Annotated in this window: 50 protein-coding genes and 1 pseudogene (1 of these 51 running past the window's edge); 14 read left to right on the top strand and 37 right to left on the bottom strand. The window is 52.5% G+C overall.

Annotated features, from left to right (window positions below; genetic code table 11):
- Positions 1-828: the 5' portion of an N-acetylmuramoyl-L-alanine amidase AmiC gene (gene amiC / locus SC127_RS02150; protein ID WP_215845726.1), read on the bottom strand. 417 nt of this gene lie to the left of the window's left edge; the window shows 828 of its 1,245 coding nt (coding positions 1-828); it begins with the start codon at positions 826-828; its stop codon lies beyond the left edge, outside the window.
- 232 nt (positions 829-1,060) lie between these two features.
- Here amiC and argA point away from each other — a divergent pair, with 232 nt between their 5' ends.
- The gene (argA, locus tag SC127_RS02145) at positions 1,061-2,389 is read left to right on the top strand and encodes an amino-acid N-acetyltransferase (protein WP_215845725.1); all 1,329 of its coding nucleotides are present in this window, start codon (positions 1,061-1,063) and stop codon (positions 2,387-2,389) included.
- A 51-nt stretch (positions 2,390-2,440) separates the two neighbouring features.
- Here argA and recD read toward each other — a convergent pair whose 3' ends face one another.
- From recD to rppH, 12 genes are all read right to left on the bottom strand, one after another.
- Entirely contained in the window at positions 2,441-4,282 is a 1,842-nt protein-coding gene (gene recD / locus SC127_RS02140) for an exodeoxyribonuclease V subunit alpha (protein WP_332624979.1), read from the bottom strand.
- Positions 4,279-7,818 carry an exodeoxyribonuclease V subunit beta gene (gene recB / locus SC127_RS02135; protein WP_332624978.1) on the bottom strand — a complete coding sequence of 1,180 codons (3,540 nt, stop codon included), beginning with the start codon at positions 7,816-7,818 and terminating at the stop codon, positions 4,279-4,281. The genes recD and recB overlap by 4 nt, the downstream gene beginning before the upstream one ends.
- Positions 7,815-10,706, bottom strand: coding sequence for a pitrilysin (gene ptrA, locus SC127_RS02130; protein WP_332624977.1), 2,892 nt, complete (start codon positions 10,704-10,706; stop codon positions 7,815-7,817). Before ptrA ends, recB begins: the two co-directional genes overlap by 4 nt.
- Before the next feature lie 103 nt (positions 10,707-10,809).
- Positions 10,810-14,187 (bottom strand): exodeoxyribonuclease V subunit gamma, encoded by a 3,378-nt coding sequence (recC, locus tag SC127_RS02125; RefSeq protein WP_332624975.1) that lies wholly within the window; start codon positions 14,185-14,187, stop codon positions 10,810-10,812.
- A gap of 264 nt (positions 14,188-14,451) precedes the next feature.
- Positions 14,452-14,787, bottom strand: coding sequence for a prepilin-type N-terminal cleavage/methylation domain-containing protein (locus SC127_RS02120; RefSeq protein WP_332624973.1), 336 nt, complete (start codon positions 14,785-14,787; stop codon positions 14,452-14,454).
- A complete protein-coding gene (locus SC127_RS02115) occupies positions 14,738-15,142 on the bottom strand; it encodes a DUF2509 family protein (RefSeq protein ID WP_332624971.1) in 405 nt (134 codons plus the stop codon). Before SC127_RS02115 ends, SC127_RS02120 begins: the two co-directional genes overlap by 50 nt.
- Complete coding sequence (locus SC127_RS02110; RefSeq protein WP_243079047.1) at positions 15,139-15,666, bottom strand: prepilin peptidase-dependent protein; 528 nt, start codon at positions 15,664-15,666, stop codon at positions 15,139-15,141. Before SC127_RS02110 ends, SC127_RS02115 begins: the two co-directional genes overlap by 4 nt.
- Positions 15,663-16,133 carry a prepilin-type N-terminal cleavage/methylation domain-containing protein gene (locus SC127_RS02105; RefSeq protein ID WP_215845719.1) on the bottom strand — a complete coding sequence of 157 codons (471 nt, stop codon included), beginning with the start codon at positions 16,131-16,133 and terminating at the stop codon, positions 15,663-15,665. Before SC127_RS02105 ends, SC127_RS02110 begins: the two co-directional genes overlap by 4 nt.
- A 196-nt stretch (positions 16,134-16,329) precedes the next feature.
- Positions 16,330-17,124 carry a thymidylate synthase gene (thyA, locus tag SC127_RS02100; protein WP_215845718.1) on the bottom strand — a complete coding sequence of 265 codons (795 nt, stop codon included), beginning with the start codon at positions 17,122-17,124 and terminating at the stop codon, positions 16,330-16,332.
- The gene (gene lgt, locus SC127_RS02095) at positions 17,121-18,002 is read right to left on the bottom strand and encodes a prolipoprotein diacylglyceryl transferase (protein ID WP_243079103.1); all 882 of its coding nucleotides are present in this window, start codon (positions 18,000-18,002) and stop codon (positions 17,121-17,123) included. Before lgt ends, thyA begins: the two co-directional genes overlap by 4 nt.
- 119 nt (positions 18,003-18,121) lie before the next feature.
- The gene (ptsP, locus tag SC127_RS02090; protein ID WP_215845717.1) at positions 18,122-20,368 is read right to left on the bottom strand and encodes a phosphoenolpyruvate--protein phosphotransferase; all 2,247 of its coding nucleotides are present in this window, start codon (positions 20,366-20,368) and stop codon (positions 18,122-18,124) included.
- Between the two features lie 12 nt (positions 20,369-20,380).
- Positions 20,381-20,908: an RNA pyrophosphohydrolase gene (gene rppH / locus SC127_RS02085; protein ID WP_009087042.1), complete on the bottom strand. Its 528-nt coding sequence runs from the start codon at positions 20,906-20,908 to the stop codon at positions 20,381-20,383.
- A gap of 684 nt (positions 20,909-21,592) precedes the next feature.
- On the opposite strand from rppH, the gene mutH reads away from it, so the two are divergent.
- The 4 genes from mutH (at position 21,593) to SC127_RS02065 (ending at position 24,601) form a co-directional block, all read left to right on the top strand.
- Positions 21,593-22,270 (top strand): DNA mismatch repair endonuclease MutH, encoded by a 678-nt coding sequence (mutH, locus tag SC127_RS02080; protein WP_215845716.1) that lies wholly within the window; start codon positions 21,593-21,595, stop codon positions 22,268-22,270.
- Positions 22,271-22,371: 101 nt separating this feature from the next.
- Entirely contained in the window at positions 22,372-23,082 is a 711-nt protein-coding gene (locus SC127_RS02075; protein WP_243079046.1) for a TerC family protein, read from the top strand.
- A gap of 118 nt (positions 23,083-23,200) precedes the next feature.
- Positions 23,201-23,419 carry a YgdI/YgdR family lipoprotein gene (locus tag SC127_RS02070; protein WP_215845714.1) on the top strand — a complete coding sequence of 73 codons (219 nt, stop codon included), beginning with the start codon at positions 23,201-23,203 and terminating at the stop codon, positions 23,417-23,419.
- Positions 23,420-23,560: 141 nt separating this feature from the next.
- On the top strand, positions 23,561-24,601 hold the full coding sequence (locus SC127_RS02065) for an NADP(H)-dependent aldo-keto reductase (protein ID WP_215845713.1): 1,041 nt from the start codon (positions 23,561-23,563) through the stop codon (positions 24,599-24,601).
- Positions 24,602-24,637: 36 nt separating this feature from the next.
- Here SC127_RS02065 and SC127_RS02060 read toward each other — a convergent pair whose 3' ends face one another.
- From SC127_RS02060 to SC127_RS02040, 5 genes are all read right to left on the bottom strand, one after another.
- Positions 24,638-25,096 (bottom strand): GNAT family N-acetyltransferase, encoded by a 459-nt coding sequence (locus tag SC127_RS02060; protein WP_215848225.1) that lies wholly within the window; start codon positions 25,094-25,096, stop codon positions 24,638-24,640.
- The gene (locus tag SC127_RS02055) at positions 25,096-25,869 is read right to left on the bottom strand and encodes an FCD domain-containing protein (protein WP_243079102.1); all 774 of its coding nucleotides are present in this window, start codon (positions 25,867-25,869) and stop codon (positions 25,096-25,098) included. The genes SC127_RS02060 and SC127_RS02055 overlap by 1 nt, the downstream gene beginning before the upstream one ends.
- Positions 25,870-25,964: 95 nt before the next feature.
- The gene (locus SC127_RS02050; RefSeq protein ID WP_215845712.1) at positions 25,965-26,282 is read right to left on the bottom strand and encodes a PTS sugar transporter subunit IIB; all 318 of its coding nucleotides are present in this window, start codon (positions 26,280-26,282) and stop codon (positions 25,965-25,967) included.
- Positions 26,283-26,297: 15 nt separating this feature from the next.
- Positions 26,298-27,725, bottom strand: a complete 1,428-nt coding sequence (locus SC127_RS02045) for a glycoside hydrolase family 1 protein (protein ID WP_332624959.1) — start codon at positions 27,723-27,725, stop codon at positions 26,298-26,300.
- Positions 27,722-29,071 carry a PTS sugar transporter subunit IIC gene (locus tag SC127_RS02040; protein ID WP_332624958.1) on the bottom strand — a complete coding sequence of 450 codons (1,350 nt, stop codon included), beginning with the start codon at positions 29,069-29,071 and terminating at the stop codon, positions 27,722-27,724. The genes SC127_RS02045 and SC127_RS02040 overlap by 4 nt, the downstream gene beginning before the upstream one ends.
- 178 nt (positions 29,072-29,249) lie before the next feature.
- Here SC127_RS02040 and SC127_RS02035 point away from each other — a divergent pair, with 178 nt between their 5' ends.
- Positions 29,250-29,558 carry a PTS lactose/cellobiose transporter subunit IIA gene (locus SC127_RS02035; RefSeq protein WP_215845709.1) on the top strand — a complete coding sequence of 103 codons (309 nt, stop codon included), beginning with the start codon at positions 29,250-29,252 and terminating at the stop codon, positions 29,556-29,558.
- A gap of 22 nt (positions 29,559-29,580) precedes the next feature.
- On the opposite strand, the gene lysA is transcribed toward SC127_RS02035, so the two are convergent.
- Complete coding sequence (lysA, locus tag SC127_RS02030) at positions 29,581-30,837, bottom strand: diaminopimelate decarboxylase (protein ID WP_332624957.1); 1,257 nt, start codon at positions 30,835-30,837, stop codon at positions 29,581-29,583.
- A 123-nt stretch (positions 30,838-30,960) separates the two neighbouring features.
- On the opposite strand from lysA, the gene SC127_RS02025 reads away from it, so the two are divergent.
- The gene (locus SC127_RS02025) at positions 30,961-31,881 is read left to right on the top strand and encodes a LysR family transcriptional regulator (protein ID WP_332624956.1); all 921 of its coding nucleotides are present in this window, start codon (positions 30,961-30,963) and stop codon (positions 31,879-31,881) included.
- Here the strand turns inward: SC127_RS02025 and SC127_RS02020 are convergent.
- On the bottom strand, positions 31,878-33,041 hold the full coding sequence (locus SC127_RS02020) for an MFS transporter (RefSeq protein WP_243079041.1): 1,164 nt from the start codon (positions 33,039-33,041) through the stop codon (positions 31,878-31,880). The genes SC127_RS02025 and SC127_RS02020 overlap by 4 nt on opposite strands.
- Positions 33,042-33,407: 366 nt before the next feature.
- Here SC127_RS02020 and SC127_RS02015 point away from each other — a divergent pair, with 366 nt between their 5' ends.
- Positions 33,408-34,034, top strand: coding sequence for a serine protease (locus SC127_RS02015; RefSeq protein ID WP_243079040.1), 627 nt, complete (start codon positions 33,408-33,410; stop codon positions 34,032-34,034).
- On the opposite strand, the gene SC127_RS02010 is transcribed toward SC127_RS02015, so the two are convergent.
- From SC127_RS02010 to xerD, 7 genes and pseudogenes are all read right to left on the bottom strand, one after another.
- The gene (locus tag SC127_RS02010) at positions 34,035-34,529 is read right to left on the bottom strand and encodes a cupin domain-containing protein (RefSeq protein ID WP_332624955.1); all 495 of its coding nucleotides are present in this window, start codon (positions 34,527-34,529) and stop codon (positions 34,035-34,037) included. It abuts the gene before it with no gap.
- A gap of 77 nt (positions 34,530-34,606) precedes the next feature.
- Positions 34,607-34,708, bottom strand: a pseudogene (locus SC127_RS02005) (DUF1989 domain-containing protein); the annotation flags it as partial.
- Positions 34,709-35,039: 331 nt separating this feature from the next.
- Positions 35,040-36,560 carry a lysine--tRNA ligase gene (gene lysS / locus SC127_RS02000; RefSeq protein ID WP_215845699.1) on the bottom strand — a complete coding sequence of 507 codons (1,521 nt, stop codon included), beginning with the start codon at positions 36,558-36,560 and terminating at the stop codon, positions 35,040-35,042.
- A gap of 9 nt (positions 36,561-36,569) precedes the next feature.
- Positions 36,570-37,668 (bottom strand): peptide chain release factor 2 gene (gene prfB / locus SC127_RS01995; protein ID WP_243079038.1). Its coding sequence is split into 2 segments (ribosomal slippage): positions 36,570-37,592 and positions 37,594-37,668, totalling 1,098 coding nucleotides; the frame shifts between segments, so codons are not numbered across the junction.
- A gap of 604 nt (positions 37,669-38,272) precedes the next feature.
- On the bottom strand, positions 38,273-40,009 hold the full coding sequence (gene recJ, locus SC127_RS01990; protein WP_332624954.1) for a single-stranded-DNA-specific exonuclease RecJ: 1,737 nt from the start codon (positions 40,007-40,009) through the stop codon (positions 38,273-38,275).
- A gap of 3 nt (positions 40,010-40,012) precedes the next feature.
- Positions 40,013-40,726, bottom strand: a complete 714-nt coding sequence (gene dsbC, locus SC127_RS01985) for a bifunctional protein-disulfide isomerase/oxidoreductase DsbC (protein WP_215845698.1) — start codon at positions 40,724-40,726, stop codon at positions 40,013-40,015.
- Between the two features lie 21 nt (positions 40,727-40,747).
- Entirely contained in the window at positions 40,748-41,641 is an 894-nt protein-coding gene (gene xerD, locus SC127_RS01980) for a site-specific tyrosine recombinase XerD (RefSeq protein ID WP_243079036.1), read from the bottom strand.
- A gap of 102 nt (positions 41,642-41,743) precedes the next feature.
- Between xerD and fldB the strand changes: the two genes are divergently transcribed.
- Positions 41,744-42,262: a flavodoxin FldB gene (gene fldB, locus SC127_RS01975; protein WP_215845696.1), complete on the top strand. Its 519-nt coding sequence runs from the start codon at positions 41,744-41,746 to the stop codon at positions 42,260-42,262.
- Here the strand turns inward: fldB and SC127_RS01970 are convergent.
- Both SC127_RS01970 and sdhE read right to left on the bottom strand, forming a co-directional pair.
- On the bottom strand, positions 42,254-42,679 hold the full coding sequence (locus tag SC127_RS01970; protein WP_215845695.1) for a protein YgfX: 426 nt from the start codon (positions 42,677-42,679) through the stop codon (positions 42,254-42,256). The genes fldB and SC127_RS01970 overlap by 9 nt on opposite strands.
- Positions 42,654-42,920 (bottom strand): FAD assembly factor SdhE, encoded by a 267-nt coding sequence (gene sdhE, locus SC127_RS01965; RefSeq protein WP_215845694.1) that lies wholly within the window; start codon positions 42,918-42,920, stop codon positions 42,654-42,656. Before sdhE ends, SC127_RS01970 begins: the two co-directional genes overlap by 26 nt.
- 241 nt (positions 42,921-43,161) lie before the next feature.
- Here sdhE and ygfZ point away from each other — a divergent pair, with 241 nt between their 5' ends.
- Positions 43,162-44,148: a tRNA-modifying protein YgfZ gene (gene ygfZ / locus SC127_RS01960; RefSeq protein ID WP_332624953.1), complete on the top strand. Its 987-nt coding sequence runs from the start codon at positions 43,162-43,164 to the stop codon at positions 44,146-44,148.
- Between the two features lie 556 nt (positions 44,149-44,704).
- Here the strand turns inward: ygfZ and SC127_RS01955 are convergent.
- The 6 genes from SC127_RS01955 to SC127_RS01930 form a co-directional block, all read right to left on the bottom strand.
- Positions 44,705-45,670, bottom strand: coding sequence for a sugar-binding transcriptional regulator (locus tag SC127_RS01955; RefSeq protein WP_243079034.1), 966 nt, complete (start codon positions 45,668-45,670; stop codon positions 44,705-44,707).
- Between the two features lie 121 nt (positions 45,671-45,791).
- Positions 45,792-46,649, bottom strand: coding sequence for a phosphogluconate dehydrogenase C-terminal domain-containing protein (locus SC127_RS01950; protein ID WP_243079101.1), 858 nt, complete (start codon positions 46,647-46,649; stop codon positions 45,792-45,794).
- Entirely contained in the window at positions 46,649-47,461 is an 813-nt protein-coding gene (locus tag SC127_RS01945) for a sugar phosphate isomerase/epimerase family protein (RefSeq protein WP_243079033.1), read from the bottom strand. Before SC127_RS01945 ends, SC127_RS01950 begins: the two co-directional genes overlap by 1 nt.
- Positions 47,461-48,237: a triose-phosphate isomerase family protein gene (locus tag SC127_RS01940; RefSeq protein ID WP_332624952.1), complete on the bottom strand. Its 777-nt coding sequence runs from the start codon at positions 48,235-48,237 to the stop codon at positions 47,461-47,463. The genes SC127_RS01945 and SC127_RS01940 overlap by 1 nt, the downstream gene beginning before the upstream one ends.
- A 2-nt stretch (positions 48,238-48,239) precedes the next feature.
- Positions 48,240-49,985: a dihydroxyacetone kinase family protein gene (locus SC127_RS01935; RefSeq protein WP_243079031.1), complete on the bottom strand. Its 1,746-nt coding sequence runs from the start codon at positions 49,983-49,985 to the stop codon at positions 48,240-48,242.
- Positions 49,969-51,318 (bottom strand): MFS transporter, encoded by a 1,350-nt coding sequence (locus SC127_RS01930; RefSeq protein WP_243079030.1) that lies wholly within the window; start codon positions 51,316-51,318, stop codon positions 49,969-49,971. The genes SC127_RS01935 and SC127_RS01930 overlap by 17 nt, the downstream gene beginning before the upstream one ends.
- A gap of 432 nt (positions 51,319-51,750) precedes the next feature.
- On the opposite strand from SC127_RS01930, the gene rpiB reads away from it, so the two are divergent.
- Complete coding sequence (gene rpiB / locus SC127_RS01925; RefSeq protein WP_215845689.1) at positions 51,751-52,209, top strand: ribose 5-phosphate isomerase B; 459 nt, start codon at positions 51,751-51,753, stop codon at positions 52,207-52,209.
- 159 nt (positions 52,210-52,368) lie between these two features.
- Positions 52,369-53,319: a transaldolase gene (tal, locus tag SC127_RS01920; protein WP_215848223.1), complete on the top strand. Its 951-nt coding sequence runs from the start codon at positions 52,369-52,371 to the stop codon at positions 53,317-53,319.
- A 91-nt stretch (positions 53,320-53,410) separates the two neighbouring features.
- Here the strand turns inward: tal and trhA are convergent, their stop codons facing one another.
- Positions 53,411-54,064, bottom strand: coding sequence for a PAQR family membrane homeostasis protein TrhA (gene trhA, locus SC127_RS01915; protein ID WP_215845688.1), 654 nt, complete (start codon positions 54,062-54,064; stop codon positions 53,411-53,413).
- 301 nt (positions 54,065-54,365) lie between these two features.
- On the opposite strand from trhA, the gene SC127_RS01910 reads away from it, so the two are divergent.
- Both SC127_RS01910 and SC127_RS01905 read left to right on the top strand, forming a co-directional pair.
- Positions 54,366-55,085: a MurR/RpiR family transcriptional regulator gene (locus SC127_RS01910; protein ID WP_332624951.1), complete on the top strand. Its 720-nt coding sequence runs from the start codon at positions 54,366-54,368 to the stop codon at positions 55,083-55,085.
- Between the two features lie 124 nt (positions 55,086-55,209).
- On the top strand, positions 55,210-56,649 hold the full coding sequence (locus SC127_RS01905; protein WP_215845686.1) for a 6-phospho-beta-glucosidase: 1,440 nt from the start codon (positions 55,210-55,212) through the stop codon (positions 56,647-56,649).
- 65 nt (positions 56,650-56,714) lie between these two features.
- Here the strand turns inward: SC127_RS01905 and SC127_RS01900 are convergent, their stop codons facing one another.
- Positions 56,715-57,458 carry an SDR family oxidoreductase gene (locus tag SC127_RS01900; RefSeq protein WP_243079028.1) on the bottom strand — a complete coding sequence of 248 codons (744 nt, stop codon included), beginning with the start codon at positions 57,456-57,458 and terminating at the stop codon, positions 56,715-56,717.
- Positions 57,459-57,671: the final 213 nt, after the last annotated feature.

Here is a 57,671-nt window from a genome sequence, read left to right as displayed (position 1 = left end):
AGATGAACCGCGCGCGGCACGGCTGGTAAACGCATCGGCATGGATTGAGACAAACAGATCGGCCCGCTGCTTACGCGCCTTAGCGACCCGCACGCGCAGTGGAATAAAGACATCTTCATTGCGCGTCATGTAGGCTTTCATGTTCGGCTGTTTGTCGATCAGCGCTTTCAGGCGGCGCCCAATTTTCAGCACGATATCTTTTTCGCGCGTTTTATATTTACCGTGCGCACCCGGATCTTCACCGCCATGTCCGGGATCGATCATGATGATAATCGGTCGATCGCGCCCAGCCTTGCCCGGCAGCGGTGCTTGCACCTGCTCATTTTTCTCAAGATCGCCTTGGTTATAATCTTTTAATAACGCCAGCAGCGGATCATCTTCGATGCGATCCTGGCTTGGATAGAGATCCACAACCAGCCGGTTTTTGATCGTGGCGACAGGCGGAAGGCTAAAGATTTTTGGCGACACATTACGCTTTAACTCCAGCACGATACGTACCGTATGGGTATCAAACTGCCCTACTCGCGCATTTTTGATAAAGGGATCGTCCACGCGAACCAGTTTATTGACGCCCTTAAGAACCGTGTTGAGATGCAGGCCCTCAATATCGATAACGAGGCGCTCAGGATGACTCAGCGCAAACTGTTTGTATTTGAGCGGGACATTCGATTCCAGCGTCATACGGGAATAGGTTGAGGAAGGCCAGATGCGTACCGCGACGATATGGCTGCTAGCAGCCATGCCAACACGGCTGACACTCAACAGCAGCAATGCGCCGGTACTCTGCAAGAATCGTCTACGTGAGAAAAGGGAATTAACTTCGGACATGCCGCTCCAACTACAGTGTAATGTCTAAAAAAACGCCAGTTAATAATTAGGTGGCGAAAACTTTATCCAATCCAGAATGCGATGTCACCCCGGAAACCCCAAATAATGCAGGCTGTTAGCGGCTTTGGCATGCGGAAAATCGTAAATTAACGTCAGGATTAGCGCTTGCAAAAACAGCCATAAAAGAATAAAAATACAAAAAATTCGAATAATCATTCACTGAGGGTTGGCCGTGAAGGAACGTAGTACTGAACTGGTTCAGGGTTTTCGCCATACCGTTCCCTATATCAATGCGCATCGGGATAAAACGTTTGTCATCATGCTGGGCGGTGAAGCCATTGAGCATGAGAACTTCTCCACCATCATTAATGACATTGGCCTGTTGCACAGCCTTGGCATACGTTTGGTGGTGGTTTACGGCGCACGTCCTCAGATCGATGCCAACCTGGCCGCGCACCAGCTAGAACCGGTTTATCATAAGTTTACCCGGGTTACCGACGCGCAATCGCTGGAATTAGTGAAACAAGCTGCCGGTCGTCTTCAGCTAGATATCACTGCTCGCCTCTCAATGAGCCTTAACAACACGCCGCTGCAAGGCGCACATATCAATGTTGTTAGCGGCAACTTCATCATCGCTCAGCCACTAGGCGTGGATGATGGCGTAGATTATTGTCACTCCGGCCGTATTCGTCGTATTGATGAAGAAGCGATTCATCGCCAGCTCGACAACGATGCGATTGTGCTGCTGGGTCCGGTTGCGGTTTCAGTCACTGGCGAAAGCTTTAACCTGACTTCAGAAGAAGTTGCGACGCAGTTGGCCATTAAACTCAAAGCGGAAAAGATGATTGGTTTTTGCTCTGAGCAAGGCGTGATCAACAGCGAAGGCAATATTGTCTCCGAACTGTTCCCTAACGATGCGCAGGCGCGTATTGAAGAGTTCGAGCGCGAAGGTGATTACCTTTCTGGTACGGTTCGCTTCCTGCGTGGCGCAGTGAAAGCATGCCGCAGCGGCGTGCGCCGTAGCCATTTGATCAGCTATCAGGAAAATGGTGCGCTGCTACAGGAACTGTTCTCGCGCGACGGTATTGGTACGCAGATTGTGATGGAGTCGGCTGAACAGATCCGGCGCGCCAATATCAACGATATCGGTGGCATTCTGGAGTTGATTCGTCCACTGGAACAGCAAGGCATTTTGGTACGCCGCTCGCGTGAACAGCTGGAGATGGAAATCGACAAATTCACCATCATTCAACGCGACAGCCTGACCATTGCCTGCGCCGCACTCTATCCTTTCATGGATGAGAAAATCGGCGAAATGGCCTGCGTTGCAGTACATCCTGATTATCGCAGCTCATCACGCGGCGAAATGCTGCTGGAACGTGTCGCCTTGCAGGCTCGCCAGATGGGGTTGCAGAAACTGTTCGTGCTCACCACGCGCAGCATTCACTGGTTCCAGGAACGTGGCTTTACGCCAGTAGACATCGAATCGCTGCCGGAAAGTAAAAAAGAGATGTACAACTATCAGCGCCGTTCCAAAGTGTTGATGGCCGATTTGACGTAACATTTTTCGGGCGGCAATTATGCCGCCTCTTTCTCTCCTGACCGGCTGTAACTAACCTAATTCAGCCAGACGTTCAACTAATCCACTGCGTCGCTGCGTTTGCAGCGCAACCGCCCGCTGAAAAACGCCAAGATCGCTGTAAAGCGTTAGCTTATTACGCGCGCGCGTGATCGCGGTGTAAACCAGCTCGCGGGTTAATACCGGCAAGAATTGAGCTGGCATGACAAATGCCGTGTGATCAAATTCCGATCCTTGGGATTTATGCACTGTCATCACCCAAGCTGTTTCATGCGAAGGCAAACGACTCGGCTGAACGGCTTTGATCGAGCCATCCGGCAGCGGGAAAAAGACCTTTAGCTGGCCCTCTGCATCTCGCAGCGTAATCCCAATATCGCCATTAAACAGCCCAAGCGCGCTGTCATTACGGGTAATCATCACCGGACGGCCCAAATACCAGCGGCTGCCCATGCCGGGACGACGAATGCGTTGCAGCTGCATTAATCGCTGCTCAACACGCTGATTCAACCCCTGCACGCCAAAAGGCCCTTCGCGTAATGCACACAGCAGTTGATAACGACCAAAAGCAGCGATGATCTCCGCAGGCGGCGCGTTTTGCTTAATCAGTTTCAGGAAGGGGCGATAACCTTGCGCCACGTCGTCCAACATCAGCTGATAGGCTTCGCCGCTGTCGAGCGATTGATAGTGAATATCGTTAAATGCGGCAGCAAACACCTTTTCAACCTGGCGCGTGTCGCCCAGATTTATGGCACTTGCCAGCTGACCAATGCCTGACGTCGCATCAAAGCGATAGCTCTTTTTCAGCAGGCAAATGCTGTCGCGTACTACAGGCGCTTGATGATGATCTAACCCTTCCAGCGAGCAGCCGGTTAGTAACGCCAACTGTTCCGCACGCGCTAAGCTGTAACCGCTTTCGCTACAGCGACAAATATCGCCCAGCACAGCGCCCGCTTCGACTGAAGCCAACTGATCGCGATCGCCCAGGAAAATAACGCGAGCATGCGCAGGCAGCGCTGAAATCAATTTCGCCATCATCGAAAGGTCAACCATCGACGCTTCATCCACCACCAGCACGTCGAGATGCAGGCGATTACTGGCGTGATAACGCAAACGCTGCGTATCGGGCTGCGCGCCTAACAGGCGATGTAACGTGGTGGCTTCGGCGGGGAAACGTGCCCGCTCCTCTTCGCTAACGGACAGACCCTGCAACGCTTTACCCAGCGACTCCGTCAAGCGCGCCGCGGCTTTCCCGGTAGGTGCCGCGAGCTGGATGCGTAACGCGCCATCATTCAGGCGAATCATCGCCGCCAATAATTTTGCTACCGTGGTGGTTTTACCGGTGCCGGGCCCACCTGAAATCACTGCGGTTTTTCGCGTAAGCGCGACGGCCGCAGCAATTTTTTGCCAGTTATCCGGTTCGTTACCGAATAAGTGATTAAGCACTTCGCTGGCTTTATGCGCATCAAACTTAGCGCTGTGATCCTGAAGTGAGAAGAACGTCGCGATCTCTCCTTCGCTCTGCCACAAACGATGCAGATAAAGTCGCTGATTATTCAGCACCAAGGGTGTGACGAGGCTCCCGTCGCTCAACGCTGACCAACCGGCTAAACGTTCTGTCCAGTTTTCAGGTGCGCCCGCTGCTTGCCATAATGCCTGCGCCAAGGCGGGCTGGCGTCCGGCAAACAGTCGCGCCTCACTCAGGTTTTCCAGCGGCAGGCAGACATGCCCTTCTCCTGCCTCTGCACTCACGCAAGCTGCCGCCAGTAATAAAGCGGGTTGCGATTCATCGGCCAGCAGCCGGGCAAACTGGATATCTAAAGGACGCAACAGACGCTTTTCCATCGCCTGCATTAAAAGTGACATCATTTCACTCATGACATCTCCTCGGTCTTGCCAAATAACATGTCGATCTCTTCAACAAATGCTTCGCTGGGACGGGTGAAAAAAATACCATTGTCTGGTGAAGTGCCATCCATGCCGCGCAGAAACAGATAAAATACCCCACCAAAATCGCGCTGATAATCGTAATCGCGCAGACGATGCTGAAGGTAGCGATGCAGCGCCAGCGTATAAAGCTGATACTGCAAATCGTAGCGGTGATCGATCATGGCCTGTTCCATTGCCTGCGGCGTATAATCGACATGACTGTTACCCAGCCAGTTAGATTTGTAATCCAACAGGTAATATTTACCCTGCCAGCGGAAAACCAGATCAATAAATCCCTTCAACATACCTTGTACCTGTCGAAAATCGAGCGCCGGCGCACGTTGCGATAAATCATCGTGACGACGCAGTAGCGCATCCAGATCCGTGGCGGTGAGCAGGTTACTGATAGGCAGGTAAAACTCCATCTCAATCAGCCGTTGATTCATGCTGATTTTACTCAGCATCACGCCATCAGCATTAAGTGGCGTATGCAGAACGCGCGTTATCCACGCTTTAACCACTGGTAGCCAGTCCAGCGAATAGCCGCTTTGCAGCAACTGATCTTCCAGCCAGATATCATCGGGTGTTTCGGCAAAGTCGATAGATTCGAATAAGCCATGCAAAAAGGTACCCGGTGCTGCGCCGCGTGGGAAGTGATGTGGCGTCAGCGTCATCTCTTCATCACTGCCTTCTTCACCCGCCGCATCAATATCAAAACTTGGCATGACATCCAGTAACGGTGAACTGCTGTGCTGCTGTAATCCTGAATAGCTGGTCACGCGCCAGCCATCGGCGAGTCCTCGCGTCACATTGCGGCTGCTTAGCGCTTCATCGGCAGCCAGACCCTCTTGCCAGGCTTCGCCAGCTTGTAACTCGCCTGCGACCACCTCAATACCTGCGCCATTTAATGCCTGCAGCTGCTGACTTAACTGCGTAGAATCCGCTGCTTCGCCGCGCTGCACCAGATAGCCCAATGCGCTTTTATGCAGATCGCTGTCACCTTCTTTTTTACGCGTACCTTTAATCAGTGGCGCAATGCCAATGCTGCAATGGTGAACCGATCGCGTTAGCGCCACATAAAGCAGGCGTAGATCTTCTGCCAACCGCTCTTCCTCTGCCAGCGCCATACTCTGCTCATCGCCCTGCACGTCCAGTAACGCGGCAAAGCTTTCGCGATCGTGATAAAGCGCGCTGGCTGCTTCACGGAATCCGGCGGCAAAGGGCAGCCAAACCAACGGATATTGCAACCCTTTGGACTTATGGATGGTGACAATCTGTACCAGATGTCGATCACTTTCCAGACGCAGCTGCTGATTCACCGCCTGGCTGTTAGGCCGCGCAATCTGCTGTGCGAGAAAACGCACCAGCGCATGCGGGCTGTCGAGTTGAATCGCCGCTTCCTGCAACAGTTCGCCAAGGTGCATCAAATCCGTTAGCCTGCGCTCACCATTGTCAGAAGCCAGCATGTTTTCTGCCAGCTGACGCTTGATCATCACATCACGAAGCATCGGCAAAATGCCGCGCTGATGCCACAGCTGTTGCCATGCGGCAAACTGCTCAACCAGTGCATCCCAGTCACGCTCGTTCTGACCGAACGCGTCGAGCGTAGCGGCATCAATCGCAAAGATAGAGGTCGCCAGTGCGCTGCGTAACAGTCGTTCCTGTTCAGGCGCTTGTACAGCTTGCAGTAACCACAGCAGTTCACGCGCTTCAGGCGTGGTGTACACGCTGTCGCGACTGGAAAGGTAGACCGAAGGAATCGATAACGCATTCAGCGCATCGCGAATCAGATTTGCTTCGTTACGGCTGCGCACCAGCACGGTGATGTCAGAGGCTTGCACCTTGCGCAGCGTCTCTCCTTTACCCAGCAGCGCGCGACCTTGCTGCCCAGCAAGCAGCCAACGGCTAATATCAGAGGCGCACTGCTGCGCCATAAACTGTTGGTAATCGCTGACGCCAACACCTTCACCCGGCTGAAGCCAAAAGCGCAGCGCCGGTTGTAACTGCTCGTCGAATAGCAGTTTCAACGCCTGATTCGACGGGGCGGGATTAACCGGTAAAAAAGGAATTGCTGAAAACAGAAACGGGGCTTCCAGTTGCGAAAACAACCGGTTAACGGCATCGACCATTTCCGGCGATGAGCGCCAGTTGGTATCAAGCGTATAGTGAGCACTAACCTCGTTTCGTGCGCGCAGATAAGTAAAAATATCTGCGCCACGGAAAGCGTAAATGGCCTGCTTGGGATCGCCTATCAGCAGTAACGCCTGCTCAGGTTGATTAATATAAAGTGCGCGGAAAATGCGATATTGCTGCGGATCGGTGTCCTGAAATTCATCGATCAGCGCCACGGGAAAACGGGCGCGAATAGTTTCAGCCAATAAAACACCGCCGGGTTGCTGCAGTGCCTCATCCAGCTTGCTCAACAGGTCGTCGAAACCCAGCAATGCACGCAAACGCTTTTCGCGCTGCACAGCATCACGCACTTCAATCAATGCCCGAGAAATGATGACATCACGCAGCGACAGAGGCTCCGCGAGAAACGCATCTATCGCCTCGAAAAGTGGATGCTGCGGCGCTTCACCTTTCTTGGTTTTTTCAAAAAGCACCTGTTGCCCGAAACGCTCAAGCTCTTTGGGCAATTGGTAATCCAGTGTTTCACTGCCCGCCCACTGCGTTACTTTACTGATCCAATTAGGCAGATGTTTGCTGCTGTAGCTGCGTTTATCAACACCTGATTGCGTGATGATGCTTTCAACTTCACTGCTCAGCGCCTGCCATCGCTGCTTGATTTCCGCTATGCGCGCCTGATTTCTGGCATGACGGGTTGCCAGCGTCTCTTCGGCTGTTGGCGGCCGCTTAAGCCTGGGCGATTCACCCTGCAACCACGGACGCAGCGTGAGCAACAAGTTGTCTGGACCGCTCCATTCAGCCGCGATAACGCGCGCAACATCAAGCGACAAAGGATAACAGTGGCGACGCCAGAAATCGGCAGTCGACTGTTTCAGTAGTGCCTGTTCATCTTCAATCAACTCCTGCTCAAACAGCATGCCTGACTCAAAGGCATTTAAATTAAGCATGCGCTGGCAAAAGCCGTGAATAGTAAAAATGGCCGCTTCGTCCATTTGCCGTTCGGCCGCCAATAGCTGTGAGGCGGCTTGGGGCAAATCGGGGATCTGCCCCAGCAGCGTTTGCAGCATGGGATTACTGCTTTTGCCGCGCACACATGCCAGTCGCAGCTGATGGATGTTATCGCGGATACGCCCACGCAGCTCAGCCGTGGCGGCCTCGGTAAACGTCACCACCAATATTTCTTCTACTGAGAGCGGGCGGCTGTAAGCATTTTCTTCACCCAAGCCCAGCAACAAGCGCAGATAGAGTAATCCAATGGTAAACGTTTTTCCGGTTCCCGCTGACGCCTCAATCAGCCGCTCGCCTCGTAGCGGCAGCGTCAGTGGATTCAATGATTCGGGGCGTGACTGCGTCATTGGGTCTCACTCTTCACCGGCAGCGATTGCTGCAATTTCGCAACTTCATTCCAGGTTTTCCACGCTGGCAGCTGAGCAAACTCCATTTTACCGACGCCGCTACCTGCAATTTGCGATGTCATCGCCATGCCATTTTTACGGACTACCGCTTGATGGAAAAAGTCCGCAAGGCTGGAGGCCGTGATCAGCTGAATCTGCTCTATGACTTTTTGACGTGTATCAAATGCGTAGTTCTGGCGATCGAAGTCACGGCTATAACGTGTGGCTTCCTCGTCCAGCGTTTGTGGTCGCTGCTTCAGTTCGTTAATCATTGCCTGTTGATACTGAGAAAAATCGGCCTTATTCATCTCGCGCAGCCGCCGCTCTGCCTGCGGGTAGAAAGCCTGATAACGCTGCAACAAATAGGCGGGCTGTTTGCTGTTACTTTGCAGTAAGAATCCGATTCCCCACTGGCGTCCTACCGGCATTTGAAAGGCAAAAACGGCGTAACCGAGTTGTTCTTCGGTACGCAGTTGGTTATAGAACCACGGCTGAACAATTTGGCTCAACATTGAGCTATTAGCCATACTCTGATATTCGCCGTAACCCAGCGGTATATAGAGCGCGGCCAAGGCTGAATCGGTGCTGCTGCCTGTTTGTTGCAGGTTAGCTTTGATCGGTTTTTCAAATGCCACATATTTGCTGTGCCAGTAATGCGTACCATCATTTTGCATCTGCTGTTTTAGATCGCGGCCTAGCTGCGTCACGCTGTCTGCACTCAAATTACCCACTACCAACATTTCGGGTCTGGCATTTCGGATCAACTTGTCGCGATAGGTCACTACATCTTTTAACGTAATCGCGCTGACCAATTTACGACGCGTTTCGCGTTGAGTATAAGGCAACTGCGACAGCATCTGCATCGGCTGAATCGCCTGCTCAAACGCTTTGCCTTTCTCTGCCGCTTCCAGGCGCTCCAGATACCAGGATTTTGCCTGCTCAAGTTCCTGCGCCGTTGGCTGGAAGGTTGAATAGCCTTCCACCAGCTTCTTCAGCAATGTGGGTAAGCGCTGAGTAAAGCCGCTGGCGCTAAACACCAAACCATCATCTTCGCCAGTAGAGAAGCTAATGCCGCCGACGGAAGCCTGCGAGCTCAACTCATCCAACGCCAGGCTGGAAAGATAGTCGTTCAAACCGAATAGCACTTGTTGCCGGGCATCGCTGATAGATTGCTTATTGCGCAGCGCCAGGGTGATGGTGGCTTTGGGTTCACTGGCGTAAAACTGGCTCGGCATCCAGTAAATTCGCATGCCGTAATCATTTTCCAGCTTCACCGGATGGCTGTAAGCCTTGTCAGTAGGCGTAATTAAGGCGAAATCATCGGGAATATAAGGATTGAGAGTCGGCAGTGAGAGCTGAATTTTGCTGGCGCGCTGCTGCCAGTTGTCAAATGTTTGCTTATCAATGTGATCCACCTGATAAGGCGCATTCACAAAGTAGGCTTGCTTGTTATGCGGCTCCTGCGGGCTGATGTACCAGATGCGTGCTTTTTCTGGCGTCATCTCATCAAGGCGTGCTTTGATCGCAGCTTGATCAAATTGATCGGCTAAATAAGGTGCATCTAATGTGTGCTCTATCGGCACACGCAACATGGTATCGGCCAGCCACTCAATGTAATCCATGTCACGCGTAATTGAGGGGTAACGGAAATCCAGCGCCAGCACATGTGACACTTCGTCGAAGTAGCGTTTATCAACGCCCTGCTCACGCAGCATATTAAGATAGCTAAAAATAGCCGCCACCACTTCGTCACGCTGTGCCAAACCTTTGTCGGTTAACGACACAGTAATCGCAAACACGCCGCTATTACGGTCAGTCATTGGATCTGCACCTGCGTTAACGCCGTCAGCTAACCCTTGTTTTTGCAGCCAGTCTGTTAAGGTATTTTTGCTGCGATTGCTCAGTAAATAACTGATCAGCGTGTCCGTTTTGCTTCGGAAACGTTCGCTGTTATTCGGGATGCGAAATTCAATTTTAAGCTGTTTACGCGGCTGCGCAGGCACGTAGTGAATGATGATGCCTTGCTGCGCATCAGTGACCACCGGCATATTAATCGCTGGAACGGTGGCATTGTGATTGGTTACACGCCCAAACGTTTTGGCTGCAATCGCTGCCATTTCCGTCAGCGGTTTATTGCTGTAAATCACTGCCTTCATCAGGTTGGCAGAATAGTGGGTATGATAGAAATCCGTCAGCGTTTGATGCAGTTTGCTGTCCGGCTTATCTTTCAGTGTCTCAAGGTTACCGCCGGAAAAGCGCGAACTCGGGTGCGCCGGATTCAGGGTTTCTGCACCGACCTGTGCCATGCGCAATCCATCACGCGAACGCGCCATGGTCAGTTCCGCATTGACCGCGTGCCGCTCGCGATCGGCATTCACGGGATCGAGCAACGGCTCAGCCACCGCATCCGCCAGGCGATCCACCGCTGGCTCAAGCGAATCGTTTTCAACTTCCAGGTAAAAAGCGGTGCGATAGGACGCAGTACTGGCGTTGTGGCTGCCACCGTGTTTCTTAAGAAACTCAGCAAGGTTATCAGGCTGGGGATAGCGTTTTGACCCCATCAAGACCATATGCTCAAGGTAGTGGGCTAAACCCAATTGCTGATTGGGATCATCCAAAGAACCAATGGGTAAGGTCAATGCCGCCAGCGATTTTGGGGCTTCGTTATCTGAAACCAGTAAAACGGTCATGCCATTGTCGAGCGTTATCGCTTGATACTGACGCGGATCGTGCTCACTTTTATGAATGGTGTCATTGATTGGCTGCCAGCCCGATTCTGTCTGTGCTAATGCTTGCAAAGCCGCAAAGCTCAACAGAAGCACTGCTATCCAGCGTGCGTGTGTACGCATGTAAACCCCTTACTTTACCCAAGAAGCTAGCGCGCCAAACACGCATAGCTGAAGTACAGCAAACTTACTGTTTTGCCATTAAGCGCATGCGCTCTCTGACCTGCTAATCATCATCCTGATGCGCCTGCAACACGGGCAGATACCACTGTGTTGCGGCCTCAGTTATTTGTTGTAACTGTGTCTCATCTAATACCCGACACAGGCGTTGCAAATAAGGATCACCACCTTCTCCCTCGACTTGATAACCGCCCACCCACGCTTGCAGTAACCGGTTACGGGCTTTGAGTTGCGTGGCTTCGTCCGTCATCAACTGCTGGCTTTTTTTGTCGTAGCTTGCCTCTAACCAGGCGCCTCCGCTTTTGTTAAGCAACATCAACGGCTGACTCATGCCGTGGCGGAAACCTTCAACGTAATGCGCCAGCGCTTCTAACGCGGCGTCTGCGGTAATGGCGGGGAAACGCCAGCGACTGTGATTACGTCCATACATCCGGCTAGTGCCTGTTCCGCCCAATGCGCAGTAGACCAAGTGCTCCAACCACAATAACAAACCATCGTTCATATTGAGCACGCCAGGGCGCCAGCGCAACAGACCATCGCTTTGCACCTGCGTCAGCCAACCGGTTAAGGGAACATTTCCAGGTTGCAGTGTTATCTCCCAGTTTTCTCCGTCGCTACGCTGGGAGGAAACTTCTGCCGCCACTTCCTGCATCTCCTCACGCTGCGCTTGCCAGAACAGTTCGCCAAACGCGCCGTAAGGCAGATTACCCGCAGCGCGATGATGCGCATAAAGTCGCTCGGTATCGTCACCTTCAACCAGCGCATTCAGTAATTCAGCGTTGATTTGATAGCGCTCCAGGTTGTCGAGCGCAAACGGCTCGGTATCCGGCAACTCGCTATCTTCCAACCAGAAATTTACGCCCAGTCGCTGATGAAACCATGCCCGAACCGGATGACGCCAGAAACGTAAAAAGGCATCCAGCGTCAGTGACTCCAGCGTTGGTACATCCAAAGGTTGAACAAAGTCTGGCTGGGGCTGACCCTCACCCAAAGCGGCGGGCAGCCACTCACGGGCAAAGCTCTGGCTGCGAGAATCGGGCTGAAAGTTTTCTGCCGCGAAAGGCATCCGGGTATGAAGATGTTCCAGATGTGCACGCACGCGTTCGGCGCTCTCATCTAACTCACACTCTTCATCGCCGTCGAGATAAAAACTTTGCCCGATATATTCCAACAGTTCTGTGACCAGCACGGAGGGATAGCGTTCCGTATTATCCTGGATTGCCCGACCAATGTAGCTGATGTAAAGCTGGTGCTGAGCCGAAATCATCGCCTCAAGAAACAGGTAACGGTCGTCGTCACGTCGGCTGCGGTCGCCTTTACGCGACTGCTGCTGCATCAGGTCAAAACCCAGCGGTGCCAATGTTCGTGGATAAACGCCATCATTCATTCCCAACAAACAAACCACTTTGAAGGGGATTGATCGCATTGGCATCAGCGTACAAAAATTAATTGGACCTGCCAAAAAGCGCTGGCTAATCCGTTGTTGATCAAGGCGTCCACGCAGATCATCGCGCAGCAGCGTCACGGGAATCGCCTCATCAAAACGTGCACTCATCCCATACTCGATCAATTGCTTCCACTGCTCTTCAACCAACAGCAATGCCGCTTCGGCTTCTGCATCCGCACTGAAAAAGGCATTAATCATTTCACGGCACAGCGGCAACCATTCATCTAACGGACGGGATTGCGCCAGTATTTCGCGCCAGTGATTCAGTCGTGCCAGCAATTCGGCCAGATGCCCTGCCAGTTCACCCACCAGCCCGCTGGATTCGTCATAGGGCAGTATGCCTTCCCAGTCGCCATTATGGCTCTCCATGGCATAGCCCAATAACATGCGTTGCAAACCAAAGCGCCAGGTATGTTGACCGGTGATGGGCAGCGAAAGCGCTTCGACACTGGCATCATCCAGCCCCCAGCGTACGCCCGACTCGCTAACCCAACGGCGCAACAGCCGTAATCCGCTTTCATCAATGGAAAAATGATTAGCCAGCGCGGGGACATCCAGCAGCGCCAGAATATCTTCTGAAACAAAGCGGCTGTCGGGAAGTGCCAGTAAATGAAGGAAAGCGACAATCGACGGGTGCGCCTGGCTGGCGCGGCGGTCAGAAATAGCAAACGGCAGATAACGTTCCGCCGGTGCATTCGCAAACACCGCCTGGATGAAGGGCGCATAGCTGTCGATGTCCGCCACCATCACAATGATTTCACGCGCTTTGAGGTGCGGGTCGGCCTCCATCAGCGACAGCAAATGATCCTGTAGCACTTCCACTTCTCGCTGAGCGCTGTGACACACCTGTATCGAAATAGAACGGTCATCAGCCTCAAGGCAGCGTTTATTACCGCTGTAGGCCAGTTCCTCAGCATTCAAACCAATAATGGCATTGTCTTGCAGGTTAAGAAGATCGTGCTGTATGCAGTGCAGTACATTGTCTTGTTCAACATCGACAAAGGCATCAATGTCGTCGTTTGATTCCATCTGGCTAAGCAGAAAAAGATTATCGCGGCCAAGCTTGCCCCACGATGCCAAAAGCGGATTGGTAAGCTGCTGTTCGCCCGAGGCGTTGAACAGCGCCGGTGCTTGTGCCGCATCGCGGAATAAACCACGCGCCTCATCGGCATCATATCGACGACGCTGACGGCTTTGCAGCTTTGCCAGAAAGGCATAATCCTGAATGTCGCCCCAATAATCGCGACATGGATTGGTGAACAGCAAATGAATATCGACGTGGCGGCTTAGCGCCTGTAACGCTTGAAGATAAACCGGCGGCAACGCCGAGATGCCGCAAATAAATACGCGCTTTGGCAAATTTTCCGGCGTACTTTGGGCCGTTTCCAGCGTCTGAATAAAACGTGCATAGAGATTAGCACGATGCCATTTCGGCTGGCCCAATGCGTCCGTATAGACGACCAAATCGCGCCACAATGCTGCCTGCCACTGCTGCGCCTCGCCTAATCCCTCAATCACTTCGCCACGTTCCCAGCGGTTAAGCCAGTCGGCGCGATACACCAGATACTGGTCAAACAGGTCCGCTACGCGTGAACTGAGCTGGAATAATTTACGCTTATCGGCGTCATCGGTGAGGTAGTGCCGCAGCGAGAGAAACTCATCCTGCTGCAATAACACCGGCAAACGGTGCATAAGCTTCCAGCTCATGCTGGCTTTGCTGAAAGCGCTTTCAACCGGAATGTCCGGCAGCACGCAAACAAACATTTCCCAGATGAAGCTGGCTGGCAGTGGGAATTCGATGTTAGCCGCAATACCAAAGGTTTGCGCCAGTTCCATTTGCAGCCACTGCGCCATACCCGGGCTTTGCACCAGCACCATCTCTGAAGCAAAAGGATCATCAAGAGGATCATGTTTAATCACCGCAGCCGCCAAAATCTTAAGAACATCAAGCTGATTAGAGTGATAAACGTGAAACATGAAAACTCCTGGTGATGGAACGAGGCATTACTGCTGTTGTGCTGTACGAATAGCGCATCAAATGCGGCGGGATAACTCTACCGCGTATCGGGATTGATGCCCATAAAAAGGGGCAATTTGCTTGCTGATACCCTAAATAATGCGAGCTGCAGAAAGAGGGTAAGCTCGCTTATCGTCGGAAGCTGGCTCAGATAGGTGGGCGGCGTCACGGCAAGCGCAGCCAACGCGCGGGTAGCTTGAAGTATCAGCGCTATATTAACTGGATTAACAACGTAGCCGTGACAAGGTTGCAGAACGCTGATGCGGTCCGCTGACTTCAGCGCGCTCCAGCGTACAACCGTTTGGTCCACCGCTGCGCTGTAAGCTGCTTTGCCATCCTGTTGTTTCTCGCCCAATCAAACGTTGTCCGGCAACGCGCCAGGCTTCACGCTGCTGCAACTGCTGGCTAAAACCGAGGTTTAATGCCCGATGATACTGCAACAGTGCGCTGCTGCTTAATGCCATTAACAGCAGAGCAAATAACGCTTCTGGCAGGCTGAAGCCACCCGCATTACGGACAGAGTTCAGGTTTCGATAGCGGGCAATAATCAATCCAGCCATGCGGTAGCGCCTTGATGTGATTTTCCTGCGCCGATACCCAATGCCAGAGCGCCAGCTCGCTGCCGCTGCCTTCACCTTTGAGCAGGACATCTCCATTTTCACCTCGCATAATACAGCTACGCCAACCGTTGTTGGTTTCCTGTTGGCAATGCAACGCTTTCGAGGCGGGCCAGTTCAGCGTCATACCCCATTGCAGTGCAGACTGAGCACGCCAGAAATCCTGAATGAAATGCTGCTCATCTGCCACCAGCCCCATCCCCTGCCCTAACATTTCGCGGCTGGCATGTAGCGTGATACTTCCCATGAGTAGAATCATCAGCACCATGCCCAGAGCACTATTGCCGCGCTGATTCACAAGTTTTCGCCCTCAATCCAGCTTTCGCGTGTTTCAAGCCAGGGACCGGCGCGGCCCTGCAGCAATACTTTGATCAGCCTACCTTCCTGCGCCACGCTGAATGTTTCCACAGTAAGAAAAGCGGGATCGGAAAGTCGTTCCCAGCCGTTGCCATTGCAGGCATCAACACCACGTTGCATTTCAAGCTGATTATGCCGCAGACGATAGCCGTAATAATCGCTTTCACTGTGGTTAATCGCCTCCCATTTACCGTTGCTGTTCTCATCCCAACGTACTAACAAGCAATTGCTGGAGATCTTGATTCCATTGCCGCTGCACTCGCCGTTGCAATAACCGGCACGCCGCACTGCTTTTTCCAGCGTTGAGATCATTTGCATTAGCTCCTGCCGAAGCTGGACTCGCTGCTGCAACTTTAGATTTTCTCCCAGCAGCAGCGGCAGAAACCGCCCGGCACTGATCATCATTACCGCGCTAATTGCCATGGCGATGAGCATCTCAAGCAGGCTGAATCCGGCCATCTTCATTCACACCCCTCTTCACCAGCCTGACACACGCGAATACGGGCTCTGGCTGAAATGATGAGCCGCAACCGACCCGCTTCATTGCCGATTTCGATGCTGCCGGCCTTCGCCACATTACGTCGGCCATAAAAACCAGGCTCACCGCGAACCCCCATCAGTTTTACGCCGTTGTCAGGCACGATGAAGTGCAGTCGCTTGCCCATAACGCAGCCTTCGGGTTGCCTGGCTCCGCTGCCAATGCACCAAGGGATCGCCGTTTGCGACCACAAAATCAGGTTGCGGTTCTGCCAGTTGGCCTGCGCTCTCAAGCGCAGCAAAAAGCCCTGCAACTGCTGTGCAGTGTCACGTAATTGCTGGCGCTGCTGCCAACGTTGCCAGCCCTGCAATGCGCCGATGCTGAGAATGCCCGCGATCACCATAACAAACAGCAGTTCAGGCAGTGTAAAACCGTAGGGGATTTTTGTTTTCATGGCGGCAGCTTGCTCGCTGTTAACCCGTCAAACAAGGGTGTCTGTCGAGTTCTGGATGAGGTTTCTCAACCTCAGCGAGGGGATTACAACACGGGACACCACACTGCGAGCGAGCTCGAAAAAATGCGCAGTAAAACCATAAAAAAAGCCCCGGCGTGGTCAACAACGCCGAGGCTTGAATCTTGAAGATTAACGTTTAGATAGCGACCGGCGCTTTAATTGCAGGATGCGGATCGTAGCCTTCAATCTCGAAATCATCGAACTGATAATCAAACAGCGAAGCAGGTTTACGCTTAATTACCAGCTTTGGCAGCGGACGCGGTTCGCGGGTTAACTGCAGACGCGCCTGCTCCAGATGATTGCTATACAGGTGCGTATCGCCACCGGTCCAAACGAAATCACCCACTTCCAGATCGCACTGCTGCGCCACCATGTGCACCAACAACGCATAGCTGGCGATGTTAAACGGCAGGCCGAGGAAGATATCGCAAGAGCGTTGATACAGCTGGCAGGAGAGCTTGCCGTCTGCCACATAAAACTGGAAAAACGCATGGCAGGGTGCCAGCGCCATTTGATCCAGCTCACCAACATTCCACGCTGAAACGATAATACGACGCGAATCGGGATCGCTTTTCAGTTGTTCAACAACCTTGGTGATTTGATCAATCTCTTCACCTTTAGCCGTTCCCCAACTGCGCCATTGCTTACCGTAAACGGGTCCTAAATCGCCATTCTCGTCAGCCCACTCATCCCAAATGGAGACCTTGTTTTCTTTAAGGTAGCCAATGTTGGTATCACCCTGCAGAAACCACAGCAGTTCATGAATGATAGAGCGCAGATGACACTTTTTGGTCGTCACCAGCGGAAAACCTTCTTGCAGATTGAAACGCATCTGGTGACCAAAAATTGATAACGTGCCGGTGCCGGTACGGTCAGCTTTCGGCGTGCCTTCATTCAGCACATGTTGCATTAGGTCCAGATACTGTTTCATTTTTCCTCACGAAATTGTTGCTGTGGACGACGGCGATACGCCCAAATCATCATAATAATCCCGGCGACAATCATCGGTATGGAGAGAATTTGCCCCATGCTGATGCCGCCGTCGAACAGGCCAAGCTGTGAATCGGGCTGGCGGAAAAACTCCACAATAATGCGGAATGCACCATAGCCGATCAGGAACAAGCCAGACACGCTGCCCATCGGGCGCGGCTTGCGAATAAACAGGTTGAGGATGATGAACAACACCACGCCTTCAAGAATCAGTTCGTAAAGCTGCGAGGGATGACGCGGCAGCACACCGTAAGTATTCAGCAGCGCCTGATATTGCGGGTTGGTTGCGGCCAGCGCGACATCTTCGCTGCGTGAACCCGGGAACAGCATCGCGAGTGGGAAACTGGGATCGACACGTCCCCACAACTCACCGTTGATAAAGTTACCCAGACGGCCTGCGCCCAATCCAAAAGGAATCAGCGGAGCAATAAAATCTGAAACCTGGAAGAAAGTGCGCTTAGTACGACGCGCAAACCACAGCATCACGACGATAACGCCAATCAAACCGCCATGGAACGACATGCCGCCGTCCCAGACCTTAAACAGATAAAGGGGATTTTCCAGAAACAGTGGCAGGTTATAAAACAAGACGTAACCGATACGGCCACCGAGGAACACACCCAGGAAACCCGCATAGAGCAGATTTTCCACTTCCTCTTTTTTCCAACCGCTGCCTGGCTTATTGGCGCGACGCACCGCCAGCCACATGGCGAAAATAAAACCGACCAGATACATCAAACCGTACCAGTGAAGCGAAACTGGTCCGATCGAGAAGATCACCGGATCAAATTGAGGAAATGCGATATAGCCGTTATTCATCATTCACCGTTCATTTTTCAGCCCTTAAAAAGCGGGCGACAGGCACATAAAGTAAAGGCTGCGCATAATAGCACAGCCGGTTTTGCGAATTGGCGCACAAATGTAAACGGGATTATCGGTCAGCGACCGCCACGGATCAGACCACCTAATCCACGCCGCTCCATAAATGCTGAGACCAAATGACGTACCTCAGTTGCGGTATGCGCTTTCAATCCTTGCTCACTCAGCTTCTGCACTTCTTCATAATCAAGATGGCGCAGCAGATACTTCACTCGCGGTACATTTTTACCGTTCATGCTGAGATGGTGATAACCCAACCCGACCAGCAGCGCAACGCACATCGGATCGCCAGCCATTTCACCACACAGGCAGAGCTCCAGCTTCGCTAAATGGGCTTCCTGCGCAATAGTCTGCAGCGCTCGCAGCATCGCTGGATGCAAGGAATCATAAAGGTTCGCGACGCGGGTATTATTGCGATCAACCGCTAGCAGGTATTGCGTGAGATCATTGGTACCAACAGAGACGAAATCGACACGCGATGCCAGATGCGGAATCATAAACAGCATCGACGGCACTTCAATCATGATACCAATGCGCGGTTTCGGAATGGTGTAACCCAACATCTCTTCGACTTCACGGCCGGCGCGCTCAATCAGGCGCTTTGCGTCGTCGATTTCGTCGATATGGCTAATCATCGGCAGCAAGATACTTAAATTACCGGACGCCGCGTTGGCACGCAGCATCGCCCGCACCTGTACCAGGAAGATTTCGGGCTGATCGAGCGTCAGGCGAATTCCGCGCCAGCCGAGGCAAGGGTTCTCTTCGCTGATGGGCATGTACGGCAGCTGTTTATCGGCGCCAACGTCCAACGTGCGCAGCGTCACGGGTTTGTTGTGGAACAGCTGCAACATGCCTTGATATTGCGCGACCTGCTCTTCTTCAGAAGGGAAGCCGTTTTGCAACATAAACGGAATTTCGGTGCGATACAGACCAATGCCATCAACCCAGCTGCCTAGGGCTTGTTCATGCTCGGCGCTTAAACCGGCGTTGAGCATGACCTGCACGCGTTCGCCGCTTTTCATTTCACCGGGCTGATCAACGCCACCTTCAGCCATCTTGCTCAGCGCGTTTTCTTCGCTGATTAGGCGTTGGTATTCCTGCACCAGCACCGGTTCAGGATCAATCAATATTTCGCCGCGATAGCCATCAACGATCAGCAAACGCTTATTGAGCTGATGCGGTTGGATATCCGCGCCCATGACCGTTGGAATGCCCATCGCGCGCGTCAATATGGCGGCGTGAGAATTGGCCGCGCCATCACGTACGACTACGCCAGCGATACGCTCCTGCGGCAGTTCAGCTAACGTCGTTGCAGTGAGTTCATCCGCGACCAATACAAAACGTTCCGGCCAGGCATTGGCGCCAATCAATGAATCATCAAGGTGAAACAGCAATCGTTGGCCTAACACGCGCAGATCGCCTGCCCGCTCGCGCAAATAGCTGTCGGTTAAACTGGCGAACTGCTCAGCGAACTTCTCGATTACCGTTTTAACGGCCCACTCAGCGACCGAACCGCGTTCAATCTCGTCAAAGAGATCCTTTTTCAGCCGCGCATCGGTCAACAGATGCGAATAGAGATCGAAAATCGCGGCGCTCTCTTTTTGCACGCTGGCGCTAAAGCGCTTACTGAAACGGCGGAATTCGTTGGCGGCTTCACTCATCGCCAGCGATAAGCGCTCGCGTTCCCGCTGCGTATCTAATGTCGAGGCAGCAGAAACTTGATCAAGCAGCGGCTGGGTTTCATCCACCCAACCAGGCGCTACGGCGACGCCGGGCGCAGCGGCGATCGCTTTGATCCGCGTTTGGCGAAATTGACCAAACAGCTGGCCCAGCTGTGACTGCGACAGCAGCGCTGCCATTTGCGTTGCTAGCGTGACAAGGAAAGATTCTTCGCTTTCGTCGAACTGACGATGTTCGCGCTGCTGTACGACCAACACGCCAAGCAGCTGACGACGACTGATAATCGGTACGCCGAGGAAAGAGCGATAGCGCTCTTCTTTTACCGAGGGGATAAATTTGAAGCTGGGATGGCTTTGCGCATCCGCGAGGTTGATCGGTTCGGCTAAGCGGCCAACCAGCCCAACGATGCCTTCGTCAAAAGCCAGTTTCACCGTGAGGCCACGCGGTTTTTTGAGTCCGCGCGTAGCCATCATGTAATAGCAGCGACGATCGTGATCGGCGAGGTAAACGGAACAGACTTCCGTTTGCATCGCCAAACAGATCTCATTGACCAGAATGTCGAGTGCTTCATTCAGACGCGGTGCACTCGCCACTTTTTCTACTATTTCGCGCAACTGAGTGAGCATAAAGGGCGTGGCCTATCCTCTCTTACGTCGATGGGCAGGATTATTTCGCTGCCCTGCACTCTCCTGCATAGACATCACCACGCCAGCGAATTCCTTCATTACGCGGCGATAAACATCGCGCTTAAAGGAGACAACCTGACGCACCGGATACCAAAAGCTCACCCAGCGCCAACCATCGAATTCCGGCGTGCTGCTGTGTTGCACATTAATATCCGCGTCATTACACATCAACTGCAGAAGAAACCACTTTTGTTTCTGGCCGATACATACCGGCTTTGTGTCCCAACGCACCAAACGTTTTGGCAACTTGTAGCGCAACCAGTTACGGGTAGATGCAAGTATTCGAACATCTTTACGGTGTAACCCCACTTCTTCGAACAGTTCGCGATACATCGCCTGTTCAGCGGTTTCACCAGGATTGATGCCTCCCTGAGGAAATTGCCAGGAGTGCTGTCCAAAGCGCCTGGCCCATAATACTTGTCCCTGCCTGTTACAAATTACGATACCAACATTCGGGCGGTAGCCATCATCATCGATCACCGGACTACCTCAAAGCTAAATTTGAATAGCCTGATTGTTTCACACTCCTTACAGACGGTAAACCACTGGATTAGCGGGGTGAAACGGAATAACACAGGGATAACTCACAGCGTGACCCCAAGTTATAAACAATTAAGGGTCGAAAAAAGGATCTTATTCACCTTTTCTGTGGATAGCTTTGTGCAGAACGCGGGAGTTAACTGAATAACATGTTGAGACGATTCTTATCTCACTCACTTAAACAAACACTCATTCCTTTGATATATAAATAAAAAGCAAGTCAAAACCCCCTTTATCCACCTTAAATTTACAGGGTAAAAACCGTCAATTCTTACAATTGGTGAAAGATCCACCGCATACCTTTTTATCCACAGATAAGTGCTTAACCTTAGGCCAAACCGGTCAAAATCTGTTAACAAAAGCAGAAGTCAAGGCTGTAAATGGAACCAGTGCTTGCTTTAAAGGGGTGTTATCCCATTTTTCTGTGGATAAGTAGGGTTGTGATCCTGTTCATTGTTGGTAGCAAGTTGGGATAACCTTTCGTGCAGCCTGAGACGGAGAAATAGAGGGCAACAAAAAAGCACGATCTATCATGCTATTATGCGCACCCAATGCAGCTAATTTTTGTGGAAAAGAAACTGCCACGGAAAATTGCTCATTTTTTAACCAATTCGAGTTATTAACATGAATCATCTTCCCGGACCACCTGAAGACGAAGCGACCTTGTTGAAACGCGCCCAGGGATTGGCCGGTTTAACGCTGGAAACGCTTGCTGCAAAAGCAGACTTGCCAATGCCCGCTAACCTCAAGCGCGACAAAGGATGGGTTGGCATGCTATTGGAGAGGCATCTGGGGGCAAGCGCGGGAAGTAAAGCGGAGCAGGATTTTGCTCACCTTGGTATCGAATTAAAAACCATCCCCATTGATGCATCTGGCAAACCGCTGGAAACCACTTTTGTCTGTGTGGCACCGCTTACCGGTAACAGCGGCGTCACCTGGCTAACCAGCCATGTGCGTCATAAGCTGGCGCGGGTATTGTGGATTCCGGTTGAAGGCGAACGGACTATTCCCTTAAGTGAACGACGTGTCGGTGCTCCGCTACTGTGGAGCCCAAGTCCTGACGAAGATGAAATGCTGCGTCAGGATTGGGAAGAATTGATGGATATGATTGTGCTGGGTCAGGTCGAACGCATCACAGCTCGTCACGGTGCCTGGCTACAAATACGTCCTAAGGCAGCTAACAGCAAAGCGTTGACCGAAGGCATTGGCGATCACGGCCAGCCCATCCTGACATTACCGCGTGGATTTTATCTCAAGAAAAGTTTTACCGGCCCGCTGCTGGCCCGCCACTTTTTACTTTAATGTGCTGTTCCTACCAGTGAAATGTTACATTTTGGCGAAGAGCCACCTGAAGTGATTGCGTATAATTACCGTTTACTTTTCGTTTAGGATTGAATGTACGCATGTTTGAGTGGATTGCCGATCCCAATGCCTGGCTGGCTCTGGGAACTTTGACCATTTTGGAAGTGGTGTTGGGAATTGATAACATCATTTTTCTCTCTTTAGTTGTTGCAAAACTGCCCCAACACCAGCAAGCCAGCGCACGTCGCCTCGGTTTAGTGGGTGCCATGGTGATGCGCCTGCTGTTGCTTGCGTGTATCGCCTGGGTCATAAAACTCACCCATCCCCTCTTCAGCATAATGAATCACGCCTTCTCGGCGCGTGATCTGATCTTATTGTTTGGTGGCCTGTTTCTGCTGTGGAAATCCAGCAAGGAGATTCACGAAACCATTGAAGGTGGTGAAGAAGAACAGCAAACAAATGTGCACTCCTTTTTTGGCGCGATTGTACAAATCATGATGCTTGACATCATTTTGAGCCTTGATTCTGTTATTACCGCGGTGGGCCTTTCCGATCATCTGTTCATTATGATGGCCGCCGTCGTGATTTCTGTACTGCTGATGATGTTTGCTGCGCGCACTATTGGCGAGTTTGTGGCGCGACATCCTTCGGTAAAAATATTGGCACTCTCCTTCCTACTCTTGGTGGGCTTTACTCTGATTCTGGAAGGATTTGCCATCGATGTACCAAAAGGTTACATCTATTTCGCCATGTTCTTTGCCATCGCGGTAGAGTGCCTGAACTTATTGCGCAGCAAGAAAAAAACGGCGTAACGTTGTCAAGGGCGAGCATGCTCGCCCAATGCTTTTCGGATTCATGCGATTAACCCAGCCAGCAAAACAATTTATTACTACACTGTTTGCTGTTGATTTAGCGTGAGGACGAAGAGTGATGAAAGGGTTGGTTGGCGTACTATTTTTGGTGGTAACCGCAGCGACATTAAGCGGATGCAGTTCAGATTATGTGATGGCGACGAAAGATGGTCGAATGATCATGACCGAAGGCAAACCGGCCATTGATAAAGAAACCGGGCTGGTGCAATACACCGATCAGTCAGGACATGATATGCAGATTAACGGTGATGAGGTCTCGACCATCATTGAGCGTTAAGTGCGAAATTACGTAGCCTGCCGCAAATTCCCCGCTGGCAGGCAATTTCCCCGAATTTCCCCCCTTCCTTCCCCGCTGTTGCTCGCGCTATAGTCCTTGAGGACACAACATTCCATTCCATAAAGAAAAAGGAAGCCGGCAATGCATTATCACCGTATCCCCCACAGCACGCTGGAAGTGAGTCAGTTGGGATTGGGAACTATGACGTTTGGTGAGCAAAACAGCGAAGCCGACGCCCATGCTCAGCTGGATTTGGCGGTTAGTTCCGGCATCAACTTAATTGATACCGCCGAGATGTACCCGGTGCCGCCGCGCCCGGAAACCCAGGGTTTAACCGAAAGCTACATTGGCAGCTGGCTGAAAAAGCGTGGCAGCCGTGACAAAATCATTCTGGCCAGTAAAGTTTCGGGTCCTTCGCGTGGCAATGATGCGTCGATTCGTCCGAATATGGCGCTGGATCGTAAAAACATCCGTGAAGCGCTGGAAGCCAGCCTGAAACGCCTGAATACCGATTACCTCGATCTTTATCAACTGCACTGGCCGCAGCGCCAAACCAACTATTTTGGCAAACTCGGCTATCACTACAGCGACAACACCGCATCGGTAACGCTGCTTGAGACGCTTGAAGCTTTAACGGAGCAGGTGCGCGCCGGTAAAATTCGTTATATCGGGGTATCAAACGAAACGGCATGGGGCGTGATGCGCTATCTGCAACTGGCTGAAAAGCATGAGCTGCCACGTATCGTTTCCATACAAAACCCGTACAGTTTGCTGAACCGCAGTTTTGAAGTGGGTTTGGCGGAAATCAGCCAGCATGAAGGTGTGGAGCTTTTGGCTTACTCCAGCCTGGCGTTCGGGACATTGAGCGGTAAATACCTCAACGGTGCTAAACCGGCAGGCGCACGTAATACGTTGTTTAGCCGCTTTACGCGCTACAGCAGTGAACAGTCGGAAAAAGCGATTGCGGAATATGTGGAACTGGCGAAAAAGCACCAGCTGGATCCCTCCCAAATGGCGCTGGCTTACGTGCGTCAGCAGCCATTTGTGGCCAGCACCTTGTTGGGGGCCACCACGCTAGATCAGTTGAAAACCAACATCGACAGCTTCAACCTGACGCTGAGTACCGACGTGTTAGAAGAGTTAGAAATAATTCATCGCCGCTATACTTATCCGGCACCGTAATGCTTATTTGCCAGCTGCGGCTTCGTGGCTGGCAATTCATTCTCCAGTCAAAGCGCGGGTATATAGCCGCACCGATTTATTCGGATATTCCAGCGCGTCGCCCGCGGGTATCCAGCCAAAGCGTTCGTAATAGTCACCAAAAGTGGACCACAACCATAAATGCGGATAGCCACGTGCCTGCGCGAACTCAATGACATGTTGTTGTAACGCTGCACTTAACCCTTTGCCGCGTGCGTGTTCATCCACATACAACGCTGCCAGCCAGGGAAACAGATCTTGCCGACTGATCAAATCGCAACGCCAGAACCCCGCCGTACCCAGCGCTTTTCCCGCCTCAACCGCCACGAAAGTGATGGGAAACTCTGCGCCCGTCATGCTGCTGGCGACAATGCTGGCAAAAAAATCCCGACTGTTCTCTTCACCGAATGCGCGCCATTGCCACTCAATAATCTGTTCAGCAAAATGCGGTACTGCGCTGAGTGGCAGGATTTCCATCACATTAGCTTCCCTTGAAAAATCGGCACTGATTCAAACAGAAAACCGTCGAAGTCTGGCGCATCGGCATCAGAGAGCTCCAGCAAAGTGTTTTTCACATTTTCCAGATGCTGCCAGGTTGCCTGCCAGGAACCCATCACGTCACGACGGCGCAGCGCAGCAAGAATGGTTTGGTGATCGCCAAGCCATTTTAGACGGTAAGCGCGGGTTTCGAATTGCGGGCGCAGTTGTTGCCACAGCGGGCTGCTATCGTGATGGCGCCAGATGCTGGTTACGGTATCGAGCAGCATCTGATTTTGACTGGCTCCCGCCAGCAGCAGATGAAACAGCTTGTCATTATCCTGGCTGCTGTCGTTGGCGGCGATAGCGCGTTGCTCTTGTTCCAATGTGCGACGCAGGTTTTCAATATCCGCTTTGGTGGCCATTTTGGCGGCAAAGGCAGCAATGTTACTTTCCAGCAGTTGCCGTGCCTGCAACATTTCAAAGGGGCCGACATCACTGCGGAAAAAAGCCTCTTCTTCATCGTCGCTGGCGGAGGGAATGCGCATCACATACACGCCGGAACTTTGGCGAATATCAACGGTGCCCTCCAGCTCCAACATCAGCAAGGCTTCACGGACGATGGTGCGGCTAACGCCCCAGGTTTCGGCCAGCTGACGCTCGGGCGGCAAGCGCGATCCCACGGGATAATGACCTTCACTGATTTGCTGACGCAAATGCTGACCAATTTCCTGATACTGTTTTTTTTCTTGTGGCGCTACGGCTTTATCCACGCTGTCACCCTTAACAATCAATGCGCTGAGGATATCGCCGCCTCCCTTGTGCGGCAATATCAGCGAACCCTGCGAGAAGGCTCACAAACTGAGGCTCAGTGTATCAAAGCCAGCGCCTGATCGAGTACCTTTGCACCGTTTAGGGTGCCATAAGCGACGGTATCAATTACCGCAATCGGTAACTGGTAGCTGTCAGTAAGCTTTTTGTTCTCTTCCAACTTGAAGCGCACTTGCGGTCCCAGCAGCACCGCCACCACTTCATTACCGTAATTTTGTAGTTCTTCTCGCAGGTTCTGTTCAGGAATCGCATAGATTTCAAATTCCAGACCGCGTGCGGTGGCTTCTTTTTCCATGCGCGTCACCACCATTGAGGTCGACATGCCTGCTGCGCAGGCCAATACGATACGTTTCATCGTCTGTTCCTTCTGTTATTTGGGCTGATCATCAAGGGTCAAGGTAAGTTGCTGGCTGTCGCGTAACTGGCGAAACCAGTGCGCGGACTTTTTCATGCGGCGCTGGCGCTGATTATCCAAATCGATCTCAATCAAGCCGTAGCGGTTTTTAAAGGCATTCATCGGCGATACGTTGTCAGTAAATGCCCACAGCATGTAGCCCTGACAGTTGATCCCTGCTTCATGAGCGCGGATCGCCTGATAAAGATGCTCGCTGATAAAGTCGATGCGGTAATCATCCTGCACTTCGCCTTCGGCATTTTTAAACTGCGCTTCGTTCTCAATTCCCATTCCGTTCTCGGCAACAAACCACGGCACGTTGCCATACTCATCACGCATCCGCAGCGCCATATCCCAGATGATGCGCGGCTGGATCTCCCACCCGCGTGAACTGTTCATGCGTCGGCCCGGCAGCGCGAAATGTTCGTAGTAACAGGCAGGATGGAACGGCGTGTCAGGATGCCAGGCGTGCGACGGCGCTTTAACGCGATGCGGATAATAGAGATTCAGCCCAACCTCATCGACGGTGTTGGCAGCGATAATCGCCAGCTCTTCCTGCGTCACATCCCACTTCACTTGATGCTTGTCCAGCAGCGCTAACAGCTCCGCCGGGTATTCCCCTTTAAGCGCCGGATCGAGAAACACCCGGTTGTAGAAGAGATCGTAGATATTCGCTGCTTTTACGTCATGCGGTGCAGAAGAGCGTGGATAGGTGACTTCTGGATTCAAAATAGTGCCAATGCTGCCGCTGTAACTTTTTTCGCGAAACAGCTTTACCACCTTCGCCGTGGCGAGATTTTTGTGATGATTCCACTGCATCCATTTGTGGGTGTTCTGTTCATAAGGCCAACGCAGCGCATCAAGGTAGACGCGGGTTTGCACTACAATCGGCTCATTGAATACAAACCAGCGTGTCACCTTACCGGCATAGCGTTTAAACACCTGCTCGGCATAGCGAGTAAACAGCTCAACCACATGTTTTGACTGCCAGCCGCCATATTGCTCCAGCAAGATCGCTGGCAGTTCATAGTGTTCAAGGCACAACATGAGTTCAACGCCCTGCCGCTGCATCTCATCTATCAATTGATCGTAATAGGCAGCGTATTCTTCATCCACCGTGACGTTTTCATAATCCGTCAGAAAGCGCGACCAGTTGATTGAGGTGCGATAATGCGTCAGTCCGGTAGCCTTCATCAACGCGACATCTTCACGAAAGCGATGGATAAAATCCGTGGCGACGGCTGGCCCATAACCGTTGTGCCAGACATCACGATCGTTCTGATACCAGGCATCCAGCCACGAATCCTGCCCAGGCTTTTTGCCGCTCCAGCCTTCGGTTTGCCAGGCCGAAGCCGCCGCGCCCAGAATAAAATCTTGCGGCACCTTAAGGGTCAACTTACTCATGACATCTCCTGTGAGTTTTGCGCCAGTTCAGGCTGCCTGTTTTTGGCTTCTGCAGCTTCTGCACGTCGCGACGCCACTTTGACAAACGGCAGATAAATCAGCACCGAAACCAAAATGCAGACGATTTGCGTCACTACCGCACCCATTGAACCGGCAGTCGACAGCCACGCATTAATGATCGGCGGCGTAGTCCACGGCACCATCACCACGGCTTTTCCGGCAAAACCCATCACCGTAGCGAAATAGCCAATTGAGCCGGTGACCAGCGGTGTAATAATGAAAGGAATGGCCAGGATCGGATTGAGCATTATCGGCATACCAAAGATCACCGGCTCATTGATGTTGAAGATACCTGGCCCAAACGACAGCTTGGCGATTTCACGCATCTCTTTGCGCTTGGTGGCAATCATGACTGCGGTTAACAAGCCGATCGTTAGGCCCGATCCGCCAATACTCATATAGACATCCCAGAACGGCATAGTGATGATATTCGGGGCTTCAATGCCTTGCTCAAAGGCGTTCATATTGACCAGAATCGCCCCTAACAGCAGCGGCTCGCGGATCGGTTTCACCATCTGATTTCCGTGAATACCGATGACCCAAAACAGCTGTGCGACAAACATTAGAATCAAGATGCCCCACAGGCTCTGTACCACCGATTCCAGCGGTTGCTGTACCACTTTGTAGACCGCGTCATACAGATAGAGCCCGGTAATGCGGTGGAAAATAAAGCCGAAAGTTGCCACCAGCGTGACGGTGAATATTGACGGAATCAGCGCTGAAAATGAGGCAGAGACATTGGGCGGCACGGTGTCCGGCATCTTGATTTTCAGACGTTCAACCCTTTCCAGTCGGCAATAAATCTCCACCGACAGGATGGCGATAAACATGCCGAGAAACAGACTTTTCGTGTCCGAAAACTGTTTCGCCAGCACATCTGTGACCAGCTGCATTTCGCCATTGACCATCATCTGCAAGGTGGTTGGCGTAACCGAGATAAAACAGATAATCGCCAGCAGACCGGGAAACAGTGTTTTCACACCATTGATGCGGCCCAGTTCTATCCCGATCAAGAACACCGCGCCAATATTCAGGAAACTGAGCGTGGCGTAATTGATACTGCTGGTAATCGGTTTGAGATCCGCCAGAAACGACAGCGCGGCGAAGCTGGCTAAACCATTTTTGCTGTCGAGCACCATGTTGGAGATCAGCACTGAGAAAGCGCCGACGATGATCACTGGCATTAACGTTATGAAGGAAGCTTTGATCGCCATGATGTAGCGATAACTGTTGAAGCGTGTGGCAAAGCTTCCCAGAGAATCGATAAGACGGTCCTGTAAAGACATGGGTCATCCTCAGAGATAAAAGATCAGCATTCCTGTATTGGTCGATATCTTCCCTGTCATTGGCATACCAAAATGACGATTTATCTCATCCGTTTCTGTGACCGAACTCGCGGAAACTCTTTTTGGCATTCCAGTAAGATAAAAAGCACCAATTTGGCATACCAAAAGCGAGGATCGTATGGATTTTGAACAAACCATGATGGAATTACTGATCAATGCTGGGGAAGCGCGATCTCAAGCCATGATGGCGATCCAGTTTGCGCGCAAGCGTGAATGGGCAGCCGCAGACGAAGCGCTGTTAGCCTCGTCAGAAGCCGCCAAGGGCGCTCATCATATTCAGACGCAGTTGATTGGTGTCGATGAAGGTTGTGGCAAAGTGCCGGTGACGTTGATCCTGGTGCATGCCCAGGATCATTTAATGAATGCGATGTTGTGTCGGGATCTGGCGGAAGAGTTAGTGATGCTGCGCAAAGAGATGTTTAGCTGAGCCTCGAGGCTACCATGCAGCGTTAACCCAGCTCCAGCGCCAACAGTTCCTGGATAGTTTGCGCCCGGCGAATTTCGCGTGGTTTTCCCTGCTCAAACAGCACTTCCGGGATCAGCGGGCGGCTGTTGTAATTAGAGGACATCGACGCGCCGTAAGCGCCGGTATCGTGGAAGACCAGATAATCGCCGACCTGCGCCGCAGGCAGCGCACGGGTTTCCACTTTGCCGCCCTCTAGCTGAGTAAATACATCGCCGGATTCACACAGCGGGCCAGCCACCACGCACTCAACACAATTCTGCTCATCGATCTGGCGATCGTCGCCCGCCATCAGTGAAATGTGGTGATAACTGCCGTACATCGAAGGACGCATTAAATCGCTGAAACCGGCATCCACCAGCACGAAATGACGGCTGCCCATCTCTTTCACTGCGCGTACCTGAGAAACCAATACACCGGATTCTGCCACCAAAAAACGGCCAGGCTCGATCTCCAGTTTCACCGGATGCCCTAAATGCGCAGCAATACGCTGGCGTGCGGCATCCCACAAGCCAAAGTAGTGCGCGGTATCAATCGCCTCTTCATCGTAGCGATAAGGAATAGATAAGCCACCGCCCGCTGAGATCGCTTCCAGATCTTGGCCAAACTCAACGACCTGATTGACCATCGCGTCGCACACTTGTTGCAGGTGTGCGTAATCTACGCCAGAGCCGATGTGCATGTGAATACCAACTAAACGCAAGCCATATTGCTGGATGGCCGCCAGCGCCAGCGACAAATCGGCATGCCAGATGCCGTGTTTGCTGTTTTCACCGCCGGTATTGGTTTTTTGGCTGTGACCGTGACCAAAGCCAGGGTTAACCCGTAACCAAACCGCATGACCTGGCGACACGTTACCCAGCTGATGCAACATATCCACTGAACCCGCGTTAACGGGTACTTTCAGCTCCGCAATACGTGCCAGCGTTGGTGTATCAAAGACATCAGCAGTAAAAACAATTTCATCGCCGCCCGCTTGATAACCGGCTGCCAGTGCGCGCTCAATTTCGCCCAGCGACACCGAATCGACCTTCACACCCGCTGAATGCATCAAACGCAGAATATGAATATTTGAACTCGCTTTCTGAGCAAAACGTACCACGTCAAACGCGTGCAGCTGTCCAATTCGCGCCAGGATAACCTGCGCATCGTAAGCCCAGAAAGGGCCGCTGTACTGACGCGCCAGAGGCAGCAGATTTGCGCGGGTTAAGGCGGTTTCGGTGTTATCTAACGGACGTGGCATGATAATTCTCCTGTGGCAATTCGCTGGCTATGCGCGGCTTATTCTTTTATTAAGCCAGAATCGCACCATGCCGAAAAATATCTGTTTAAATAGCATCTATGCAGAATGGATATAGGTAAGCGTGTGGCAAAGATTAACTGGCGACATATAGAAATTTTTCACGCGGTGATGACCAGCGGCAACTTAACGCAAGCTGCCACGCTGCTGAATACGTCTCAACCCACCGTGAGCCGAGAACTGGCACGGCTTGAGCAGCAGTTAGGATTGCAACTTTTTGAACGCGTGCGCGGGCGTTTACAGCCCACGGTGCAAGGGCTGCGGCTGTTCGAAGAAGTGCAGCGCTCATGGTATGGGCTGGATCGCATTATGGATACCGCCGAAGGTTTGCGGCAGTTTCGTCAAGGCGAGTTATCGATTGCCTGCTTGCCGGTGTTTTCACAATCGCTGCTGCCGCCGTTGTGCCAACCCTTTCTACAGCGTTATCCCGACGTCAGTATGAATATCATCCCGCAGGAATCGCCGCTGCTGGAAGAGTGGCTTTCAGCTCAGCGCTACGATCTTGGCTTGACCGAAACCCAACACGCGCCAGCGGGTACCGAGCGTCTGGCGCTGCTAACGTGCGATGAAGTCTGTGTATTGCCGAAAACCCATCCGCTGTGTCAGCGTGATTGCCTTACGCCGCAAGATTTTGCCGGAGAGAATTATGTCAGCCTGTCACGTACCGACAGCTATCGGCAATTGCTCGACACGCTGTTTCATGAGCAAGGCGTAGAACGTCGGTTGGTGCTGGAAACGCACAGTGCGGCATCGGTATGTGCAATGGTAAAAGCGGGCGTGGGAATTTCAGTGGTGAATCCGCTGACGGCGCTGGATTACGCCGACAGCGGAGTGGTAATGCGCAAGTTCAGTATCGCGGTGCCGTTTACCGTTAGCCTGGTAAAACCGCGTCATCGACCGGCATCGGCGCTGCTGGATGCTTTTATCAGCCACCTGCAATTGCAAGTGGCCGACTTTCCAGCACGCATCGCTGCGCGGCTGACTTAAGCCTGTACGGTGGCAGCGGCGCCACCCGATTTGCGGAAGGTAATCAAACAGATCACCAGGCCAACCGCCGCCAGCGCTGCCGCTGCGACCGGCACTGCCGTTAAGCCGTAACCACGACCAATAACCGCGCCACCCACCCAAGCACCCAATGCGTTACCTACGTTAAAGGCTGAGATGTTCAGGGTTGAGACCAGGTTTGGCGCTTCTTTACCGTGGCGCACGACATTGATTTGCAATCCCGGCACCGTGGCAAATGTTGCCATCGCCCACAGGAACAAGGTAATTTCCGCCAGCCACAGCGCATGACTGGTCCAGCTAAACAACAACGAGAACAGCGCAATCAGTGAAAAACTGAGGATCAGGCTGAAAGAAACTTTCCAGTCCGCCAGTTTGCCGCCAAGAATATTCCCCACGGTTAAGCCTGCGCCAATCAAGAAAAGTGTCCAGCTGACGCCGCGATTAGTTATGCCCGTCACCTGCAGCAACAGCGGAGCGATATAGCTAAACAGTGCAAACATTGCTGCCGCGAAAAATACCGTCATCAGCAGTGATAGCCAGAGTTTGCCGTTCGCCAGCGCACCGATTTCACTCGCCAGATGAACCGGTTTTTCCTCTTTATTGGTGGGTAAGCTGATAATCAGTCCGATGAATGCCAGAATCCCGATGATGGCCACGCCCCAAAAGGTTGCACGCCAGCCGAACAGTTGACCGAACCAGGTTCCCAACGGCACACCTAATACGTTAGCCAGGGTTAAACCGGTAAACATCAGCGCCACCGCCGAAGCCTGCTTACTCGGTGCCACCAAACTGGCCGCCACCACCGAACCGATGCCAAAGAAAGCACCGTGACACAATGCGGTAAACACCCGCGCCATCATCAGCAGGTTGTAGCTGTAAGCCAGCGCACACAGCACGTTGCCAATGATAAAAATCACCATTAACAAAACCAAGGTGCGTTTACGCGGCAGTTTTGCGGTTAACAGCGCCATGATCGGCGCGCCGATCGCCACGCCCAAGGCATAGCCGCTGATCAGCCAACCCGCCGACGGAATTGACACCTGTAAATCGCCCGCCACTTCCGGTAGCAGGCCCATGATCACGAACTCAGTGGTGCCGATGGCGAACGCACTCAGCGCCAGCGCCAATAAAGCAACAGGCATAACACTCTCCCAATAAAATTGAAAACGCAGGCGATCCACGCAAGATTTTACGTGGTGCGATGGACGCTTATTAAAATTTGATCTTCGTCACGGTGTGTATTAAATCATAGCCTTCTCTTCTCATACACCCTGATGCCTGCAAAGCTCATTTGCCTGGTACGCAACAAACGCGATAAAAGCTGATTTATTAAGCCTTCATGTCTGTCGACTAAGACAGATTAGCGTTTCCACGCTACGCTAGATAACGAGTTGGCTACGACCAATCGCCACTTTTTCATGCGTTATCAATCAATAAAGTTATAGCGTTGCCGATACCCCTAATGGATTGCCAGGTGATGTAATGTGAATCTGACATGGGGAAAGAGAATGCAACGGCTTATTGCCTTAATGGTATTTGGCTTAACTGGCTGCTCGGTCGGTCATTATGAGTACAGTAAGGAAGCAGCGAAACGCGTCGATATGACCATAACCGGCATTCCAACCGTGTTGGGCTTAGGCACACTCGGCACCACCATTCCGCTGACGGCAGATTACAGCCTGACCGCTGCGCATGTGGCTAAGTTTTCGCTTTACCGGGTGAAAGCCTGGCATCCCGAATGTGATCTGGCGGTGGTTTACCACAAAAACAGCGAAGCCAATCTTCCGCCCATTTTCCGTAACAGCCACATTGGCGATCGCGTCAATCTTTACGGCTACAGCTTTATCTCGGCGCTGCCGGTCAGCTCTAGCGGACAGAACCTGATTAATACCACCTTAGCTAACACCTGGAATAAAGCCGCTTGCGTTGTCGTGGCCGCGAATGCGGGCGTGGTGAAAGGCATGTCAGGCGGCGCGGTGTATAACGCCTCCGACGATACGCTCGCGGGGGTGATTGTCGGCTACAGCGACCGCATCAATGACAACCAGAGCGGCAAGGCGTTATACAAAAATGTGGCGCTGTATGTGCCCTATGCACGTTTTGAAACCTGGCTGAAACAGGCAGTAAAATCCTGATTATTGCTTATCAGGCAAACCGTTATGATCGCCCATATTCTGTTCCGGCGGATTTAGCCAGCGATCTTCACGCGTGGCTTCATAGACGGGATTAAGGGGATAGCAGATCTGGTTGTCCGGTTTGTTTACTTCACCCACCACTAAAAAGTGGGCTTCTGCTTCGCTGTTGTTGATAAAGGTATGGCAGATGCCGGTGCCTGCCGGAAAGGCCACCGCGTCGCCGGGCGTGAGTGGATAGAGTTCACCATTGATCCAGACATCCGGCGATCCCTGAATAACGTACACGAACTCTTCTTCGAGACGTTCGGCATGGGGATAGGACATTCTGCGGCCTGGCAGCAGCCGTTCATGATGGATACCAAGACGAGTCAGCCCCAACTGGCGCGCCAGCGGTGCGCCAATCGACATTAACTCTTCGCTATCGGGATAGTGCTCATTGTCTTCGCCTTCCAGCTCACGCCAGTGGCGAATAAAGTCGGGACGCTGCTTGCTCATGTTTATCGGCTCCAGAGTTGAAGTGTTCAGCCTGGCAGATGATGGGATGTTGCTCAAGACAGGGAGAGATTGTGCGGGTGGCAATTGCGATGCGGTTCTGTGCAGTCCAGCAATTCATAGCGACGTGCATCGCCCGCTGCCATAAAGGTATCGTGCACGCCCGGCGAAGTATCGGCCAGTCGCTGTTCATGCAGCGAAAGCTGATCCCAATGTTGTCGAATACGGCCTTCTAACGATGCCGGTTTTGCGCTCATTACAAATCCCTGAAAAACAAAAGTCTCATCCTGCACAGAGCGCGCCGGAATGTCATCAGGAATTTAGTTTGATGTGTCCCCCACCTCAATCCTCCGCCATAAAGGGGAAAGGATGCTGCCACAGGTGAGTAATGGCACTGTATGGAGCAGCGTCTCCTGCCCCGGCAGATGGAGGACAGCGCTCAGAGCAGCAAAACGCACGCATAAAAAAGGCCGGGAAGCGTCCCGGCCTTCATCAACAGCGGTTCAGCAAAAATTACTTGCCGGTTGGGCGCAGCGCTGGGAACAGAATTACGTCGCGGATGGTGTGGCTGTTGGTAAACAGCATCACCATACGGTCGATACCAATGCCTAAACCGGCAGTTGGTGGTAAACCGTGTTCCAGCGCAGTAACGTAATCTTCGTCATAGAACATCGCTTCGTCGTCACCGGCATCTTTTGCATTAACCTGTTGCAGGAAACGTTCAGCCTGATCTTCCGCATCGTTCAACTCCGAGAAGCCGTTACCGATTTCACGACCACCGATGAAGAACTCAAAGCGGTCAGTGATTTCTGGGTTGTCGTCATTGCGACGCGCCAGTGGTGACACTTCAGCCGGATATTCGGTGATGAAAGTCGGCTGGATCAGATGCGCTTCTGCGGTCTCTTCAAAGATCTCAGTCACTACGCGGCCTAAGCCCCAGCTTTTCTCAACTTTAATGCCGATTGACTGCGCAATCGCGACCGCTTTGTCAAAATCTTCCAGGTCGGTCAAATCGGTTTCCGGGCGGTATTTTTTGATCGCTTCGCGCATGGTCAGCTTTTCAAACGGCTTACCAAAGTCGAACTCTTGTTCGCCGTAAGGCACCACAGTGGTGCCCAGCACATCTTGTGCCAGCGTGCGGAACAAACTTTCCGTCAGTTCGATCAAATCTTTATAATCCGCATACGCCATGTAGAGTTCCATCATGGTGAACTCAGGGTTATGACGCGGCGAAATACCTTCGTTACGGAAGTTACGGTTGATCTCAAACACGCGATCAAAACCGCCAACCACCAAACGCTTCAGATAAAGCTCCGGCGCAATACGCAGATACATATCAATATCCAGCGCATTGTGATGGGTGATAAAAGGACGCGCAGAAGCACCGCCTGGGATCACCTGCATCATTGGGGTTTCCACTTCCATAAAGTCACGGCCAACCATGAACTGGCGAATACCTGCCATGATTTGCGAACGAATTTTGAACGTGTTACGTGATTCATCGTTAGCGATGAGATCAAGGTAGCGCTGGCGATAACGCGTTTCCTGATCGGCAAGGCCATGGAATTTGTCTGGCAGCGGACGCAGTGCTTTGGTCAGCAGGCGCAGTTCAGAACAGTGAATCGACAGCTCGCCGGTTTTGGTTTTGAACAGCTTGCCGCGGGCACCGAGGATATCGCCAAGGTCCCATTTTTTGAACTGCTCGTTGTAGATGCCTTCGGCCAAATCGTCACGCGATACATAGAGTTGGATACGGCCACCCACATCTTGCAGGGTAACGAATGAGGCTTTACCCATGATGCGGCGAGTCATCATACGACCCGCGACACTGATCTCGATGCCGAGATCTTCCAGCTCTTCGTTGCTCTTCTCATCGTAGCTGGCGTGCAGCAGATCAGAAGTGGTGTCACGACGGAAATCGTTAGGAAACGCCACGCCGGTTTCACGCAGCGCGCCAAGCTTCTCGCGACGTGCTTTCAGTTCATTATTTAACTCAAGTGCGACGTCAGCGCTCTGCGGTTGTTGTTCAGACATGTCGGTTCCTTATAACCCTGCTTTTAAACTTGCTTCAATGAATCGATCCAGATCGCCGTCCAGCACCGCTTGGGTGTTGCGGGTTTCAACGCCGGTACGCAAATCTTTGATACGTGAATCATCGAGAACGTAAGAACGGATCTGGCTACCCCAACCGATGTCGGATTTGTTGTCTTCCAACGCCTGCTTCTCGGCATTTTTCTTTTGCATCTCAAGCTCATACAGCTTCGCCTTCATCTGCTTCATCGCTTGATCTTTGTTTTTATGCTGAGAACGGTCGTTCTGACATTGCGTCACGGTATTGGTTGGAAGGTGGGTAATACGCACCGCGGATTCAGTACGGTTAACGTGCTGACCACCCGCACCCGATGCGCGGTAAACGTCGATACGCAGATCGGCTGGGTTGATTTCGATATCAATATCGTCATCCACTTCCGGATAAATAAAGGCCGAGCTGAATGAGGTATGACGACGACCACCCGAATCGAACGGACTTTTACGCACCAGGCGATGCACGCCCGTTTCAGTACGCAACCAGCCAAACGCATAATCACCTGAAACACGAATCGTGACCGATTTAATTCCGGCTACGTCACCTTCAGATTCTTCAATAATTTCAGTTTTGAAGCCTTTGGCTTCAGCCCAACGCAGATACATACGCGCCAGCATGCTGGCCCAGTCCTGCGCTTCGGTGCCACCAGAACCGGCTTGCAAATCGATATAGCAGTCAGCGCTGTCATATTCGCCAGAGAACATGCGGCGGAATTCTAATTCGCCCAGCTTGCCTTCCAGCACATCCAGTTCGGTAACGGCTTCGTTAAACGTTTCTTCGTCGTCCGCTTCTACAGCCAATTCCAGCAAGCCCTGTACATCTTCCAGGCCTTGAGTCATTTGGTCGAGGGTTTCAACGATAGCTTCCAGTGAGGAGCGCTCTTTTCCCAGCGCCTGTGCACGATCTGGCGTGTTCCAGACATCTGGCTGCTCCAGCTCGGCGTTTACTTCTTCGAGGCGTTCTTTCTTAGCATCGTAGTCAAAGATACCCCCGAAGAACGTCGCTGCGCTCGGTGAGGTCTTGAATACGGTTTTTAACCGGGTTGATTTCAAACATGGCTTTAGCGTCTTTTTAGCGTTCGATGGGTGAGAAATTAACGCATAAGTTTACCCGAAATCGACGCCAGTTTGTAGCGCTGAGACCGTCTGCGACGGGAAGGCATTTCGCAAACCGAAACAACAGGAAAAAATTCGCGCTTAATTACTGGAAACATCAAAGGGGTTGCTTTACAGATAATTAAGGAAAAACCTGTTTCACAGACTGCGTTATGCTAAAAGCCACAAGAAAAGCCTGCATTTTTTACGGTTAAAATGACACCCACCTAAAAAAAGTGGCTGAAAAATAAATAAAAAATGAATATCGGGTTTTCAAATTACGTTTTATCGATGAAAAACCCATAATACCCAGCAAGATCCAATAAAACATCCACACGCGTCAAAAACGGTTTTCTTATCTTCTGTTTTCAATCGTCAATTCAACATGTAAGCAACGGATGCCGCCCTCAACACGGAACGACTTTTTAGCCAATACCACGTGGACGGATGAAACACTTCATTCCAGGTGATGAAGTGTGTATATCTCTGTTTTTAGTACCCTGCCACTCGGAGCACGTCGAATTTCATCTGTCTTGTTTCTTTTTGGCGTGCGGGCGCGCTCTTTTTTAGCCCAGCGGCCACAGGTGATCAATAATCAGCTGAACCGTCCGGTTGCCACGATACTCATTGATATCGAGTTTGAACGCCAACTCGACATGACGCACGCTGCTGTCCGGCCACAAGGTGGTATCAACGTTAAACGCGATGCCATCAATCAGCGGCCCTCCATCCAGCGGCTCAACCATCACTTTCAAATGGCGCTCGCCAACCAAACGCTGTTGCAGTAGCTTGAATTTTCCGTCAAAGGCGGGTTCAGGGAAAGCTTGTCCCCAAGGCCCCGCTTCACGCAGCATTTCTGCGGTTTGCAGCGAAAAATCCGAAGGATGCAGCGCACCATCCGACCAGATAATGCCCTGCAAAGCTTCCCCCTTCAGCCACTCACCTACCAGCTCGGCAAAGCGCTGCTGAAACTCGTCGTAACGCGCCTCTTCCAGCGACAATCCTGCTGCCATGGCGTGGCCACCAAACTTCAACATCATGCCAGGATAAAGCGTGTCCAGCCGCTCCAGCGCATCACGCAGATGCAAACCGGCAATCGAGCGGCCCGAGCCTTTCAAGGTGCCGTCTCCGGCAGGGGCAAACGCAATGACCGGACGATGAAAGCGCTCTTTTAACCGCGAGGCCAAAATCCCCACCACGCCCTGATGCCATTCAGGATGATAAAAAGCCAACCCCAGCGGCAAATCGGTTTGTTCGCGCTCTAATTTCTGACACAGCGCCAACGCCTCGCTTTGCATCCCCTGCTCAATCTCTTTCCGCGTTTGATTAAGCGCATCGAGTTCGCTGGCCAGCATGCGTGCCTGGCTGAGATCGTCGGTGAGCAATAACGCCACGCCAACTGACATATCATCCAGCCTTCCTGCGGCATTCAGGCGCGGGCCGAGCGCGAAGCCCAAATCGCTGGCCACCAGCTGGCGTGCCTCACGATTAGCAATTTCCAGCAGTGCGCGAATGCCAGGACGGCATTTCCCCGCGCGGATGCGGCTTAAACCTTGCCACACCAAAATACGGTTATTCACATCAAGCGGCACGACATCGGCCACCGTGCCGAGCGCGACTAAATCCAGCAAACCGGCCAGGTTTGGCTCCGCTCGCGCCTCGCCGAACCAGTTAAGTGACCGTAAATGCGCACGCAGCGCCATCATTAGATAAAATGCTACGCCAACGCCCGCCAGCGAACGCGACGGGAATGCACAATCATTCAGGTTGGGATTAACGATGGCATCAGCGTCCGGCAGCGTTTCACCAGGCAAGTGGTGGTCGGTAACCAGCACAGGAATGCCATGCTGATGGGCATATTCCACACCCGCATGTGACGAGATGCCGTTATCAACCGTCAGGATCATTTCAGCGCCACGCGTACGCGCCTGTTCGACCACTTCAGGGCTGAGTCCATAACCATCTTCAAAACGGTTTGGCACCAGATACTGCACGTTGCCGCCGCCCATGCTGCGTAATGCCAATACGGTTAGCGCGGTGCTGGTTGCGCCATCGGCGTCAAAGTCACCCACTACCATAATACGGCGACCATCCAGCAAAGCTTGATGCAGCAGCGCAACCGCTTTATCGATGCCGGTTAATGCCTGAAAGGGCAGCAAATTTTTTGCGCCGCGTTCCAGATCGGCCGGATCGCACACGCCGCGCTGCAGATAAAGACGCTTTAAGAGCGGCGGAAGATCCGCCGGTAAATTGTCCGCGATCTGTACCTCGCGGCGACGCAATTCAACTTCTTTATTCAACACCGGTTAACCACCACGTTTTTGACTATCCAGTACTTGCTTCAGCTCTTTCGGGCCTTGATAACCAGGGATCATCATGCCGCTGTCGGTAAGAATCGCAGGGGTTCCCTGAATTCCGAACAGAATGCCCAGCTTGTAGTGCTGCTCGATATCGATATTACAGGAGTCGGGTGCAGACATTTTTGGTGAATCGCCCTTCATGGCTTCATCAAAGGCTTTATTGCGATCGGCGCTGCACCAAATCGCTTTCATGGCGGTTTCAACCTGCCCTTGCACACCTTCACGCGGGAACGCCAGATAACGTACGGTGATGCCCAGCGCGTTGTAATCCGCCATTTGCTCATGCAGCTTGCGGCAATATCCGCAGGTAATGTCGGTAAAAATCGTCACGACGTGCTGCTCTTTCGGCGCTTTATAAATGATCATTTGTGGAACCAGCGCTTCCACTTTTTTATCCAGCAGCTTGTTGGTTACGTTAACAGGCTGCGCTCCGCTCACGTCATACAGCGGACCCTGGACCATATGTTTGCCATCGTCGGTCACATACAACACGCCGCTTTCGGTGAGCACCGTTTTAAACCCTGCCACAGGCGCGGGTTGAATTTCAGCTTGCTGGATACCTATCTTTTTTAACGATTGCTGTATGGCGGCGTCGTCAGCCTGAGCCAGACCGGAAAAGGTGCCAGCCAACAGGGCCAGCATGGCAAAATGCTTGTTCATCGTCTTCCTTATTTCCGCCGGTTATGCACGCGGATGATGTTGTTGGTGTAACAGACGCAGGCGCTCAGTCGCGACATGCGTATAAATTTGAGTGGTCGAGAGATCGCTGTGACCCAGCAACATTTGTACGACACGCAAATCGGCCCCGTGGTTCAGCAAATGGGTCGCAAATGCATGGCGCAGCACGTGTGGCGACAGCTTTTCGCTGTCAATGCCCGCTAGCGTGGCATAGTGCTTAATGCGATGCCAGAAGGTTTGCCGCGTCATTTGCTGCGCACGATTGCTAGGAAACATCACATCCAGCGTCTGCCCATTCAGTAGCCAAGGCCGACCGTGATCCAGATAGTGCTCGATCCAGTAAACCGCTTCTTCACCTAAAGGCACAAGTCGCTCTTTATTCCCTTTACCGATCACGCGTACCACGCCCTGACGCAGGCTGATATCGCTCATGGTCAAGCCAACCAGTTCGGTAACGCGCAGGCCGGTGGCGTAAAGCAGCTCCAGCATCGCTTTGTCGCGCAGTTCCAGCGGCACATCAATGTTGGGTGCCTGTAACAGGCGTTCAATCTGCGCTTCACTGAGATCTTTTGGCAGCCGCTGCGGTAATTTGGGCGCAGAAAGCATGGCGCTGGGATCATCCGTACGCAGCTTCTCACGATAGAGATATTGAAACATGCGCCGCATGCAGCTCAGCAGACGTGCTGAACTGGTGGCTTTGTAGCCGCCTTCAACGCGCTCAGAGAGAAACTGCTGGAGATCGAGTGCGCTGACGTTGAGCAGCGTGAGCTTATGATGCCCAAGCCAGCTGGTCAGCGTTTGCAAATCCTGACGGTAAGATGACAAGGTATTTTGCGCCAGATTACGCTCTATCCAGAGCGCATCAAGAAACTGTTCTGTCAGTTCGCTGTCTTGCACGTTATCCCCGCCATTCGATGTGAAATCGTGCTCATTATGCCTGATTCAAATCCACTTCTGATACAATTGCGCCAAAGTCAGCCTAAACAGAGCATTAACTGCATGAAGATCGGTCTTTTTTACGGTTCCAGTACCTGTTACACCGAAATCGTAGCGGAGAAAATGCGTGATTTTATTGGTGAAGAGTTGGTCACGCTGCACAACGTAAGGGACGACGATCCCAGCCTAATGGAGCAGTATGATCTGCTTATTCTGGGCATTCCGACCTGGGATTTCGGCGAGTTGCAGGAAGACTGGGAAGCGATTTGGCCGCAATTACCCGGGCTTAACCTGCAAAACAAAATTGTCGCGCTGTACGGCATGGGCGATCAGATTGGCTACAGCGAATGGTTTCTTGATGCGCTAGGCATGTTGCATGATTTATTGCAGCCAATGGGCGTGCGCTTCGTGGGTTATTGGCCGCTAGAGGGTTATGAATTTACCAGCCCGAAACCGCTTACGGCTGACGGTAAACAGTTCGTGGGTTTGGCGCTCGACGATGTGAATCAGTTTGAAGTGACCGACGAGCGAGTCGAACAGTGGTGCGAGCAGGTGTTAACCGAAACTGCCGAGCTATTTTAACGGAGCCGTTGCAGCCGGTTCGCTGAGACAGCAGGCGCGTAAGACGCGCCATTCAGCGGGCTGCATGTTGTCTTGCATCAGCCACATCCGCAGCTGTTTTCCCTGCTCACTCTTTCCCACCAGCAGCACCGCGTTGGGTAACCAGCGCAGCGGCTGTTGCAGCTGCCAGCGGATGCCTTGCCAGCACCAGCAATGCGCGCTTTCCCGTTGCAGCCAGCCCTCTCTTTGACGTAAGCGACGATCATTGCGCCACCCTTCCCAAAGCATTAATGCTAACAACGCCATCTTGAAGAGCACCCCGTTTTCAGCCGCAGGCATAAGCGCAACAAATATCATCGCGCCGCTTAACAGCACCCACTGAATATGGCGTGCGCGGCGCGAAGGGTGCAGCTTACATTGCCACTGGGCCACGTTCACGATTACGCTGCTGGATAAGATTTACCATCCGCTTCAGTTCAGGATCGCTGGGTTCACCGTGATTCATCATCCAGTTAAACAGATCGGGATCGTCACTTTTTAATAACGCGATAAAGACCTGCTTGTCGATGTCCGACAGCGAGTCAAATTCGTACTTGAAGAACGGCATAATAGCGATATCCAACTCCAGCATGCCACGACGGCAAGCCCAGTGAATGCGCGATTTTTCATGAATATCCATGCGTCAATTTCCACAGTTCAAACAATGACGGCTAGTGTAACCTGGATTCCGTTGGGCTGCAGGCGCTCCACACAGTGCTGTGCAGCAGGCCGCAATTTATGACTATGATTTTCAGGGTTATCACGCGATTTGTGCGGCGTTTTCGGTAAACAGGTTGCAATGCCTCCCGGCTCTTTTAACATTGAAGACATTACAGTGATAAACACCGTTTCGGATGAACCTTTCAACTCAGGATATCCCCATGCCTACTTATACCTTACCGCCGCGCCAACCTGCCGCGTCGTCACGTCTGCCTTTAACGCTGATTTCGCTCGAGGCTTGGGCATTGGTTTCTGTTTATGGCGCTGACAGCACCAGTTATCTACAAGGTCAGCTAACGCTGGATGTCGCTGGACTGGACGCCGCGCATCACTCGTTGGCGGCGCACTGCGATGCCAAGGGCAAAATGTGGAGCAACCTGCGTCTGTTTCATCGCGGCGAAGGTTACGCTTATCTGGTTCGACGCGAGTTGCGCGACACCCAGTTGCCAGAGCTGAAAAAGTACGCGGTGTTCTCCAAAGTGACGCTAACCGCTGATGATGACGCCGTGCTGCTGGGCGTCGCGGGTTTTCAGGCGCGCGCCGCCTTAGCCAATCTGTTTGACACGCTGCCAGACAGTGAAACGCCGGTGGTACAGCAGGGCGAAACCACGCTGCTGTGGTTTGCGCATCCGGCGGAGCGTTTCTTAGTAGTGACTTCGCTGGAACAGGCCGAAGTGCTGAAACAGAAACTGGCAGATGATGCGCAGTTAAATGACAGCACCCAATGGCTGGCGCTGGATATTGAAGCCGGTATTCCGGTGATTGACGCCGTAACCAGTGCGCAATTAATTCCGCAGGCGACTAATCTGCAAGCGCTGGATGCCATCAGCTTTAAGAAAGGCTGTTACACCGGGCAGGAAATGGTGGCGCGCGCCAAATATCGCGGCGCTAACAAGCGTGCACTTTACTGGCTGGCAGGCCAGGCAAGCCATATCCCGGCGGCGAGTGATTCACTGGAACTGCAAATGGGCGAGCGCTGGCGCCGTACCGGCACCGTGCTTAGCGCTGTGCAGTTGGATGATGGCGAATGTTGGGTGCAGGTGGTGATGAACAACGATCTTGAGCCAGACAGCGTGTTGCGGGTTGAAGGTGATGAAGGTGGCAAGCTGACTATTCAGCCGCTGCCTTATTCATTAGCCGAGGGTTAACGCTGCCTGGTTGCGAATCAAGCCGCATGTGGCAGCGTCTCCTTCCCCTATTTATGCGGGAAGGTCGGGATGGAAAACAGCCAGCACAACCCAATAAAGTCAGTCGTCGCTTGTCCCCCACCTCTGTCCTCCCCCACATGTGGGGGAGGAAGATGCTGCCAGATGCGAGTAGTGAAGCTGCATGTGGCAGCATCTCCTTCCCCCATTCATGGGGGAAGGCCGGGATGGGGGACAGCCAGCACAACCTAATAAAGTCAGGCGTCGTTTGTCCCCCACCTCTGTCCTCCCCCACATGTGGGGGAGGAAGATGCTGCCAGATGTAAGCATCGAAGCTGTATGTTGCAGCGTCCCCTTCCCCTATTCATGGGGGAAGGCCGGGATGGGGGACAGCCAGCACAACCCAATAAAGACAGGCGTCGTTTGTCCCCCACCTCACTCCCCCCCCACATGTGGGGGAGGAAGATGCTGCCACATGCGAGTAGTGAAGCTGCATGTTGCAGCGTCTCCTTCCCCCATTCATGGGGGAAGGCCGGGATGGGGGACAACGCGCAGAGGACTACTGCGTCATATTCAAAATGGTGCGGATATTCTGCGCGGTAGTGGCAATAATATCGATCGCACCCGTACGCAAAGCACCAAGAATCGCCAAGGCTTTGGTGTTCTCTGAAGCAATTGCAATCACGCAGGGGATCTTGCGTAACTCATCAATGCTCAAGCCAATAACCCGGTCATTCATCACCGTGTCAACGTGCTGACCCTGCGAATTGAAAAAGTCGTAGCCCGCGATATCACCGGTCACGCCCTGGTTCAGGCTGGCATCAATGATTTCGTGCGGACTAAACCAGCCCAATTTGACCATATAACTGTTTTCATTCATGTCACCGATACCGACCAGCGCGATATCCGCTTTACGCGCGCGATCCAGCGTCTCTTTAATGGTGCCGTTCTGCATAAAAGCTTCTTTCAACGCACGATTTTCCACGTACGCCGGGGCATACAGCGTTTCGCTAATACCACCAAATTTTTTCGCCAATCGACGGCTGATATGGTCGGCATTGATCGCATCGCCGGGCCGATGTGTACCGCCAATACCGCTGATAAAGTGGCAATTACGCGTTGGCACCTGGCCAGGATGATCGGCAATCGCCGCCACGTTGCGCCCTTGACCTACCGCAACCACTGAATTTTCTTTCAATGATTGCTCAAGATGGGTCGATACCAGCGCAGCCAGTTGGCGACGTTGCTCATCGCTGTCCTGTAAATCCAGCGCAATCAGCGCACGTTGTAACTGGGGAAAACGATCAAGAAGTTGTTGCTCGAGGCGGGTACTGAACACCGGATGGTAACGCACATTAATTTCAACAATGCCCTCTTCCCGGGCGCGTTTCAGCAATCTTCCGACTTTGATGCGTGAAATGCCAAACTTACGCGCTATCTCTTCCTGGGTAGTTTCGTCCTGATAATAGGCGACCGCGATTTCCGTCAGCAGTTCTGAATCCTGAGAAAGCGTGTGTTTTTCCATGCGTTATCTGTCTCGCAGTGAGTTACCTGACTAAGCACAGGCGTTTCAGGAGGGGATTTATATCACTGATGCGGCTCAAATCGCCAGGCATAGGCAATATGAGCCGCGACAACTTCACAGATTAGCGACGAATAGCATCGATTTTCAGCATGCGGGCAATCACGATATCGAGTTCTTTCTGATCGAAGATCTGTTTCCAGTCTGGCTTAACGATTTTCTCGCGTCCATATTCCATGGCGATCATGCAGGCATCGGAGAACGGGTTGGTAGCGCGGAATGCAACAGCCAAGGCAATCTGAATATGGCCATACAGCATCGCTTTAGCTGCTTCTTCCGGCACGCCGCTGTGCTTAACGGTTTCATCCAGCGCTTCTTTCATGAAGGCACCCACCATGCAGGCCACGGTTTCAACCAGCGTAGGCTCAAGGTAAGCCAATTGGGTAACGGTAACCCAATGTACCTGCTCAACCGGGCCATACATCACGCTGATGACGTTGCTCAGTTCCGCTTTCTGCTCGTCGCTGCCTGCTTCATAAGAGGCCGCAACGTGCTGAATAGCCGCAATGCCACCAAAGGCGTCGGCGTGCTCCTCTTTGGTATAACGCTCCAGGAACACGGAGGGATGACAGGGATGCGCCACGGCGTAATCAATGTCATCGCGGTGTGCAATCAGGTTGGCATAGGCCGCTGCGGGATCAAGGGTTAACAGCACCGCATCTTTCTTCATCTGCGGTACAACGCCTTCCGACACTTTACCCAAGACAATATCCGGCACCGCCAGAATCACAACATCACTCAAGGGGACAACGGAAGCTGCATCGGAAAGCTCACGGCCCTGCGCGGTAACTTGCTCCTGCGCCTTGGGTGAGTTCTCGCAATAAAAGACCTGGTAATCACTTTTCTGGAAGTTGGCAGAAATGCGCATGCCCATTTTGCCGCCTGCGCCAATCACGGTGATGGTTTTTAATTGGTTCATTATTATGACTCCTGAGCTTGTTTACTACGTAAGAATTCCACGGTGCGAAGTGTCCACTCGGCTTCACGCTGACAGGTGATCGCTGCATCTTCCTGCCACGGTAGCCAGTGTTCGACGATTTGATTGATGCCTTTTTCTGCCGGGCGCACGCTGGCAATCATCCGGTCATAGTCGAGTAAGCCGTCCCCCATCAGACAACCGGCGTAGGTGAATCCCACCCAACCGTCACGACGGGAAAATGCAAAATCTTTGATGTGCAGATTACCGACGCGTGCAGCGGTGTTGGCGATAACCTGTTCCGGTAGCTCCAACCCAGCGACGCAGTTGGCGGGATCAAGGCAAACGCCAAGCCAAGGTGACGGAAATTGATTGATCACCGACATCATGTCGGCGGTCTTGACCTGCTCGTAAGTTTCCAAACACAGCATCACCTGCTGGCGCTCATAGTCCGGCAGAATGACGCCGATCAACTGCGCGGCCTCTTCCAATGACGGACGATGGCTGGCGGTATAGAACATGGAGCGAACAACGTGGGCATCCAGAATATTGGCCATATGCAGATAACGTTGCAGATGGGCCGTACCCAGACCGCGAGTGCCCAGTTCCAGTGTGATGCCCAGCGCATCGGCCTGCTGACGCAACGCCTGTAGCTGTGCATCGGGCCAACTCTCGATCGCCGGATAATCACAAATTTGAAACACAGAAACATCAAGCGCGGCCGTTTGCTCCAGCATCTGCGCCAACGTTAACGGCTCCGGCACTTGCGATGACATGCGCCAGAAAAAAGCATACGTGCTGAGTCCGATACGGCTCATTAACGGATCTCCTTAAGCAGCGCGCTGGCTTCATCAACGATTTGCGCCAGCGCTTTGGGATCGTGGGCGAAACGCCCGAGAAACAGTCCATCGACATCACCCGCCAGGCGCTGAATCAGGCCGGGGCCGGCGCTGCCGCCGTAAATCACCTGCAAATCGATGCCATCGGGTGTTTGCAGGTCACGCAAACCGGCACACACCGCGCGAATGTAGCTGTCCGGCGCGGGTTGCGGAGCGCCAATCGCCCATTGCGGTTCGTAAGCGAAGAACACGCTGCCCTGCAAACCTTGCTGCCCGGCATTGGCCAGGGCCTCAGCAAGCTGCTGTTGGCACAGCGCAATCGCCTGCGCCGGTTCGCCTTCTTGCTCTTCACCGATGCACAACACCGGCGTTAAACCGTGGCGTAAAGACATCGCCACTTTGGCCGCGATCTGTGTTTTGTCTTCATGGAAATGACGACGGCGCTCAGCATGACCAATCTCAGCCAGCGAACAGCTCAACTCCTGCAACATGCTGGCGCTGACTTCACCGGTCCAGGCGCCATTTTCTGCCTGGCAGACATCCTGGCCGCCAAAGCGAACAGGCGTATCGGCAAAAATCTCGGCAACCGCCGGAATAGCCGGATAAGCCGGTAACACAAACAGCCCAACCTCACCTTGCTGGATGGCTGGATGACGACGCGCCAGCTCGGCGACGTCACGGCACCATGTCAGCGTTTGCTGATAGCTGAAGTACATTTTCAGGCTGACGCCCAGCCAGATGGCAGGTTGAGACATGCTTAAACTCCTTGATCTGCGGTCGCGTTATCGTTGAGCAGGTTTCCCACGGTGTTGACGATCATCGCTAGCGAAATGGCGCCAGCATCGGGTGTTCCTAAACTTTTTTCTGCCAGCGGACGGGCACGGCCCATCTTTGGCAATAACTGGGCGGTCGCTTGTGCGGCGTTATCCGCCACCTGCGCCGCTGTTAACCAGGCATCAGTTAATGAAGCGCCTTGCGCCACAGCGTCGTTCAGGCTGTCGGCAAACGGCACCAGCACATCGACCATGGTTTTGTCGCCCACTTTGGCTTTACCAAAGTGCATAATGCCTTCTTGCGCGTGACGTACCCCGCTGGCAACACGCTGCGCATCAGGCTGATGTTGATCGCCCAACGCCGTGCCCAGCGCGGTCAGCGCAACACCCCATAATGCTCCCGAGGTGCCGCCCGCTTTATCTGCCCAGGCATCGGCCGCACGACACAGCAGCGTTCCCGCGCCTGCGCCACGCGCCGCCACTTCACGGGCTTTTTCTACCGCGCCTAATACGCCGCGCTCCATACCAATACCGTGATCGCCATCGCCAGCCACTGCATCAATATCACCCAGTTTCTCGGCGTTGGCTTGCAGCATCTGCGCCACGGCTTCCAGCAGTTGCAGCACGCGCTGTGCGCTCTCCTGCGATTCTGCGCTTGCCTGCGGTAACGTTTCCTCTGTCTGCTCTACACATTCCGCTGGACTTAGCGCTTCAGCAACGATCACGCTGCCTTTGCGATAGGCTGGAGCATTAGCGGGTGCGCACCAGAAGGTTTCCAGCTCCTGGTCAAGCCACATCAGAGTTAATGATGCGCCTGCCATATTGAAACTGGTAACGAACTCGCCGACATCAGGCTCAACGACGTGTAACTTCGCGGCATCCAGCAACTGCGCGACGCGACGGTAAACCACAAACAGCTCTTCGTATTTCACCGTACCTAGCCCATTGAGGATCACCGCGACCCGCTGACCTTCTACCGTATTGATGCCTTGCGGCAGCTCGCTCAGCAAGCGATCAACGAAAATCTCAGCCAGCTCGTCGGCGGTCGGCACGTCGGTTTCTTTGATGCCCGGCTCGCCGTGAATGCCCAGCCCTAACGCCATGCGCCCTTTTTCCACTTCAAACAGTGGATGAGACGCGCCAGGTAAGGTACAGCCTGAAAACGCGACGCCAAAAGAACGCGTGCGGTCATTGGCGTGGCGTGAAACGTTGAGCACGCGGGCTAAATCGTAGCCCGCTTCCGCGGCGGCGCAGGCCACTTTAAACACGGTGAGATCGCCCGCTACGCCACGACGTTTTTCAATTTCATCAACGCTGGCGCTGGAGATATCATCAGTTACCGCCAGCACTTCGCAGGGAATGCCTTCGCTGCGTAGACGCTCGCAAGCCTGACCAAAATGCAGCACATCGCCCGCATAGTTACCAAACATCAGCAGCACGCCGCCACCGTTATCTGCGGCGCGCGCCACGTTGTAGATTTGCTGCGCGGAAGGCGAGGCAAACAGATTGCCCATCGCCGCACCGTGCGCCAGACCTTGTCCGACTAATCCGGCGAAGGCGGGATAATGACCTGAACCACCACCGACAATCACCGCGACGCTGCCCGCCTGGCTGCGTGTACTGCGTACGACGCCGCCAGGTACCTGCCGCACTTTGTCTGCATTCGCGGCGACAAATCCTTCGATAAGTTCGGAGGCAAAGGCTGAAGGTTGGTTAAACAGGTAGGTCATTGTTCGTGCTCCTGGCTAAAGGGGTCGGCTGAATCTGGCGGCGGCGGTTCAACAACAGCATCAGCACGGCTGACAGCAGCATGAATCCACCCACCACAAACATCGGGATGGTGTAACTGTTGGTCGCATCGTGTAGCGCACCGGTGATGTAACCTGCCGAGAATCCCGCCACGTTGCCCAGCGTGTTAATCAAGGCAATCGCCGCGGCGGCAGAGGCGCCGGTCAGAAACTGCGTCGGCAAAGTCCAGAAGTTAGGTAAGGCAGCGAAAATCGAGCTGGCGGTAATCGCAATCACCAAAATGGTGGTGAACGGTGAATCCATATAAAGCGCCAGCGGCACGCTAATTGCGCCGGTTAACGCCGGGATAGCGATGTGCCAGGTTTTGCAACCACGACGCGAAGCATCTCGTGACCAGAAGAACATCACCACCGCAGCAACCAGATAAGGCACGCCAGTAATCATTCCTTTTTGCATCACGTTAAAAGTGGTGCCGAACTGCTGCTGGAAGCCGCCGATGATGGTTGGCAAGAAGAACGCCAGCGCATACAAACCGTAAATGAAGCCGAAGTAGATCAGGCACAGCATCCATACGCGACCGTTGCCCATCACCGTGCGCACACTCTGATGACTTTTCTGCTGTTTCGCGTTGTTTTCCGCTTCCAATTCTTTGGTCAGCCAGGTTTTCTCTTCACTGGTCAACCATTTCGCCTGACGCGGTGAATCCACTAGCCAGAACAGCGCCACGAAACCAATCAGAATGGCCGGGATGGAGACGCCCAGGAACATCACACGCCAGCCTTCCAGTCCAAACAAACCATGTTGCTCAATAAAGGCTGCCGCCAGCGGCGCACCGAACACCACGGTCAACGGTTGGGCGAGATAGAACAGCGACAGAATTTTGCTGCGATGGCGTGCCGGAACCCACATGCTCAGGTAAAGAATCGCACCCGGGAAGAAGCCCGCTTCAGCAATACCCAGCAGCAAACGCAGGCCGTACAACCCTTGTACACTGCTCACCCAGGTAAACAGCAGCGAGACGATACCCCAGCTGATCATAATGCGCGCCAGCCAGCGGCGTGCGCCAAAGCGATGTAGCGCCAAATTACTCGGCACTTCTAACAGGATGTAGCCAATAAAGAACACGCCTGAAGCCAAACCAAACTGCACCGCAGTCAGGCCGAGATCCTGGGTCATGCCGTTCGGGCCGGCGAAGGAGATTGCGGTACGGTCCAGGAAGTTAATAAAGAACATCAAGGCGACAAACGGAACCAGTCGCCAGGAGATTTTACGAATGGCGGATTGTTCAATCGCCGTCATGGTTGTCTGGGTCATGACGCACCTCCGATACGGGCGCGATAAGAGAAAGTTGGTGTTGGCAATACGCAGTACGCATTGTCGATGCAGGTGCATTGAGTAGGGTTTGGGTAACGCATGTTCGAGTCCTCGATGGGTCTTCTTGTACATTGGTAACACTGCGCGAACAAATGAACACTACACGTATAATTGCTCATCACTCAAGCGCACTTCCCAAAACTGTGAACCCGTTCAAATGATTTGAAATAGGTCAATTTTCAGATTCACGTCACCATTTCAGCCGCAGGTCAGGCGTAGCATGGCGTGGAGTAAAGGGGGTGATCAGAAAAATCGGCCAAAAACAAATGAACGCATATTGAACATATGAACAAGTTTGTGGCAGGCTAGTGATGAACATCTTTTAGCCTGCATCTGATGCAGGTTGAACCGCGTAACCTGCTGGAGAAAACGATGAAAACAATCGCTATTGGCGCTGATGATGCGGCCATTGAACTGAAGAATTTGATCAAACGTCATTTAGAAGAGAAGCAGTACGACGTGCTGGATTACAGCAACGATGCGCAAAACGATCGCCCAATGTACCCGGATGTCGCTTTTGCGTTGGCTAATGCCGTTAAAGAGGGCAAACACGATCGTGGGATCCTGCTGTGCGGAACCGGTATCGGCGTGGCTATCGTTGCGAACAAAGTGCCGGGCGTGCGTGCTGCGCAATGCCATGACACTTTCTCTGCTGAACGTGCACGTAAAAGTAACAATGCACAGATCATGACCATGGGTGCGCGCGTTATTGGTTCAGAGCTGGCGAAAAATATCGTCAACGCCTGGATGGCGTCAGAGTTTGAAGGTGGCGGTTCAACCGCTAAAGTCGAAAAAATCGAGTATTACGAACAGGCGTGCCAGAGCAAATAAGCACCCTTTTCTCACCCGGCGAAACCCGATATTTACCTGCGGTTTCGCCTGATTCAGGCGTCTTCAGCTCTCGCTCATTCCATTGCGACATCGCTTTCGCAGGGATAAGTGCGCGCGTCTTTCTGTGGCCGCCCTGTTCTCTCGTTACGGAGTAAAATGATGAACCAGCTAGAGGCGTTAAAACAGTACACCACCGTGGTCGCGGACAGCGGCGATATCGAGTCGATTCGGCATTATCATCCGCAGGATGCCACCACGAATCCGTCGTTGATCCTTAAAGCCGCCAGCCTTGAAGGCTATAAGCACCTAATTGACGACGCAATTGATTACGCCAAAACCCAAGGCGGCAGCAAGCAAACGCAAATTATCAATGCCAGCGATCGCGTAGCGGTGAATCTGGGACTGGAAATTTTGAAAAGCGTACCGGGCCGCGTCTCGACGGAAGTGGATGCTCGCCTCTCCTTTGATCGCGGCATGTGCGTGACCAAGGCTGAAAAGTTGGTGCGCATGTATGAAGATCAGGGTATTAGTCGCGCGCGAATTTTGATCAAACTGGCCGCAACCTGGGAAGGCATTCGCGCCGCCGAAGAGCTGGAACGCAACGGTATTCAGTGTAATTTAACGCTGCTGTTTTCCTTTGCTCAGGCACGCGCCTGCGCCGAAGCGGGCGTTTTTCTGATTTCGCCTTTTGTTGGCCGCATCTACGACTTCTATCAGAGCCGCGAGCCGCAAAGCATTTATGACGCTGAAAACGATCCTGGCGTGGTATCCGTGCGTAACATTTATCAGTATTACAAATCCCATCGCTACAACACGGTTATCATGGGCGCCAGCTTCCGTAAAATCGAACAGATTCTGGCGCTGGCGGGCTGCGATCGCCTGACGCTGTCGCCTAATTTACTGCAAGAACTTGAAGCCAGTGATGCGCCACTTGAACGTAAACTTACGCCATCAACTGCGGTACTGAATCCACCTTCGCCGCTAACAGAGGCGGCTTTTCGCTGGGAACATAATCAGGATGCAATGGCGGTAGAAAAGCTGGCAGAAGGGATCCGTCAGTTCGCAGTGGATCAACAGAAGCTGGAAGATCTGCTGGCCGCGAAGCTTTGATCCGCATTTACGGGCTTTAGGTTTTAATCGATCTGTTTGATGCTCAGATAAGAGGCGGGAATGGCTCCCGCCTTTCTTGTTGGCTAAAAAGTTACATTACGTAGAAGTAGATTGCGCAGAAATGACACACGCTGCCGCCCAACACAAAGCCGTGCCAGATGGCGTGGTTATAAGGAATGCGGCGCGACACGTAAAAAATCACGCCCAGCGAATAAATAATGCCACCTGCGGCCAGTAGCCAAATCCCGCCGGACGAGAGTTTCATCGCCAGTTGATAAATCACAACCAGCGACAGCCAACCCATACTCATGTAAGTCACTAGCGACAGCACCTTGAAGCGATGCGCGATGGTCAGTTTAAAAATAATGCCGGCCAGCGCCAGGCCCCAAATCACGACCATCAATCCATGCGCCAGCGGCGATTTCAAACCCACCAACAGGAATGGCGTGTAGGTTCCAGCAATCAGCAGGTATATGGCGCAGTGATCGAGCTTTTTTAGCCAAGGCTTGGCACGTTTATGGGGAATTGCGTGATAAAGCGTTGAGGCGAGAAACAGCAAAATCATGCTGCCGCCATACAAGCTGTAGCTGGTGATTGCGGTGGCATCTGCGCCCATATCAATCGCCTGATTGAGCAGTAACACCAGCCCTACAATGCCGAACAAGCAGCCCAAACCATGACTGATGCTGTTGGCAATTTCCTCTGCCAATGAATAACCCGGTAGCAATACGCGGTTTTCGGTCATAAAAAAGGGAGCCCTCAAAGGTATATACCCTCATTAATTCGCGTTGCAGGCAGTCGGCAAGGGAGCCAGTCCCGAGAACTTATTGGGGTAAGTGACCGGGCCGAGCAAGCGTAGCCAACGCATCTGCAGCTGGAAGTATGACAGGTAGAGTGATTGCAAATATCTGCGCACCAGAGTAACCGGGAACGATTTCAGTGTACACTTGTACGCTAAAATTAATCTGTGAACCGTTGTAACCATCCACACGCTGACTGAATCTGATAAACTGCCTGCCGGTTCACTGCACAATGAGCACTTTCTGATGTTCTCGCACCGCGATCTAGCCAGTCTCAATGACCTCGAAATTCAGGTTTACCAATTCATCATCAAACACCGTGAAAGCGTCAGCTATATGACGATTCGCGAGCTGGCGGAACAGGCCGAGGTGTCTACCACCACTGTTTTACGTTTTTGCCGCAAGATGCATTGTGACGGCTGGTCAGAATTTCGCATTCGCCTGCGTCTGGCAGATGAAAAAACTCAGCCACTGATGAACACCTCCGGCGTGAATGAGATGCTGAGCTTTTTCAAAAGTATTAATAACGCAGAGTTTGAGCAGTTAATTAGTCAGGCCGCGCAGATCATTAATCAGGCTGAGCATATATTTTTTATTGGTGTAGGAACCTCCGGGAGCTTAGCTAAATATGCTGCGCGTTTTTTCTCTAACGTCGGGAAATTCAGCCACGCCATCGACGATCCTTATTATCCGGTTAGCCCAAGTCTGAATGAAAATGCAGTGGCGATTATTTTGTCGGTATCAGGCGAAACGGAAGAGATCCTGCGACTGGCCAGCCAGTTCAGCCAGCATCAGTGCAAAACGCTCTCTATTACCAATAATGAAAGCTGTTCGCTGGCAAAAATCAGCGACTTTAATCTCTCTTATCACGTGCCTCTTATTCGCATGGCAGATAATTTTGATATCACCACTCAAGTGCCGGTTATCTATATTCTGGAAGCGATTGGTCGGCAGCTTAATAAATAAAACATCCTGTTTTTTAGCTGTAACAGATTACCATTCTAACACGTTGTTATATCGTGACTTTAAAGAGTGCTTTGCTACACTCAGGCCAATTTATTTTATCTCTGTCTGATATTGAGGGCTAAACATGAGTGAAGCATTACAGTTACCAAAAGGATTCCTTTGGGGCGGCGCGGTCGCGGCACATCAGGTTGAAGGCGGCTGGGATCAGGATGGCAAAGGCGTCAGTATTTGTGACGTACTGACCGGCGGCTCACACGGCGTGAATCGCGTGATCACCGACGGCGTGCAGCCCGGCAATTTTTACCCCAATCATCAGGCAGTCGATTTTTATTCTCACTACAAACAGGACGTCGCGCTGTTTGCTGAAATGGGCTTCAAATGCTTCCGCACCTCCATTGCCTGGACCCGCATCTTCCCGAATGGCGATGAACAGCAACCCAACGAAGCGGGCCTGCAATTTTATGATGACCTTTTCGACGAACTGCTGAAATATGGCATCGAACCGGTGATTACCCTTTCCCACTTCGAAATGCCCTATCATTTGGTGAAAGAGTATGGCGGCTGGCACAACCGCAAAGTGGTCGACTTTTTTGTACGCTTCAGTGAAGTGGTATTAGAGCGATACAAAAATAAAGTGAAGTACTGGATGACTTTCAACGAGATCAATAACCAGCGTAACTGGCAATATCCCCTGTTTGGTTACTGCTGCTCAGGCGTGATCTTTACTGACCATGAGAAGCCGGAACAGGCGATGTATCAAGTGATGCACCACCAGTTTGTTGCCAGCGCGAAAGTAGTGAAGTTAGGCCATGACATCAACCCAGACTTCCAGATTGGCTGCATGATTGCGATGGTGCCGGTTTATCCTTTCTCCTGTCATCCTGATGATGTGGTAATGGCGCAGGAAGCAATGCATCAACGTTATGTCTTCAGCGATGTGCAGATGCGCGGTTATTATCCCGCCTATGCGCTGAAAGAGTGGGCACGCAAAGGCTACGAGATTCAAATGGAAGCCGACGATGCTGAAACTCTGCGTAACGGCTGTGCTGACTACGTTGGCTTCAGCTATTACATGAGCAACGCGGTGAAAACCGACGCCCGCGGCGTTGATGACCCGATTACCGGTTTTGAAGGCGTGGTGAAAAACCCACACGTTAAAGCGTCCGATTGGGGCTGGCAGATTGATCCAGTGGGTTTGCGTTACGCGTTAAACGAACTCTACGAGCGCTATCAGAAGCCGCTGTTTATCGTGGAAAATGGCTTTGGCGCCATTGATAAACCAAACGCGCAAGGCGTGATCGAAGATGACTACCGCATCGACTATTTGCGCGCGCACATCGAAGAGATGAAAAAAGCGGTGACGCACGACGGCGTTGATTTAATGGGCTATACGCCGTGGGGCTGCCTGGATTGCGTCTCTTTCACCACCGGTCAGTATGATAAGCGTTACGGCTTTATTCACGTGAATAAAAACGACGATGGCAGCGGTGATTTTTCACGCTCGAAGAAGAAAAGCTTTAACTGGTATCAACAAGTGATTACCAGCAACGGTGAAGTGCTTTAACGCAGAAAATTAGAACGATTGCTTAAAGCGAAAACGCCGCAGCTTATCTCTGCGGCGTTGTTGTCTTAGCGACCGCCTGCAGCATCAATAAAGCTTCCGGTGATGTAGGAAGCGGCATCGCTGGCTAACCAGACTATCGCTTCAGCAATCTCTTCCGCCTGACCGCCGCGCCCGATTGGAAGTGCACTGCCTAGCCGATCAACTCGGCCCGGTTCACCCCCATCAGCATGCATTTCAGTGTAAATCAGTCCTGGCCGAACCGCGTTTACCCGAATGCCCTGCTGCGCAACTTCCAGCGATAGCCCTTTTGTTAGCGTGTCCATTGCGCCTTTTGAGGCTGCGTAATCGACATATTCATTCGGCGCCCCCAACCGTGATGCCGCAGAAGAGACATTGACGATGGCTCCTCCTTTTCCGCCATGATGGGTTCCCATACGTTTTACCGCTTCACGACAGCAGAGAAAGGTGCCTGTGACATTGGTAGCAAACACCTGTTGAATACGTGCCGCATCGAGTTGTTCCACGCGACACTGCTTGAACAGAATACCGGCATTGTTAACCAACACGGTTAACGGCGCGTCTTGTTCATCCAGCCGTTCAAACATCGCCATCAACTGATCTTCATTGCCGATATCAGCTTGTACCGCAAAAGCGTCGCCGCCCTGCTGCTGAATTTCTTCCACCACACGTAACGCTTCCGCTTCACGCTGACGATAATTGACCGCCACCCGATAGCCTTTTGCCGCCAGCATTAACGCTGTCGCGCGACCAATACCTCGACTGGCACCTGTGACTAATGCAAGTTCCATTATTGCCTCCATAAAAAAGGACCGAAGATTCGGTCCTTAAATTAAAGGAAATCACGCCTTTTACCCTAAATAATTCATAGCCAGTACATCTGCTGCACTAAGAATGGCGAGTAAATCTTGTTCATTAACACAATATTTACCCTAAATAATTCGCGTTGCAGGAAGGCGGCAAGTGAGTTCATCCCCGGGAGCTTACATAAGTAAGTGACCGGG

This window comes from Pantoea sp. T14 (genome assembly GCF_036663535.1).
Taxonomy (GTDB): Bacteria; Pseudomonadota; Gammaproteobacteria; order Enterobacterales; family Enterobacteriaceae; genus Pantoea; species Pantoea phytostimulans.
The sequence above is the reverse complement of the archived record's forward strand: the minus strand, read 5'-3'. Positions and strand labels throughout refer to the sequence as shown.

What these genes read in the sequence shown, in the direction of transcription:
- SC127_RS01940 (WP_332624952.1), bottom strand. Translation starts at nt 48,237, where the DNA reads ATGTCTCAACCTGCCATCTGGCTGGGCGTCAGCCTGAAAATGTACTTC.
- sdhE (WP_215845694.1), bottom strand. Translation starts at nt 42,920, where the DNA reads ATGGATATTCATGAAAAATCGCGCATTCACTGGGCTTGCCGTCGTGGC.
- tal (WP_215848223.1), top strand. Translation starts at nt 52,369, where the DNA reads ATGAACCAGCTAGAGGCGTTAAAACAGTACACCACCGTGGTCGCGGAC.
- ygfZ (WP_332624953.1), top strand. Translation starts at nt 43,162, where the DNA reads ATGCCTACTTATACCTTACCGCCGCGCCAACCTGCCGCGTCGTCACGT.
- SC127_RS02010 (WP_332624955.1), bottom strand. Translation starts at nt 34,529, where the DNA reads ATGAGCAAGCAGCGTCCCGACTTTATTCGCCACTGGCGTGAGCTGGAA.
- SC127_RS02045 (WP_332624959.1), bottom strand. Translation starts at nt 27,725, where the DNA reads ATGAGTAAGTTGACCCTTAAGGTGCCGCAAGATTTTATTCTGGGCGCG.
- lysS (WP_215845699.1), bottom strand. Translation starts at nt 36,560, where the DNA reads ATGTCTGAACAACAACCGCAGAGCGCTGACGTCGCACTTGAGTTAAAT.
- SC127_RS02105 (WP_215845719.1), bottom strand. Translation starts at nt 16,133, where the DNA reads ATGAAAACAAAAATCCCCTACGGTTTTACACTGCCTGAACTGCTGTTT.
- SC127_RS01955 (WP_243079034.1), bottom strand. Translation starts at nt 45,670, where the DNA reads ATGGAAAAACACACGCTTTCTCAGGATTCAGAACTGCTGACGGAAATC.
- dsbC (WP_215845698.1), bottom strand. Translation starts at nt 40,726, where the DNA reads ATGAACAAGCATTTTGCCATGCTGGCCCTGTTGGCTGGCACCTTTTCC.
- thyA (WP_215845718.1), bottom strand. Translation starts at nt 17,124, where the DNA reads ATGAAACAGTATCTGGACCTAATGCAACATGTGCTGAATGAAGGCACG.
- lysA (WP_332624957.1), bottom strand. Translation starts at nt 30,837, where the DNA reads ATGCCACGTCCGTTAGATAACACCGAAACCGCCTTAACCCGCGCAAAT.
- SC127_RS01905 (WP_215845686.1), top strand. Translation starts at nt 55,210, where the DNA reads ATGAGTGAAGCATTACAGTTACCAAAAGGATTCCTTTGGGGCGGCGCG.
- ptsP (WP_215845717.1), bottom strand. Translation starts at nt 20,368, where the DNA reads ATGCTCACTCAGTTGCGCGAAATAGTAGAAAAAGTGGCGAGTGCACCG.
- ptrA (WP_332624977.1), bottom strand. Translation starts at nt 10,706, where the DNA reads ATGCGTACACACGCACGCTGGATAGCAGTGCTTCTGTTGAGCTTTGCG.
- SC127_RS02060 (WP_215848225.1), bottom strand. Translation starts at nt 25,096, where the DNA reads ATGGAAATCCTGCCACTCAGCGCAGTACCGCATTTTGCTGAACAGATT.
- SC127_RS02075 (WP_243079046.1), top strand. Translation starts at nt 22,372, where the DNA reads ATGTTTGAGTGGATTGCCGATCCCAATGCCTGGCTGGCTCTGGGAACT.
- recC (WP_332624975.1), bottom strand. Translation starts at nt 14,187, where the DNA reads ATGTTTCACGTTTATCACTCTAATCAGCTTGATGTTCTTAAGATTTTG.
- fldB (WP_215845696.1), top strand. Translation starts at nt 41,744, where the DNA reads ATGAAGATCGGTCTTTTTTACGGTTCCAGTACCTGTTACACCGAAATC.
- SC127_RS02050 (WP_215845712.1), bottom strand. Translation starts at nt 26,282, where the DNA reads ATGAAACGTATCGTATTGGCCTGCGCAGCAGGCATGTCGACCTCAATG.
- SC127_RS02035 (WP_215845709.1), top strand. Translation starts at nt 29,250, where the DNA reads ATGGATTTTGAACAAACCATGATGGAATTACTGATCAATGCTGGGGAA.
- SC127_RS01900 (WP_243079028.1), bottom strand. Translation starts at nt 57,458, where the DNA reads ATGGAACTTGCATTAGTCACAGGTGCCAGTCGAGGTATTGGTCGCGCG.
- recD (WP_332624979.1), bottom strand. Translation starts at nt 4,282, where the DNA reads ATGAGTGAAATGATGTCACTTTTAATGCAGGCGATGGAAAAGCGTCTG.
- SC127_RS02040 (WP_332624958.1), bottom strand. Translation starts at nt 29,071, where the DNA reads ATGTCTTTACAGGACCGTCTTATCGATTCTCTGGGAAGCTTTGCCACA.
- SC127_RS02110 (WP_243079047.1), bottom strand. Translation starts at nt 15,666, where the DNA reads ATGAAGATGGCCGGATTCAGCCTGCTTGAGATGCTCATCGCCATGGCA.
- rpiB (WP_215845689.1), top strand. Translation starts at nt 51,751, where the DNA reads ATGAAAACAATCGCTATTGGCGCTGATGATGCGGCCATTGAACTGAAG.
- SC127_RS02120 (WP_332624973.1), bottom strand. Translation starts at nt 14,787, where the DNA reads ATGGCTGGATTGATTATTGCCCGCTATCGAAACCTGAACTCTGTCCGT.
- SC127_RS01930 (WP_243079030.1), bottom strand. Translation starts at nt 51,318, where the DNA reads ATGACCCAGACAACCATGACGGCGATTGAACAATCCGCCATTCGTAAA.
- SC127_RS02065 (WP_215845713.1), top strand. Translation starts at nt 23,561, where the DNA reads ATGCATTATCACCGTATCCCCCACAGCACGCTGGAAGTGAGTCAGTTG.
- mutH (WP_215845716.1), top strand. Translation starts at nt 21,593, where the DNA reads ATGAATCATCTTCCCGGACCACCTGAAGACGAAGCGACCTTGTTGAAA.
- recB (WP_332624978.1), bottom strand. Translation starts at nt 7,818, where the DNA reads ATGACGCAGTCACGCCCCGAATCATTGAATCCACTGACGCTGCCGCTA.
- SC127_RS01935 (WP_243079031.1), bottom strand. Translation starts at nt 49,985, where the DNA reads ATGACCTACCTGTTTAACCAACCTTCAGCCTTTGCCTCCGAACTTATC.
- SC127_RS02020 (WP_243079041.1), bottom strand. Translation starts at nt 33,041, where the DNA reads ATGCCTGTTGCTTTATTGGCGCTGGCGCTGAGTGCGTTCGCCATCGGC.
- SC127_RS02070 (WP_215845714.1), top strand. Translation starts at nt 23,201, where the DNA reads ATGAAAGGGTTGGTTGGCGTACTATTTTTGGTGGTAACCGCAGCGACA.
- SC127_RS01945 (WP_243079033.1), bottom strand. Translation starts at nt 47,461, where the DNA reads ATGAGCCGTATCGGACTCAGCACGTATGCTTTTTTCTGGCGCATGTCA.
- lgt (WP_243079103.1), bottom strand. Translation starts at nt 18,002, where the DNA reads ATGAATAACGGCTATATCGCATTTCCTCAATTTGATCCGGTGATCTTC.
- SC127_RS02015 (WP_243079040.1), top strand. Translation starts at nt 33,408, where the DNA reads ATGCAACGGCTTATTGCCTTAATGGTATTTGGCTTAACTGGCTGCTCG.
- trhA (WP_215845688.1), bottom strand. Translation starts at nt 54,064, where the DNA reads ATGACCGAAAACCGCGTATTGCTACCGGGTTATTCATTGGCAGAGGAA.
- SC127_RS01910 (WP_332624951.1), top strand. Translation starts at nt 54,366, where the DNA reads ATGTTCTCGCACCGCGATCTAGCCAGTCTCAATGACCTCGAAATTCAG.